Annotated in this window: 52 protein-coding genes and 4 pseudogenes (1 of these 56 running past the window's edge); 30 read left to right on the top strand and 26 right to left on the bottom strand. The window is 72.6% G+C overall.

What is annotated here, in order from left to right; genetic code table 11:
- Positions 1-903, bottom strand: partial view of a M20/M25/M40 family metallo-hydrolase gene (locus tag ACZ63F_RS24965; protein ID WP_469713827.1) — the 5' portion only. It extends 453 nt beyond the left edge of the window; the window shows 903 of its 1,356 coding nt (coding positions 1-903); the start codon lies at positions 901-903; its stop codon lies beyond the left edge, outside the window.
- Between the two features lie 220 nt (positions 904-1,123).
- On the opposite strand from ACZ63F_RS24965, the gene ACZ63F_RS24960 reads away from it, so the two are divergent.
- The gene (locus ACZ63F_RS24960) at positions 1,124-2,410 is read left to right on the top strand and encodes a geranylgeranyl reductase family protein (protein WP_352363039.1); all 1,287 of its coding nucleotides are present in this window, start codon (positions 1,124-1,126) and stop codon (positions 2,408-2,410) included.
- 35 nt (positions 2,411-2,445) lie between these two features.
- Here ACZ63F_RS24960 and ACZ63F_RS24955 read toward each other — a convergent pair whose 3' ends face one another.
- Complete coding sequence (locus tag ACZ63F_RS24955; protein ID WP_469713826.1) at positions 2,446-2,943, bottom strand: nitroreductase/quinone reductase family protein; 498 nt, start codon at positions 2,941-2,943, stop codon at positions 2,446-2,448.
- 216 nt (positions 2,944-3,159) lie between these two features.
- On the opposite strand from ACZ63F_RS24955, the gene ACZ63F_RS24950 reads away from it, so the two are divergent.
- Complete coding sequence (locus ACZ63F_RS24950; protein ID WP_469713824.1) at positions 3,160-3,864, top strand: TetR/AcrR family transcriptional regulator; 705 nt, start codon at positions 3,160-3,162, stop codon at positions 3,862-3,864.
- A 62-nt stretch (positions 3,865-3,926) separates the two neighbouring features.
- On the opposite strand, the gene ACZ63F_RS24945 is transcribed toward ACZ63F_RS24950, so the two are convergent.
- Positions 3,927-4,421 carry an FBP domain-containing protein gene (locus tag ACZ63F_RS24945; RefSeq protein WP_469713822.1) on the bottom strand — a complete coding sequence of 165 codons (495 nt, stop codon included), beginning with the start codon at positions 4,419-4,421 and terminating at the stop codon, positions 3,927-3,929.
- 88 nt (positions 4,422-4,509) lie between these two features.
- On the opposite strand from ACZ63F_RS24945, the gene ACZ63F_RS24940 reads away from it, so the two are divergent.
- Entirely contained in the window at positions 4,510-5,082 is a 573-nt protein-coding gene (locus tag ACZ63F_RS24940; RefSeq protein ID WP_388713918.1) for a TetR/AcrR family transcriptional regulator, read from the top strand.
- A 59-nt stretch (positions 5,083-5,141) separates the two neighbouring features.
- Positions 5,142-6,362 (top strand): GDSL-type esterase/lipase family protein, encoded by a 1,221-nt coding sequence (locus tag ACZ63F_RS24935; RefSeq protein ID WP_469713820.1) that lies wholly within the window; start codon positions 5,142-5,144, stop codon positions 6,360-6,362.
- Positions 6,363-6,463: 101 nt separating this feature from the next.
- Here the strand turns inward: ACZ63F_RS24935 and ACZ63F_RS24930 are convergent, their stop codons facing one another.
- Positions 6,464-7,582, bottom strand: a complete 1,119-nt coding sequence (locus ACZ63F_RS24930; protein WP_469713818.1) for a medium chain dehydrogenase/reductase family protein — start codon at positions 7,580-7,582, stop codon at positions 6,464-6,466.
- A gap of 202 nt (positions 7,583-7,784) precedes the next feature.
- Here ACZ63F_RS24930 and ACZ63F_RS24925 point away from each other — a divergent pair, with 202 nt between their 5' ends.
- From ACZ63F_RS24925 to ACZ63F_RS24915, 3 genes are all read left to right on the top strand, one after another.
- Complete coding sequence (locus ACZ63F_RS24925) at positions 7,785-8,447, top strand: TetR/AcrR family transcriptional regulator (RefSeq protein ID WP_469713817.1); 663 nt, start codon at positions 7,785-7,787, stop codon at positions 8,445-8,447.
- Positions 8,448-8,555: 108 nt separating this feature from the next.
- Complete coding sequence (locus ACZ63F_RS24920; protein WP_469713815.1) at positions 8,556-9,860, top strand: sensor histidine kinase; 1,305 nt, start codon at positions 8,556-8,558, stop codon at positions 9,858-9,860.
- Positions 9,857-10,522, top strand: coding sequence for a response regulator transcription factor (locus tag ACZ63F_RS24915; RefSeq protein WP_469713813.1), 666 nt, complete (start codon positions 9,857-9,859; stop codon positions 10,520-10,522). The genes ACZ63F_RS24920 and ACZ63F_RS24915 overlap by 4 nt, the downstream gene beginning before the upstream one ends.
- Positions 10,523-10,583: 61 nt before the next feature.
- On the opposite strand, the gene ACZ63F_RS24910 is transcribed toward ACZ63F_RS24915, so the two are convergent.
- A complete protein-coding gene (locus tag ACZ63F_RS24910; RefSeq protein ID WP_469713811.1) occupies positions 10,584-12,059 on the bottom strand; it encodes an MFS transporter in 1,476 nt (491 codons plus the stop codon).
- Between the two features lie 86 nt (positions 12,060-12,145).
- Here ACZ63F_RS24910 and ACZ63F_RS24905 point away from each other — a divergent pair, with 86 nt between their 5' ends.
- Positions 12,146-12,547: a MarR family winged helix-turn-helix transcriptional regulator gene (locus tag ACZ63F_RS24905; protein ID WP_469713809.1), complete on the top strand. Its 402-nt coding sequence runs from the start codon at positions 12,146-12,148 to the stop codon at positions 12,545-12,547.
- A gap of 75 nt (positions 12,548-12,622) precedes the next feature.
- Here the strand turns inward: ACZ63F_RS24905 and ACZ63F_RS24900 are convergent, their stop codons facing one another.
- On the bottom strand, positions 12,623-13,357 hold the full coding sequence (locus tag ACZ63F_RS24900) for a maleylpyruvate isomerase family mycothiol-dependent enzyme (RefSeq protein WP_469713807.1): 735 nt from the start codon (positions 13,355-13,357) through the stop codon (positions 12,623-12,625).
- 157 nt (positions 13,358-13,514) lie between these two features.
- Entirely contained in the window at positions 13,515-14,237 is a 723-nt protein-coding gene (locus tag ACZ63F_RS24895; protein WP_469713806.1) for a lysostaphin resistance A-like protein, read from the bottom strand.
- A 250-nt stretch (positions 14,238-14,487) separates the two neighbouring features.
- Between ACZ63F_RS24895 and ACZ63F_RS24890 the strand changes: the two genes are divergently transcribed.
- Positions 14,488-16,233 (top strand): alpha/beta hydrolase, encoded by a 1,746-nt coding sequence (locus tag ACZ63F_RS24890; RefSeq protein WP_469713804.1) that lies wholly within the window; start codon positions 14,488-14,490, stop codon positions 16,231-16,233.
- Positions 16,234-16,299: 66 nt separating this feature from the next.
- Here ACZ63F_RS24890 and ACZ63F_RS24885 read toward each other — a convergent pair whose 3' ends face one another.
- Positions 16,300-17,466 (bottom strand): MFS transporter, encoded by a 1,167-nt coding sequence (locus ACZ63F_RS24885; protein ID WP_469713802.1) that lies wholly within the window; start codon positions 17,464-17,466, stop codon positions 16,300-16,302.
- Between the two features lie 312 nt (positions 17,467-17,778).
- Positions 17,779-18,501 (bottom strand): TetR/AcrR family transcriptional regulator, encoded by a 723-nt coding sequence (locus tag ACZ63F_RS24880; protein ID WP_469713801.1) that lies wholly within the window; start codon positions 18,499-18,501, stop codon positions 17,779-17,781.
- A gap of 58 nt (positions 18,502-18,559) precedes the next feature.
- On the opposite strand from ACZ63F_RS24880, the gene ACZ63F_RS24875 reads away from it, so the two are divergent.
- The 3 genes from ACZ63F_RS24875 (at position 18,560) to ACZ63F_RS24865 (ending at position 20,766) form a co-directional block, all read left to right on the top strand.
- Positions 18,560-19,237, top strand: a complete 678-nt coding sequence (locus tag ACZ63F_RS24875) for a class II aldolase/adducin family protein (protein WP_469713800.1) — start codon at positions 18,560-18,562, stop codon at positions 19,235-19,237.
- Positions 19,234-20,166: a carbohydrate kinase family protein gene (locus tag ACZ63F_RS24870; RefSeq protein ID WP_469713798.1), complete on the top strand. Its 933-nt coding sequence runs from the start codon at positions 19,234-19,236 to the stop codon at positions 20,164-20,166. The genes ACZ63F_RS24875 and ACZ63F_RS24870 overlap by 4 nt, the downstream gene beginning before the upstream one ends.
- Before the next feature lie 204 nt (positions 20,167-20,370).
- On the top strand, positions 20,371-20,766 hold the full coding sequence (locus ACZ63F_RS24865) for a luciferase domain-containing protein (protein ID WP_469713797.1): 396 nt from the start codon (positions 20,371-20,373) through the stop codon (positions 20,764-20,766).
- Positions 20,767-20,868: 102 nt separating this feature from the next.
- Here the strand turns inward: ACZ63F_RS24865 and ACZ63F_RS24860 are convergent, their stop codons facing one another.
- The gene (locus ACZ63F_RS24860; protein WP_469713796.1) at positions 20,869-21,648 is read right to left on the bottom strand and encodes a DeoR/GlpR family DNA-binding transcription regulator; all 780 of its coding nucleotides are present in this window, start codon (positions 21,646-21,648) and stop codon (positions 20,869-20,871) included.
- Between the two features lie 149 nt (positions 21,649-21,797).
- Here ACZ63F_RS24860 and ACZ63F_RS24855 point away from each other — a divergent pair, with 149 nt between their 5' ends.
- A complete protein-coding gene (locus ACZ63F_RS24855) occupies positions 21,798-22,691 on the top strand; it encodes an SIS domain-containing protein (protein ID WP_469713795.1) in 894 nt (297 codons plus the stop codon).
- Between the two features lie 2 nt (positions 22,692-22,693).
- A complete protein-coding gene (locus tag ACZ63F_RS24850; RefSeq protein WP_469713793.1) occupies positions 22,694-23,560 on the top strand; it encodes a class II fructose-bisphosphate aldolase in 867 nt (288 codons plus the stop codon).
- Here ACZ63F_RS24850 and ACZ63F_RS24845 read toward each other — a convergent pair.
- A complete protein-coding gene (locus tag ACZ63F_RS24845) occupies positions 23,547-24,677 on the bottom strand; it encodes a methyltransferase (RefSeq protein ID WP_469713792.1) in 1,131 nt (376 codons plus the stop codon). The genes ACZ63F_RS24850 and ACZ63F_RS24845 overlap by 14 nt on opposite strands.
- Before the next feature lie 67 nt (positions 24,678-24,744).
- On the opposite strand from ACZ63F_RS24845, the gene ACZ63F_RS24840 reads away from it, so the two are divergent.
- Together ACZ63F_RS24840 and ACZ63F_RS24835 are read left to right on the top strand one after the other, a co-directional pair.
- The gene (locus ACZ63F_RS24840) at positions 24,745-25,395 is read left to right on the top strand and encodes an alpha-ketoglutarate-dependent dioxygenase AlkB family protein (RefSeq protein WP_469713791.1); all 651 of its coding nucleotides are present in this window, start codon (positions 24,745-24,747) and stop codon (positions 25,393-25,395) included.
- 103 nt (positions 25,396-25,498) lie between these two features.
- Positions 25,499-26,734 carry an ROK family protein gene (locus tag ACZ63F_RS24835; protein ID WP_469713789.1) on the top strand — a complete coding sequence of 412 codons (1,236 nt, stop codon included), beginning with the start codon at positions 25,499-25,501 and terminating at the stop codon, positions 26,732-26,734.
- 208 nt (positions 26,735-26,942) lie between these two features.
- Here ACZ63F_RS24835 and ACZ63F_RS24830 read toward each other — a convergent pair whose 3' ends face one another.
- The 4 genes and pseudogenes from ACZ63F_RS24830 to ACZ63F_RS24815 form a co-directional block, all read right to left on the bottom strand.
- Complete coding sequence (locus ACZ63F_RS24830; protein ID WP_469713788.1) at positions 26,943-27,851, bottom strand: phosphotriesterase family protein; 909 nt, start codon at positions 27,849-27,851, stop codon at positions 26,943-26,945.
- Positions 27,848-28,432, bottom strand: coding sequence for a DUF4865 family protein (locus ACZ63F_RS24825; RefSeq protein WP_469713786.1), 585 nt, complete (start codon positions 28,430-28,432; stop codon positions 27,848-27,850). Before ACZ63F_RS24825 ends, ACZ63F_RS24830 begins: the two co-directional genes overlap by 4 nt.
- 15 nt (positions 28,433-28,447) lie before the next feature.
- Positions 28,448-28,600: pseudogene (locus ACZ63F_RS24820) on the bottom strand (cupin domain-containing protein); the annotation flags it as partial.
- 34 nt (positions 28,601-28,634) lie between these two features.
- The gene (locus tag ACZ63F_RS24815) at positions 28,635-29,189 is read right to left on the bottom strand and encodes a TetR/AcrR family transcriptional regulator (RefSeq protein WP_469713784.1); all 555 of its coding nucleotides are present in this window, start codon (positions 29,187-29,189) and stop codon (positions 28,635-28,637) included.
- 183 nt (positions 29,190-29,372) lie between these two features.
- Here ACZ63F_RS24815 and ACZ63F_RS24810 point away from each other — a divergent pair, with 183 nt between their 5' ends.
- Positions 29,373-29,663, top strand: a complete 291-nt coding sequence (locus ACZ63F_RS24810) for an SHOCT domain-containing protein (RefSeq protein ID WP_469713980.1) — start codon at positions 29,373-29,375, stop codon at positions 29,661-29,663.
- A gap of 49 nt (positions 29,664-29,712) precedes the next feature.
- On the opposite strand, the gene ACZ63F_RS24805 is transcribed toward ACZ63F_RS24810, so the two are convergent.
- Both ACZ63F_RS24805 and ACZ63F_RS24800 read right to left on the bottom strand, forming a co-directional pair.
- Positions 29,713-30,318, bottom strand: a complete 606-nt coding sequence (locus ACZ63F_RS24805) for an ATP-binding protein (RefSeq protein WP_469713783.1) — start codon at positions 30,316-30,318, stop codon at positions 29,713-29,715.
- 214 nt (positions 30,319-30,532) lie between these two features.
- Positions 30,533-30,856 (bottom strand): hypothetical protein, encoded by a 324-nt coding sequence (locus ACZ63F_RS24800; protein ID WP_352362973.1) that lies wholly within the window; start codon positions 30,854-30,856, stop codon positions 30,533-30,535.
- A 364-nt stretch (positions 30,857-31,220) separates the two neighbouring features.
- Here ACZ63F_RS24800 and cds1 point away from each other — a divergent pair, with 364 nt between their 5' ends.
- A complete protein-coding gene (gene cds1 / locus ACZ63F_RS24795) occupies positions 31,221-32,345 on the top strand; it encodes an L-cysteine desulfhydrase Cds1 (protein ID WP_469713781.1) in 1,125 nt (374 codons plus the stop codon).
- 4 nt (positions 32,346-32,349) lie between these two features.
- On the opposite strand, the gene ACZ63F_RS24790 is transcribed toward cds1, so the two are convergent.
- Positions 32,350-32,820 (bottom strand): SRPBCC family protein, encoded by a 471-nt coding sequence (locus ACZ63F_RS24790; RefSeq protein WP_352362969.1) that lies wholly within the window; start codon positions 32,818-32,820, stop codon positions 32,350-32,352.
- A gap of 88 nt (positions 32,821-32,908) precedes the next feature.
- Positions 32,909-33,727 (bottom strand): DeoR/GlpR family DNA-binding transcription regulator, encoded by an 819-nt coding sequence (locus ACZ63F_RS24785; protein ID WP_469713780.1) that lies wholly within the window; start codon positions 33,725-33,727, stop codon positions 32,909-32,911.
- Between the two features lie 248 nt (positions 33,728-33,975).
- Here ACZ63F_RS24785 and ACZ63F_RS24780 point away from each other — a divergent pair.
- Positions 33,976-34,278 (top strand): annotated as a pseudogene (locus tag ACZ63F_RS24780) (hypothetical protein); the annotation flags it as partial.
- Between the two features lies 1 nt (position 34,279).
- On the opposite strand, the gene ACZ63F_RS24775 reads toward ACZ63F_RS24780, so the two are convergent.
- The 4 genes from ACZ63F_RS24775 to ACZ63F_RS24760 form a co-directional block, all read right to left on the bottom strand.
- A complete protein-coding gene (locus tag ACZ63F_RS24775; RefSeq protein WP_469713778.1) occupies positions 34,280-36,718 on the bottom strand; it encodes a right-handed parallel beta-helix repeat-containing protein in 2,439 nt (812 codons plus the stop codon).
- 175 nt (positions 36,719-36,893) lie between these two features.
- Positions 36,894-37,499 (bottom strand): Rv1733c family protein, encoded by a 606-nt coding sequence (locus tag ACZ63F_RS24770; protein WP_352362963.1) that lies wholly within the window; start codon positions 37,497-37,499, stop codon positions 36,894-36,896.
- Between the two features lie 211 nt (positions 37,500-37,710).
- A complete protein-coding gene (locus ACZ63F_RS24765; RefSeq protein ID WP_469713777.1) occupies positions 37,711-38,535 on the bottom strand; it encodes an MOSC domain-containing protein in 825 nt (274 codons plus the stop codon).
- Positions 38,536-38,577: 42 nt separating this feature from the next.
- Positions 38,578-39,036, bottom strand: a complete 459-nt coding sequence (locus ACZ63F_RS24760) for a DUF6643 family protein (RefSeq protein WP_352362959.1) — start codon at positions 39,034-39,036, stop codon at positions 38,578-38,580.
- A gap of 278 nt (positions 39,037-39,314) precedes the next feature.
- On the opposite strand from ACZ63F_RS24760, the gene ACZ63F_RS24755 reads away from it, so the two are divergent.
- Positions 39,315-40,673 (top strand): TerD family protein, encoded by a 1,359-nt coding sequence (locus tag ACZ63F_RS24755; protein ID WP_469713978.1) that lies wholly within the window; start codon positions 39,315-39,317, stop codon positions 40,671-40,673.
- A 13-nt stretch (positions 40,674-40,686) separates the two neighbouring features.
- On the opposite strand, the gene ACZ63F_RS24750 is transcribed toward ACZ63F_RS24755, so the two are convergent.
- Positions 40,687-41,880: a glycosyltransferase gene (locus tag ACZ63F_RS24750; protein ID WP_469713775.1), complete on the bottom strand. Its 1,194-nt coding sequence runs from the start codon at positions 41,878-41,880 to the stop codon at positions 40,687-40,689.
- A gap of 39 nt (positions 41,881-41,919) precedes the next feature.
- On the opposite strand from ACZ63F_RS24750, the gene ACZ63F_RS24745 reads away from it, so the two are divergent.
- A complete protein-coding gene (locus tag ACZ63F_RS24745) occupies positions 41,920-42,711 on the top strand; it encodes a glutamate racemase (protein ID WP_469713774.1) in 792 nt (263 codons plus the stop codon).
- Between the two features lie 89 nt (positions 42,712-42,800).
- A complete protein-coding gene (locus ACZ63F_RS24740; protein ID WP_351956202.1) occupies positions 42,801-43,358 on the top strand; it encodes a hypothetical protein in 558 nt (185 codons plus the stop codon).
- A 10-nt stretch (positions 43,359-43,368) separates the two neighbouring features.
- Here the strand turns inward: ACZ63F_RS24740 and ACZ63F_RS24735 are convergent, their stop codons facing one another.
- A complete protein-coding gene (locus ACZ63F_RS24735) occupies positions 43,369-44,340 on the bottom strand; it encodes an O-antigen ligase family protein (RefSeq protein ID WP_469713976.1) in 972 nt (323 codons plus the stop codon).
- Between the two features lie 266 nt (positions 44,341-44,606).
- Between ACZ63F_RS24735 and lnt the strand changes: the two genes are divergently transcribed.
- The 4 genes from lnt (at position 44,607) to ACZ63F_RS24715 (ending at position 49,690) form a co-directional block, all read left to right on the top strand.
- On the top strand, positions 44,607-46,220 hold the full coding sequence (gene lnt, locus ACZ63F_RS24730; protein WP_469713771.1) for an apolipoprotein N-acyltransferase: 1,614 nt from the start codon (positions 44,607-44,609) through the stop codon (positions 46,218-46,220).
- Between the two features lie 67 nt (positions 46,221-46,287).
- Positions 46,288-46,767: an NUDIX hydrolase gene (locus tag ACZ63F_RS24725; protein ID WP_352367665.1), complete on the top strand. Its 480-nt coding sequence runs from the start codon at positions 46,288-46,290 to the stop codon at positions 46,765-46,767.
- 54 nt (positions 46,768-46,821) lie between these two features.
- Positions 46,822-47,646 carry a 3-hydroxybutyrate dehydrogenase gene (locus ACZ63F_RS24720; RefSeq protein WP_469713769.1) on the top strand — a complete coding sequence of 275 codons (825 nt, stop codon included), beginning with the start codon at positions 46,822-46,824 and terminating at the stop codon, positions 47,644-47,646.
- A gap of 76 nt (positions 47,647-47,722) precedes the next feature.
- Positions 47,723-49,690, top strand: coding sequence for a helix-turn-helix domain-containing protein (locus tag ACZ63F_RS24715; RefSeq protein ID WP_469713768.1), 1,968 nt, complete (start codon positions 47,723-47,725; stop codon positions 49,688-49,690).
- A 32-nt stretch (positions 49,691-49,722) separates the two neighbouring features.
- Here ACZ63F_RS24715 and ACZ63F_RS24710 read toward each other — a convergent pair whose 3' ends face one another.
- A complete protein-coding gene (locus ACZ63F_RS24710; RefSeq protein WP_469713767.1) occupies positions 49,723-51,090 on the bottom strand; it encodes an MFS transporter in 1,368 nt (455 codons plus the stop codon).
- Positions 51,091-51,653: 563 nt separating this feature from the next.
- Here ACZ63F_RS24710 and ACZ63F_RS24705 point away from each other — a divergent pair.
- The 4 genes and pseudogenes from ACZ63F_RS24705 to ACZ63F_RS24690 all read left to right on the top strand — a co-directional run.
- Positions 51,654-51,958: pseudogene (locus ACZ63F_RS24705) on the top strand (IS1380 family transposase); the annotation flags it as partial.
- Positions 51,959-52,170: 212 nt separating this feature from the next.
- Entirely contained in the window at positions 52,171-52,734 is a 564-nt protein-coding gene (locus ACZ63F_RS24700; RefSeq protein WP_469713766.1) for a TetR/AcrR family transcriptional regulator, read from the top strand.
- 73 nt (positions 52,735-52,807) lie between these two features.
- Positions 52,808-53,710 (top strand): SDR family NAD(P)-dependent oxidoreductase, encoded by a 903-nt coding sequence (locus ACZ63F_RS24695; protein WP_469713764.1) that lies wholly within the window; start codon positions 52,808-52,810, stop codon positions 53,708-53,710.
- A 274-nt stretch (positions 53,711-53,984) separates the two neighbouring features.
- Positions 53,985-55,272 (top strand): annotated as a pseudogene (locus ACZ63F_RS24690) (transposase).
- Positions 55,273-55,529: the final 257 nt, after the last annotated feature.

Genomic DNA, 55,529 nt, shown 5'->3' with positions numbered 1-55,529 from the left:
GCAGTCGATGCCCAGCACCGTGACCGCCGGGCGGGCCCAGATGCGGTCGGCGACCGAACCGTCACCGATCAGCCCGACACCGTCCAGCACCTTGGCGTCCGCGCGGAACTGCTCCTCGTCGTACTCCAGACCCTCCCACCGCGACTCCGGCGCGAGCCCGTCGACCGTCGTGGAACCGTCCTCGGCGCGCAGCGAGTCCAGGACGCGGATCAACGCGGCCAGGGCGTCGGGGGCGGCGCCGCCGAACTGGCCCGAGTGCAGGTTGCCGCGCAGCGTGTCGATCTGGATGCGGACCATGGCCATGCCCCGCAGCGTCGTGGTCACCGTCGGCAGCCCCACCCGGAAGTTGCCCGTGTCGCCGATGACGATCGCGTCCGCCGCCAGCAGCTCGGGGTGCTGCTCGGCGTACCGCTCCAGGCCGCCGGTGCCCATCTCCTCCGAGCCCTCGGCGATCACCTTGACGTTGACCGGGACGCCGCCGTTCGCCTTCAGCGCGCGCAGCGCCAGCAGGTGCATGATCACGCCGCCCTTGCAGTCGGCGGCGCCGCGCCCGTACCAGCGGCCGTCCCGCTCGGTCAGCTCGAAGGGCGGGGTGGTCCAGGCGGCCTCGTCCAGCGGCGGCTGCACGTCGTAGTGCGCGTACAGCAGGACCGTTTTGGCACCCTCCGGGCCCGGCAGATAGCCGTACACCGACTGCGTGCCGTCCGGGGTGTCCAGTACGGCGACGTCCGTGAAGTCCTCGGCGCGCAGTGCGTCGGCCACCCAGGTCGCGGCGCCCTCGCTCTCGCTCTTCGGGAACTGGGCGAAGTCCGCCACCGACTTGAAGGCCACCAGCTCGGCGAGCTCCGCCTTGGCCCTGGGCAGCAGGGCTGCGACGGTCTCGGCGACCGGATTGGACGACATGGGCACGCTCCTCGTGGGTGCGACGTTGAACTGGTGAGTGGACCGATCCTCCCACAGCGGCCTGCGGCGATCTCCGCCGTAGGATGCGGGGGGACAGGTGACAGGTGCCGGCCCACGGGCGGACAGATCCTGGCCCACGGCTTGACAGGGCCTCCACGGCTTGAAACGGCCTCTACGGCTTGATATGGCTTCTACGGCTTGATCGGAGCAGCGGACCATCGTGAGCGGCGAGAATTCTTCGGCGGACGACGTGCAGGCGGACGACGCGCAGCGGGTGTGGGACGTCGTCGTGGTGGGCGCGGGCCCCGCGGGTGCCTCGGCCGCCTACGCGGCGGCGGTCGCCGGACGGCGCGTGCTGTTGCTGGAGAAGGCCGAGCTGCCCCGCTACAAGACCTGCGGCGGCGGCATCATCGGCCCCTCGCGGGACGCGCTGCCGCCCGGCTTCGAGCTGCCCCTCAAGGACCGGGTGCACGCGGTCACCTTCTCCAACAACGGACGGTTCACCCGCACCCGCCGCTCCAAGCAGATGATGTTCGGGCTCATCAACCGGCCCGAGTTCGACCAGCAGCTGGTCGAGCACGCCCAGAAGGCGGGCGCCGAGCTGCGCACCGGCGCCGCCGTGCAGCGCGTCGAGCAGCACGGTTCGGCGGTCCCGGACCGGCGGACGGTCGCGGTCGTGCTCCAGGGCGGCGAGACCCTGCTGGCCCGCGCGGTGGTCGGTGCCGACGGCAGCGCCAGCCGCATAGGCGCCCACGTCGGGGTGAAGGTCGACCAGGTCGACCTCGGCCTGGAGGCGGAGATCCCGGTGCCCGAGACGGTCGCCGAGGACTGGAAGGGGCGGGTCCTCATCGACTGGGGCCCGATGCCCGGCAGTTACGGCTGGGTCTTCCCCAAGGGTGACACGCTGACCGTCGGCGTCATCTCGGCCCGTGGCGAAGGGGCCGCCACCAAGCGGTACTTGGAGGACTTCATCGCCCGGCTCGGCCTCGCCGGCTTCGAGCCGAGCATCTCGTCGGGCCACCTGACCCGCTGCCGCGCGGACGACTCCCCGCTGTCCCGGGGCCGGGTGCTGGTCTGCGGCGACGCCGCGGGCCTGCTCGAACCGTGGACCCGCGAGGGCATCTCCTTCGCGCTGCGCTCGGGGCGGCTCGCGGGGGAGTGGGCGGTACGGATCGCCGAGGCCCACGACGCCGTCGACACCCGACGCCAGGCGCTCAACTACGCCTTCGCCGTCAAGGCGGGCCTCGGCGTCGAGATGAGCGTCGGCAAGCGGATGCTCGCGGTGTTCGAACGCCGCCCCGGCCTGTTCCACGCGGCGCTGACCGGGTTCCGTCCGGCCTGGCGGGCGTTCAAGGAGATCACCCAGGGCCGCACCTCCCTCGGCGAACTCATCCGCTCCCACCCGCTCGCCCAGCGCGCCCTCACCGCCTTCGGCCCGGAGCCGGCGGCGAAGGAGAACGCTCCGGCGGAGGAGGGCGCGGCCGACGAGGAAGCCGTCACTTCGTGACCGGGGGTGCCGTCACTTCGTGACCAGGGGAGCCGTCACTTCCTGACGGTGATCCGGAAGACGGGGTGATCGGCGCCGGCCGCGAGGAGCTCGTCGTCGGAGGACCCGGCCGTCACTCCGGGGAAGTACTGCTTGACCTCCCAGCCCCACCTCTCCAGGTAGGCCCGCAGCACCGGGAGCTTCTCGGCGTCGGGAAGCTCCTCCACGGTGAATTCCCGCACCTTCCGCCCCACCCGCAACTCCCCGCCGCCCGCCACGCGCATGTTCCGCACCCACTGGGAGTTCCCGCGCGCGGAGACCAGGTACTGGACGCCGTCGTACGTGTGCGGGTTGACCGGGACGCGCTGCATCCTGCCGCTCCTGCGGCCGCGCACGGACAGTTCCGCGCTGCCCGCGAGGCTGATCCCGCGCCGGGCGAGCCAGCCGACGAGACTGTTCACGCGGACGGCAACCGGGTTGGCCTCGGCGTAGTACGGCTTCGGCTTCGGATTCGGCTTCGGGTACGGCTGCGGCTGCGGTTGTGACGACGACATGGTGACCCCCCCATGGGGCTAGCGCGTTTGGGAGAGCAGTGCTCTCTCTTCAGGAACAGTGTGAGGACATCGGCGATCCACTGCAAGAGCAGTGCTCTCTTTTTTGAGCAGTGCACTGATGTGTGAGCGCCGCTCTGATGCGAGACCGGCGATCCAAACCGCGTGCACTGCTCCATGACGTGTGCACTGCTCTGCAGGCGTGACAGACTGCGCCCCATGACCACTCCACAGGGCGCCCGCGCGCGAGCCAGGATGGAAGTCACCACCGCCATCAAGGACGAGGCGCGCAGACAGCTCGCGGCCGAGGGTGCCGCCAAGCTGTCGTTGCGGGCGGTGGCGCGCGAGCTCGGCATGGTCTCCTCGGCGCTCTACCGCTACTTCCCCAGTCGCGACGACCTGCTGACCGCGTTGATCATCGATGCCTACGACTCCCTCGGCGAGGCTGCCGAGTCCGCCCATGCCGCCACCGTTGCCGCAGGTGCCGCCCCCGCGCATCGCTGGGTCGCCGTGTGCGAGGCGGTGCGCGGCTGGGCGCTGACCCATCCGCACGAGTACGCGCTGATCTACGGCTCGCCGGTGCCCGGCTACTCGGCGCCGGAGACGACCATTCCGCCGGCCGCCCGGGTCGCCCTCGTCCTCGTCGGGATCCTGCGCGAGGCGTTCGAGGGGCGAGGTCTGGCCCGCACCCCCGTGCCCGCCGAGCTCGCGCCCGAGGCCCGCCGGATGGCCGACGAACTGGTGCCCGGCCTGCCGCCGGAGGCGGCGGTGGCCATGGCCGCGGCGTGGGCCCAGCTGTTCGGGCTGGTCGGGTTCGAACTGTTCGGCCAGTTCCAGGGGGTGGTGGAGGAAGCGGAACGGGAGCGGTTCTTCCGGCACGCGGCCGCGCAGCTCGCCCACGGAGTCGGGCTGGTCTTCCCCTGACGGTGCCCGGGTCGGCCGGTCGGCCGGGTCCTCGTCGGCCGGGCCGGCATTCCGGTCATCCGTCATCCGGTCACCTTCTCCAGGAACGCGGCGAGGTTTCCGACCGTCCGGCGTACCTTCTCCTCCAGCGTGAGCGACTCCGGCATCCGGCCGCCCACGCCCGCGTCCCGCTTCCCCCGCACGTACAGCGAACAGGCGAGGTCGCTGCAGAGATAGGCGCCCACGGAGTTGCCCTGCTGCCCGGCCTTCCCCGCCTTGGCGGCGACCATCAGGGAGACGCCTCCGGTGTGCGTGGTCAGGCAGATCGAGCACATGCTGCGCCGGGTCTGCCAGGAGCCGGGGCTCGGGCAGCGCAGCGCCACCGCCTGTGTTCGACCGTCGTCCAGTTCCGTCACCAGGTAGGCGCGGTCGGGTGCCTGGGGGTCGCGCCAGCCGAAGTAGTCCAGGTCGGCCCATGGCCGTTCGTCCAGGTCGTGCGGGATGTTCAGGCGTTTCGCCGCGCCCTTGGTGCAGTTCACGAAGGCGGCGCGGATCTCTTGCTCGGTCAGCTGTCGCATGTGGCGCACGCTAATTTGCCTAAAACTTTTAGGCAAATGCATAATCGACTCTCGCTGACAGGTAAGAGCTGAAGGTGGAGGAGTGGGTGTGGCTCGAGCGGGACTGAGCACGGAGCGGCTGGTCCGGGCCGGAGCCGAGCTGGCGGACGAGGCCGGCTTCGACCAGGTGACCGTCTCGGCCCTGGCCAGACGGTTCGACGTGAAGGTCGCCAGCCTCTACTCGCACGTCAAGAGCTCCCAGGACCTGAAGACGAGGATCGCGCTGCTGGCGCTGGAGGAACTCGCCGATCGCGCCGCCGACGCGCTGGCCGGCCGGGCCGGCAAGGACGCCCTCGTCGCGTTCGCCGACGTCTACCGCGACTACGCCCGCGCCCACCCCGGCCGCTACACGGCGGCCCGGCTGCGCCTCGATCCGGAGACGGCCGCGGCCAGTGCCGGCGTCCGGCACTCGCAGATGACCCGGGCGATCCTGCGCGGCTACGACCTGGCCGAACCCGACGAGACCCATGCCGTCCGGCTGCTCGGCAGCGTCTTCCACGGCTACGTCGACCTGGAACTGAGCGGCGGATTCAGCCACAGCGCCCCCGACAGTCAGCAGTCCTGGACCCGCGTCCTCGACGCCCTCGACGCGCTGCTGCGCAACTGGCCCACACCAGCCTGACCCCCGCACGGACCGCAACACCCGACGCAAGACCCGACGCAAGACGGAATACAGAGGCGATGAAGACCGACTCCCGCTGGATCACCACGCCGATCACCGCCGGCCTCCTGCGCGGCGCCCTCGACCTGGAGCGCACCGAACACGGCGTCCTGCCGCACCGGCTCCCGGCCCGGGCCCGGGCCCAGTGCGGCGACCCGCAGCTCGCCATGGTCGAGTCCCAGCCCTCCGGCGTACGACTGGTGTTCCGCACCCGCGCCACCGCCGTCGAACTGGACACCCTCCCCACCAAGCGGCTCTACGTCGGCGCGCCGGCCCGCCCGGACGGCGTCTACGACCTGCTCGTCGACGGCACCCTGGCCGGGCAGGGCAGCGTGTCCGGCGGCACGGTCCAGGTCGTCGACATGAGCACCGGGTCCGTGGAGCTGCGCCCCGGACCGGTCGGCACCCTCAGGTTCACCGGTCTGCCCGGGCGCGAGAAGACCGTCGAGATCTGGTTGCCGCACAACGAGACCACCGAACTGGTCGCGCTGCGCACCGACGCCCCGCTCGCCGTGGCACCCGATCCCGGCCGCAAGGTCTGGCTGCACCACGGCAGTTCGATCAGCCACGGCTCCGACGCCGCGAGTCCCACCGCCATCTGGCCCGCGCTCGCGGCCGCGCTCGCCGGCGTGGAACTGGTCAACCTGGGGCTGGGCGGCAGCGCCCTGCTCGACCCGTTCACCGCCCGCGCCGTCCGGGACACCCCCGCCGACCTGATCAGTCTCAAGCTCGGCATCAACGTCGTCAACGCGGACCTGATGAGGCTGCGCGCCTTCGGCCCCGCCGTGCACGGCTTCCTCGACACCGTCCGGGAGGGGCACCCCACCACCCCGTTGCTGGTCGTCTCCCCGATCCTGTGCCCCATGCACGAGGACACGCCGGGCCCCACCGCCATGGACCTGAGCGCCCTCGGCGCCGGCCGGATCGCCTTCGTCGCCACCGGCGACCCGGCCGAGCGCGCGAGCGGCAAGCTCACCCTGAACGTCGTCCGGGACGAGCTGTCCCGGATCGTCGCCCAGCGCGCGGCCGAGGACCCGCACCTGCACTACCTCGACGGCCGTGCCCTCTACGGCGAGGCCGACGCCGCCGAACTCCCGCTGCCCGACGGGCTCCACCCGGACGCGGCCACCCATCGCCGGATCGGCGAACGCTTCGCCGGGCTGGCCTTCGCGGACGGCGGCGCGTTCGCCGGGAGCGGTGGAGAGCGCCGAGCGGGCGAAGGCCGAGCGGACGGTCGCTGAACCCGTGGTCGCTGAACCCGTGGTTGCTGGGCGGAGGTTCGTTGGGCGGAGGTTCGCTGGAGGGTCGGTCGTCGAACCGGCGACCGCCGGGCCTGCGGTCCTCATCGCGCCGAGTCGGCCGACGACCCGTCTCCGGCGTCCGGTACCAGGACCACCTTCCCCGCGACGGTCCCCGACTCGGCGAGCCGCAGGGCCTCGGCGGCCTGGGTCAGGGGCAGCCGGGCGGCGATGCGCGCGGTGACCTCGCCACGCCGGAAGGCCTGGAACACCTGGGTGAGGTCGGTGCGCAGCCGGGCCCGGAAGCGGTCCTTGCAGAGGGCGCGGCCCTCCCAGACGTTGAAGAAACAGGCGCGCCGGCCGTTGGGCAGCGCGTTCCACAGCCACACCCGGCCGAGGATCTTCAGCACGGGGAGCTGCTTGGAGCCGGAGTCGTCCCTGGTGGTGGCGCTGCCGTAGGCGACGAGGGTGCCGCCCGGGGCCAGGAGCCGCCAGGAGTCGACGACGCTGCGGCCGCCGAGGTGGTCGAAGACGGCGTCGACGCCGCCGGGGGCCAGTTCCCGGACCCGGGCCGGCACGTCCTCGGTGCGGTAGTCGACGGGGGTCACGCCCAGCTCGCGCAGCGCGGCGTGGTGACGGGCGGAGGCCGTGCCGATCACCTGAAGGCCGGCCGCCCGGGCGAGCTGGACGAGCACCGTGCCGACGCCGCCGTTGGCACCGTGCACCAGGATCGTGCCGCCGCTGCGCACCCTGGCCTTGCGGTGCAGCATCTGCCAGGCCGTGATCCCGTTGACGACCAGCGTCTCCGCCTCCGCGGCGCCGACACCGGCGGGCACCTGCACGGCGTCGGCCGCGTCGAGCACGACGTGACTGGCCCAGCCGCCGACCTTCACCAGCGACGCCACCCGCTTGCCGACGAGCTCCGGCGCGACGCCCTTGCCGGCCGTCTGCACAGTGCCGACCAGGTCGTAGCCGGGGACGAAGGGGAAGGGCGGCTGGTCGTAGTAGCGGCCGCGGCGCATCTGCTGCTCCGCGAAGGAGACGCCGGTCGCCTCCACACGGACGACGATCTGGCCGGCTGCGGGAGCGGGGATCTCCCGGCGCTCGATACGGAGGCCCTCCGGCTCAACGACGCCCGGCAGGACGACCTCGACGAGCTGTGTGCTTCCGGCGCCGGTGCTTCCGGTGCTTCCGGCGGTTCCTGCGGTCTCTGCGATTCCCATGACGACGGCCTCCGCGTCCAGACGGTGTGTAGATGAACTCGCAAGCGGGATTGACTCTCGCTTGCGTTAGAACCTATAACAAACATGACTGGCCCTAGCTGGAGTGTCAAGCCGTCACTTCAGATCGTGTGCTCGCGACTGTTAGAGCCCCTCTCGAAAGTGATAGCTTCAAACGAGGAAGTGCGAGAGGAGCGTGACGGCCATGGCGGCGAACGCGGACGCGATGAGCCCCCGCGAGCGGTACCGGAGTCAGGTGCGAGCGGACATCAAGGCGCGCGCCTGGGAGCAGATCGCCAGGTCGGGCGCGTCGGGTCTGTCCCTCAACGCGATCGCCAAGGAAGTGGGCATGAGCGGTCCGGCCCTCTATCGCTACTTCGGCAGCCGCGACGAGCTGATCACCGAGCTGATCCGGGACGCCTACCGAAGCCTGGCCGACACCTTCAGCGCCGCCGCCGGGGCCGACGTCGGTATCGACGGCCTCGCCCACGCCCTGCGCCGGTGGGCGCTCGACGACCCCCAGCGCTACTTCCTCGTCTACGGCACGCCGGTCCCCGGCTACCGGGCGCCCGACGACATCACCGGCATCGCCCGGGAGATCATGGCGGCGCTGCTCGACGTCTGCGCGGCGGCCGAGCCCGCGGCGCCCCCGCCGGCCTCCGCCGGGTTCACCGCACACCTGTCCCAGCACCGAGAGTGGGCCGGCGGACACTCCGCGCCCCCGGGAGTACTGCGCCGGGCGCTGGCCTTCTGGACCCGGATGCACGGGGTGCTCTCCCTCGAACTCGCCGGCCACTTCACGGGCATGGGATTCGACCCGGACCGGCTGTTCGACGCCGAGGTGGCGGAGCTGACGGCGGTTCGCTGACACCAGGCCGCCGCCCGCCGCCCGCCACCACCTACTACCCGGGGAGTACGCGTGATCACCTCGCCGGGCTGACGCTCGCGCGGGGCGACGGCGTCTAGCGTGGCGGTCATGGACGAGCAGCGGGTACGGGAGCGCGGCCCCGCCCAGTGGTGGCACTCCGGCCCCCCGTGGTGGACCCACCCGGAAGCCACCGGCCCCGGCACCAGCCCCGGCCCCGGCACTGGCCCCGGCACGGGGATCCGGCCCCTCCGCCTGCCCTGGCGCTCCACCCTGCTGCTGACCGTCCTCGTGCTGGTGGGCTCGAACTTCGCCGCGCACACCCAGCCCCACCGCGAGCACCTCGACACCTATGCCCGCCTGCTGCTCCTCGCCACCTGCGCCCTGCTGCTGCGGCGGCACCGGCATCCGGTGACCGTGGCGTTCGGCACGGCCGCGCTCGCCCTGGCCTACCTCGCCGCCGGCTACCCGTACGGACCGGTCTTCGCGGCCGTCGCCGTGGCCTGCTTCAGCGCCGTCGTCGCCGGGCACCGCCGGGCCGCCTGGGCGGCGCTCGGGATGCTGTGGGCCGGGCATCTGCTGATCTCGCTCTGGCTGTACCGGTGGCTGCCGCCGCCGGGCGACAGGGGTGCCGGCCTCGGCCAGGAGCTGATCATCGTCACCTGGGTGCTGATCATCGTCTCGCTGGCCGAACTGGTCCGGCTGCGGCGCGAGCAGTGGGCGCGGGAACGGGCCGACCGTGCGCAGGCGGCCCGGCGGCGCGCGGACGAGGAACGGCTGCGGATCGCCCGGGAGCTGCACGACGTCCTGGCGCACAGCATCTCGGTCATCAACGTCCAGGCCGGCGTGGGACTCGCGCTCCTCGACTCCGACCCCGAGCAGGCCAGGTCGGCACTCACCACCATCAAGGCGGCCAGCAAGGAGGCCCTCGGCGAGGTGCGTCAGGTGCTCGACACGCTGCGCGCCCCGGGAGACGTGCCACGGGCGCCCGCGCCCGGTCTCGGGCGGCTGCCGGAACTGGTGGAACAGGCGGCGAGCGCCGGACTCACCGTGGACGTGACGGGGGAGCCGCCGCGCCTGGCGCCCGGCGCCGACCTGGCCGCCTTCCGCATCGTGCAGGAGGCCCTCACCAATGTCGTACGGCACTCGGGTTCGCGGCACGCGCGCGTGCGGCTCGAACACGGGGGCGGGGAGCTGCGGTTGCGGATCGACGACGACGGTCCCGCGACCGGTGCGGACGCGGGCGGCAGCGGGAACGGGCTGGCCGGGATGCGGGAGCGGGCGGCCGCCCTGGGTGGCACGATCGAGGCGGGGCCGCGTGCCGACGGGGGCTTCCGGGTGCTGGCCGTACTGCCCTTGGGTAACCGGGACGCCAGGGACGGCAGGGGTGCCAGGGACGAGAGGGAGGACCGATGATCCGGGTGCTGCTCGCCGACGATCAGTCGCTGGTGCGGGCGGGTTTCCGGGCGTTGCTCGACGCGCAGCCGGACATCGAGGTGACCGGTGAGGCGGCGGACGGCGAGGAGGCGCTGCACAAGGTGCGTGAACTGCGCCCCGACGTCGTTTTGATGGACATCCGCATGCCGCGTCTGGACGGCCTCGCGGCGACCCGCCGGGTCACCGGCGAACCGGAGCTGGCGGACGTCAAGGTGGTCATGCTGACGACGTTCGAGCTCGACGAGTACGTCTTCGAGGCGATCCGGTCCGGCGCCTCCGGCTTCCTGGTCAAGGACACCGAGCCGGACGAACTGGTGCGCGCGGTCAGGGCGGTGGTGGCCGGGGACGCGCTGCTGTCGCCGGGGGTGACGCGGCGGCTGATCGCGGAGTTCGCGGCCCGTTCCAAGGAGCCGGCCGCCGCCGACGTCCTCACCCGGCTCACCGAGCGGGAGCGGGAGGTGATGGCCCTGGTCGGCATCGGTCTGTCCAACGAGGAGATCGCCCGGCGCCTGGTCGTCAGCCCCCTCACCGCCAAGACCCACGTGAGCCGCACGATGGTCAAGCTGGGCGCCCGCGACCGCGCCCAACTGGTCGTCCTCGCCTACGAGTCGGGGCTGGTACGGCCCGGCTGGCTGGGCTGAGACGCGTGTGCCCGGCGAGGCAAAAGGCCCCCGCCGGGCACACGTCGGGAGGCGGCCCCGTTCAGTCGCGTGCGGGCACGCGCTCCGCCTCCAGGGAGGTGGACTTGGCGATCACGACGGTCTGCTGCGGGCGCCGGGTGCGCAGCCCCGTGAGGGTGATCAGCAGCCCGGCGAGGGCCACGAACGCGACCACCAGGAAGCCGGGACGGTAGCTGTCGAGCACCGCCTGCGGGGTCGCGTGGGCGGGCGCGCCGGCGGTGACCACGGCCGTGACGATCGCCAGGAAGATCGCGCCGCCGACCTGCACCGAGGTGTTGAGGAGCCCGGAGACCATGCCCTGCTCGTGGTCGTCGACGCCGTTGGTGGCCTGGATGTTGAGGGAGGGGAAGACCAGGGCGCAGGCCGCGCCGATCAGGAGCATCGACGGCAGGATCGCCGCGGCGTAGGCCGGGCTCAGGTCGACACGGAGGAACAGGGCGTATCCGACGACCATGAAGGCGAAGCCCGCCGCGATCAGCCGCGGGGTGCCGAAACGGTCCACGATCGCGCCGACCTTGGTCGACGACACCGCCACCAGCGCGCCCGCCGGCAGGAAGGCCAGGGCGGTGTGCAGCGCGGACCAGCCGAGCAGGGACTGCATGTAGAGGGTGGTCAGGAACTGGAATCCGACGTACGAGCCGAAGAAGGCGATCGCGCCGAGCTGGGCGCGCACCTGGTTGCCCGAGCGCAGCACGCCGAGGCGGATGAGCGGTCCGGGGGAACGGCGTTCGACCTGGACGAAGACGGTCAGCAGCACGGCGACCGCCAGGAACGAGAGCAGGGTGCGGGCCGAGGCCCAGCCCACCTGCGGGGCCTCCACGACGGTGAACACCAGCAGCAGCATGGAGGCGGTGCCGAGGATCGCGCCGGGGACGTCGTAGCCGTTGTGGTCGCGTTCGCGGGAGCTGCGCGGGAGCAGCTTGAGGCCGACGAGGAGCGCGATCAGGGCGATGGGAGCGGGCAGCAGCATGGTGAAGCGCCAGCTGGCCTCGGTGAGCAGGCCGGACAGCACCAGGCCCATGGAGAAACCGGTGGCCGCGCAGGTGGTGTAGATGGAGAGGGCGCGGTTGCGCAGCGGGCCCTCCGGGAACGTGGTCGTGATGATCGAGAGGCCGGCCGGCGCGGTGAAGGCCGCGCTCAGGCCCTTGATGAAGCGGCTGGCGATCAGCAGCGGGCCCGAGTCGACGAGGCCGCCGAGCAGCGAGGCGAGCGCGAAGACGCCGAGGGCCACGAGGAACACCTGGCGCCGGCCGAGCAGGTCCGCGGTGCGGCCGCCGAGCAGCAGCAGACCGCCGTATCCGAGGATGTAGCCGCTGACGATCCATTGCAGCGTCGAGGTGGACAGGTGCAGGTCGGAGCCGATCGACGGCAGGGCGACGCCGACCATCGACACGTCCAGCGCGTCCAGGAACATGGCGGCGCACAGCACCAGGAGCGTGCCCCAGAGGCGGGGAGTCCAGCGTCCCTCGGCAGCAGGGGCGGTGAGCGGAGAGGTCATGGACCCAGACACTACATGCACATGCATCGAATGCAAACGCATTTAATTACGATGCAACAATCACGGTTCTCTGCTACGGTGCCCGGATGGCGGCGAAGAAGCCCGAGCAGGCACTCGTGGAGCAATGGCGGGACATCCTGGCCCTGCACGCCCGCACCCAGTGCGAGCTGGACCGTGCCCTGCACGGACACGGCCTGTGCGGGAGCGACTTCGAGGTCCTCGACCTGCTGTCGGACGGCCCGGCGGCGGACGGCGTCTGCAGCTTCCGGGTTCAGGAGATCGCCGAGCGGGTGCACCTCAGCCAGAGCGCGCTGTCCCGGCTGATCGCCCGCCTGGAGAAGGACGGCCTGGTCGAGCGGGCCATGTGCCCGGAGGACCGGCGGGGCGTGCGGGTGGCGCTCACCGGCAAGGGGCGCGCGCTGCACGGCGAACTGCTGCCGGTGCAGCGCGCGGTGCTCACCAGGATGCTGGCCGCCGAGCGGGGCTGAGCCCGGCCGACCGGGCCGCTCGCCGCCGCCGTCGGTCGGCCGGCCGGAGCCGGATTCCGGAGCCAGATGACGAAGTCAGATTCCGGAGTCCGTCCGCCACAGGTCGGCAAGTTCCGGGTCGCCGGTCATCTTCGGCACCGGTACGCGGTTCCACAGGGCCAGGTACAACTGGTCGGCTGGGCCGGCGAGTTCGGCCGTAGCGTCCTGGGGCGCACCGAGTTCGGTGACCGGCGGCCGCTCCGACAGCCGTACGGTCCAGGCCGCGTCCGCGTCCATCGCGCGCACTCCCAGCACTCGCGGATGCTTGCTGCGTACCCGGCTGCGGGTGCGGGCGTGGAAGCCGCGCAGCAGTTCGTCGATGCCGTCGACCGCGAAGCCCGTGCCGACCGGGGTCGCCGGGCCGCCGCGTGCCGCCTCGGCGTCGTATCGGTGGACGGTCGTCTCATGGGCCTGCCGGCGGAGCCAGAAGGCCAGCGGCGAGGGGACGGGGGCGGGGTGGAAGGTCCAGTACGTCACGTCCCGCGGTGCGCCGTCGAGGGTCTCGACGAGCCGGCGGTGGCCGTCCCGGTACCAGGCTGTCAGGTCCGCGCCGTCGATGTCCGGGAGGCCGGGGACGGGGCGGGGTGAGGTCTCCGCGTCGGCGACGACCCCGGCGGCCCACCGGTGGATGGTGCCGGTGTGCCGCAGCAGGTCGCGCACCCGCCAGTCCGGGCAGGTGGGCACCGGGGCGTCGAGCCCCGCGTCCGTGGCGGCCGCGGCCAGCAACCGGCCCTCCCGGTCGAGGATTTCGAGGAACTCAGCAGTCTCCATGCGGCGAGTCTGCCGGATGCGGCTGTTCCTGCTGCTGATCGGCGGCGCCCCGAAAGCGGGGCCGGGGGTACCCGCCGAAGGCTGAGGGAGCTGTGCGACCGGCCACGACGGCGCCGCGGTCGGGATACCGCACCCCCCGGCCCTTGCGGCGGAGCGCTCAGCGCAGCAGGAACCCCACCGCGTAGCCGAGTGCGTTGACCGCCCAGTGCAGGGCCATCGGTGCCAGCAGGGAGCCGCTGCGGTCGCGCACCCAGCACAGCAGACAGCCCGCCACGGCCGTGAACAGCACGGCACCGGCGTCCACCAGGACCGCCCCGGCGACCGAGTGCCCGAAGACCGAACCCAGCGTCGGCTTGTCCTCGTTGAGGTTCAGGGACGGGAGGATGTGCCAGAGGCCGAAGAGCACGGAGGAGAGGACGGCGGCCGTGGTGGCCGTGCGCAGTCGGCACAGCAGCGCGAACAGCACCCCGCGGAAGGCGGTCTCCTCCAGCAGGACCGTCCCCACGGGCACCGCGACCAGCGCCTTGAAGGCGATCTCCGAACCGCTCAGCGCGTTCGTCCGCTGGTCCGCGAACAGGCCGCGGGTGACCGGGAGCAGTGCCGCGCACAGATAGACCGCGGCGACGATCCCGATCAGGGCCGCTCCCCGACGCGCCCCGGCCGCGAGAGTGTGCCGTTCGAGTCCCAGCTCCGGCCAGCCGCCCCCGGCCCAGAACAGCAGCCCCACCAGGACGGCCGAGGTGAGCACCGCGGTGAGCAGGATCCAGGACCTGGCCCAGCGGTTGTCCAGCAGGTTCGCGAGCACCAGCACGGCCACCACCGCGGCCACGGCGGTACGGGTGGGGAGCCGGGGAATCCGGGGAATCCGGGGGAGCGGCATGGCGGGCGGGGTGTCACGGCCCGGCCGGGGCGCGGAGCGGCGGGCGGGTCACGAGGTGCCCACCGTCACGGCCCCGGCCCGACGCGGTGCCGGCCCGGCTGTCGTCCTCCGCGGCGGGGTGGTGTGCTCGGTGGTCCGGGCCGGAGTCATGCCCACCACGATGGGACACCTCGTGCGGCTCCGCACCTTTTCCCGATCTTCCGGATGCGGTGGCCGGTGCGGTGACAGATCGTGGTCCCGAGGTGGCGAAGTGAGTGGAGCGGGCAAGGCGCTGAATCGTACGAAGGACTGGACCCGGCGGACGGCGGAGCGGGTGCGCCGGCACCTGGGCCCCGACCGGGTGGTCCGGCGGCGGCCGTGCTGGGGCGGGATCGCGGTGGCGGTCCTGTGCTACTGCCTGTCCCTCACCCCGTCCCTGCTCCCGCGGGCCTGGTGGCTGCAGGGACTCGCGGCCGGCGTCTCGGCGGCCGTCGGCTACGGCGCCGGGGCCGCAGCGGAGGCCCTCGCCCGGCTGCTGCTCCGCTGGGCCGGCGTCCGCGTCCGCCGGCGGGTCCGCCGTGCGCTGTGGGCCGCCCTTGCCGTGCTCGGAGCCGCCGCCGTGGTCACGGCCACCGCCTGGAGCGTCGGCTGGGAGGGCCAGGTCCGCCGGGCGGTGACCCTGCCCCCGCACCTCGTCTGGTGGCAGTGGGCGCTCGTCCCGGTCGTGGCCGCACTCGTCGCCACGCTGCTGCTCCTGGCCGCCCGGACGGTACGGCTCGGCACCCGAGTCGTCGCCCACGCGTTCGGCACCCTGGTCCCGCGACCCGTCGCCTACGCCACCGGGGTCGTCCTCGCCGCCTTCGTGATCGTCGGAGTCGTCCAGGGCTTCCTGCTGCGCGCCGCACTGGACGCGATCGAGAGCGCCGCGTCCCTCGCCGACCAGGGCACCACCAAGGGCGTCCACCGGCCGGGGCTGCCCACCCTCTCCGGCAGCCCCGAGTCCGCCGCCCGCTGGGACACCCTGGGCGCCAAGGGCCGCGACTTCGTCGGCACCGCCACGTCCCGCGCCGACATCGCCGCCTTCACCGGCCGCCCGGCCGAGGACCCGGTACGGGTCTACGTCGGCCTGCGTTCCGCCGGAACCCTCGACGAACGTGCCGCCCTCGCCGTACGCGAACTCGAACGCACCGGCGGTTTCTCCCGAAGGATCCTCGCCGTCATGGGCACCACCGGCACCGGCTGGATCAACGACCAGGGCAGCAGGCCACTGGAGTACATGTGGGGCGGCGACACCGCCATGGTCGCCATGCAGTACTCCTACCTCCCCAGCTGGGTCTCCGCGCTCACCGAGGACGAGGCCGCCGCCACCGGACGAGCCCTCTTCGACGCCGTCTACGCCAAGTGGCGGACCCTCCCCGCCGATTCCCGCCCCCGACTGCTCGTCTACGGCGAGAGCCTCGGCTCCTTCTCCATGGAGTCCGCTGTGGACGGCTCCCTGCGCACGCTCGTCGCGGAGACCGGCGGGGCGCTGTTCGTGGGGCCGACCTACGACAACCCGCTCTGGAAGTCGGTCACCGCGAAACGGCAGCCCGGCAGCCCCGAGTGGCGGCCGGTGGTCGCCGACGGGGCACATGTGCGCTTCGCGCAGGTGCCGGCGGACTACGGCATCCCGGACGCGCCCTGGGGCGAGCCCCGCGCGCTCTACCTCCAGAACGGTTCCGACCCGGTCGTCTGGTGGTCGCCCGACCTCGCCTTCCACCGGCCGGACTGGCTGGACCGGCCGCGTGCCCGGGACGTCTCGCCTGCGATGCAGTGGTATCCGCTGCTGACGTTCTGGCAGGTGGCCTGCGACCTGGCGGGCGCCGACAGCGTCCCGGACGGCTTCGGCCACCGGTACGGCACCCTGCCGACGAGCGCGTGGGCCGAGATCACGAGCCCGCCGGACTGGACGTCCGCCGACACGGTGAGACTGGCCCGGATGCTGGAGTCGGTGCGGGAACCGGGGCTGCTGGACTGAGCCGGCGCCGGGCCGTACCGGGCCGGGCGCGGACTTCGGCCCGTGTCCTGCCGTCGGCGATCCCGGTCAGTGTCCGGTCGAGCGCCGGGTCACGAGTGCGATGGTGGCGGCGGTGGCGGCGAGGGCGGCGACCGTGGTGAGGGCGGTGGGGAGGGAGAGCCACTCCGCCATGAAGCCGATGGCGGGCGGTCCCAGGAGCATGCCGCCGTAGCCGAAGGTGGAGGCGACGGCCACGCCGTCGGGGCCGGCCAGTCTGCCCGCGCGTTCGACGGCGACGGGGAAGAGGTTGGCGAGGCCGAGCCCGGTGATCGCGAATCCGAGGAGGGCCGCCCACAGGGCCGGGGCGAGCGCGCCGAGCAGCATGCCGGCCGCGGCGGTCGTGCCGCCGAACACCAGGGTGCGCGTCTGGCCCAGGGCTTCGAGCAGCCTTGTGCCGCTGAGCCGGCCGACGGTCATGGCGAGCGCGAAGCAGGAGAAACCGATGCCGGCCGTGCCGGGTGCGGTGCCCAGGTCCTGCGCCAGGTGCAGGGCGCTCCAGTCGGCCATGGCTCCCTCGCCGTAGGCCGTGCACAGGGCGATCAGACCGAACGTGACGACCAGCAGACGGGTGCGGGGTGCCAGGCGGCGCGGTGCGGACGTGTCTTGCGGTGCGTCGTCCCCCGGGATGTCCGGCGGGGGAGTGCGAAGCAGGGTGCGGCCCGCGAGAAGGGTGATCAGGAGGCCGACGGCGGTGAGGCAGAGCAGGTGCTGCGTGGGGGTCAGCACGCCGGCGATCAGTGAGCCCAGACCGGAGCCGAGCATGCCGCCGAGGCTGAAGGCGGCGTGGAAGCTGGGCATGATCGGGCGTCGCAGGGCTCGTACCAGGTCGACCGCGGCGCTGTTGAACGCGACGTTGATGCCGCCGTAGGCGCTGCCGAAAACGAGCAGCACGGCGCCGAGGGCCGGCACCGAGTGGGTGAGCGGGGGCAGTGCGACGCTGAGGGAGAGCAGCACGGCGCAGACGACGGTCACCGGGTGGGAGCCGTAGCGGCGGCACAGCCGTCCGGTGAACATCATCGTGATCACGGCCCCGGCCGAGACCCCGAGCAGCGCGAGCCCCAGGGCGCCGGCCGAGGCGCCGGTCTGTTCCTTGATGGCGGGGATGCGGACGACCCATCCGGCGAAGACGAAGCCGTCCATGGCGAAGAAGACGGTCAGGGCGATACGGAGTCGGGTGAGGGAGTCTCCGGGCACGGCGTTGTGCGTCCGGGTTTTGTTTATCAGCGGCACAAACTCAGGCTAGGCGAGTGCGGAGGCAGGGACAAGGGCGGGCGGGGGACGGGGACAGGGCCCGGACCACCGGCCGGCGGGACCTCGCGGCGTGGTCCCTGTCAGGGGGACCCGGTGCCGCCGAGACCGGCGAGGAGCTCGGCCGCGGCGGCGAGCCGGGACTGCGGGTGCCGCACGGGAAGTCGTCACGTTCAACACCGGCTCGCGGCAGCTGCGCGTCATCGCGGTCCACGCACCGGCGCGTCGCCGAGCAGGCCCTGCGCGAACTGCCGGACTTCACGGCGCTGACTCCGGGCGTCCAGCCGGTCTGGGAACGGGCCCGCTGAGCGGACCGGCGCCCGCCGCACCGTCGTCCCACCGCCCGCGCCGCGCGGCCAGGGCCGTGAGGTAGCCGCGCAGCATGACCTTCGCCTCGTCGAGGAGGGCGGCGTCGCCCTCGGCGTCGCGGCGGAAGGCCTCCTGGGCGAGCGCGTCGGCGGCGAGGACGGCGGCATGGCAGGCGGGGCCGAGCCCCTCGGTGTCGGCGGCGATGCCGAGCGCGAGCAGCACCCGGCGTACGCCGTCGGCCATGCGGCGCTTGTGTTCCCGGTCCGCCGCGCGGGTCCGGTCGGTCAGACCGCTGCCGAACCACAGTGCACGGAAGCCCTGTTCGGTGCGGTAGAGCCCGGCGTAGGTGTCGATCAGCACGCCGACCGGGTCGGACCAGCGCTCGGTCGCCGCGCCGCGCACGAACTCCTCCATCACCGCTTCGAGCCGGGCGAAGTACGTCGCGGCCAGCGCGTCGATGATCGCGTCCCGGTCCGGCAGGTACTGGTACAGCGAGCCGACCGAGACCCCGGCCTCCACCGCGACCCTGGTGGTGGTCAGGGCCGGCACGCCCTCGGCGATCAGCACGCGCTCGGCCGCCTTCAGCACCCGCGCCAACCGGGCTTTGCTGCGGGCCTGTTGGGGAGTACGGCGCAGCACGGCACCGGTCTCCTCGGCGGCCGGGTCGGCCACACGACCACCTCTGAATCTGAACGTGACTTTGTTTCAGGTTTACGTTACCGTCGCGGCCATGACGGACTCAAGCTCCGCGCTGGTTCAGGAACGGGCCGCGGTGGCGGACGTCTGCCGCCGCCTGGGAGCGGCGGGCCTGCTGATCGGAACGGCGGGCAACGTCAGCGTGCGGGCGGGGGACCGGGTCGCGGTCACCGCGACCGGCGCGGCGCTCGCCCAACTCACCGCGGGCCAGGTGACGGTGGTCGACCTGGACGGCCGGGTGGTCGCCGGAACCCTGGAGCCGACCTCCGAACTCGACCTGCACCTGGGGGTCTACCGCCGATTCGGCGCCGGCGCGGTCGTCCACACCCACGCCCCGATGGCCACCGCCCTCTCCTGCGTCGTCGACGAACTGCCCTGCATCCACTACCAGTTGCTCGCCCTCGGTGGCACCGTGCGGGTGGCGCCGTACGCCACCTTCGGCACCCCGGAACTCGCCGAGTCGGTACTCGCCGCGCTCGACGGCCGCAGCGCCGCCCTGATGGCCAACCACGGCTCGGTCACCGTCGGCCCGACCCTCGACAAGGCCGTCGAGAACGCCCTGCTGCTCGAATGGGCCTGCTGCGTCTACCAGCACGCGGCGGCCCTCGGAACACCCCGCGTCCTGGACGAGCGGCAGCAGCTCGCGGTGATCGAGGCCGCCATCGCCCGGAACTACGGCACCACCCGAACCCTGCAGGAGGGCAAGCCATGAGAGTCGTCACGATGGGTGTGCACGTGCTGGACGTGCTGGTCAGGCCGGTGGAGGCGATACCCGAGGGCCAGGGCGCAACCCTGGTCGAGGACATCAGGATCACCGCGGCCGGAACCGCCGGCGGGACCGCGCTGAGCCTCGCCAAGCTCGGCGCCACCGTGCGCAGCGCCGGGGCCGTCGGCGCCGACGCGACCGGCGACATGCTCGTGCAGCTGCTCCACAGGGCCGGGATCGACACCGGGTTCCTCGTCCGCCGTACCGACACCGCCACCTCGGCGAGCGTGCTGCCCATCCGCCCGGACGGCGACCGGCCGTCCCTGCACCTGCTCGGCGCCAACATCACCTACGGCGTCGACGACGTGCCCTGGGACGCCCTTGCCGAGGCCGACCATCTCCACCTCGGCGGACCGGAGTTGATCGGTGTCGACGCCGCCGCCCGCATCCTGCACTTCGCCAAGGAGCACGGCCTGACGACCTCCGTGGACCTGCTCGCACCCGGCGTCCTTGGCAGCTTCGAGCAGATCGCGGCCGCACTGCCGTACGTCGACCACCTCCTCCCCAACGACGACCAGGTGCTGGGCTTCTCCGGCGAGGACGACCTGGTGGCGGGCGCGAAGAAGCTGGTCGGCGCCGGCGCCGGGCTGGTCGCGGTCACCCGGGGCGGCGAGGGCGCACTGCTGGTCACGGCCGAGGGCGCCGAGCCGGTGCCGGCCTTCGAGGTCGACGTCGTGGACACCACCGGCTGCGGCGACGCCTTCTCGGCCGGGTTCGTCTTCGGCATCGGCCTGGGCCGCACCCCGCACGACGCCGCCGTCCTCGGCAACGCCGTGGCGGCCCTGGTCGCCCAGGGCCTCGGCAGCGACCACGGGGACTTCGACCTCGCCGCCGCCGACGCGTTCGCGGCGACGGGTGCCAGGCGCACCGCGTAGGCCGGGTGTCAGACCCGCACAAAACGTGACGTCGGACACGGGCGTCCCGGACGTCGACGCGGTACCTTCCGTCCCTCGAACCACTGAATTCCTGCGGACATTCACTCGTCCCGGACGTCTGTGTTCGGACGGAGTCCGGCAACAGCTCGGTTAATAACTGCTCGCTGGTTGGTTACCGGAGAGTGAGCGGGCCATGATGGCCCCATGACGTTGGCCTCGCGCGCTCTGGCGCAACTGGCGACCTGGCCCGACCTGGCCGAGGCCGTACCGAGCTGCGGTCTGGGGCAGGGCGTGAGTTCGGCGCAGGGCGAGATCGCGCACTTCCACTCCGACCGCGATGTGGACCTGCGTCTCACCACCCGTGCCATCCGGCACTTCGCGAAGGACCTGAAGAGCACGGGAGCGATCCGGATCGTGCCGGGCTCGCAGTGGGTGACCATACGACTCGACGCCGCGAGCGACGTCGACCTGCTGCTCACCTTGGTGAGCGTCGCCCTCCAGGCCCAGCAGAGCTGGCCCGACCCGGCCGACCGGCCCGTGTTCGGCTGCAACGACCAGCGGGGCGCGGGATTCGTCAGCGCGGACACCAGCGGGATGTGACACACCACCGGGATGTGACATACCGGCGGTGACACACCACCGGGATATGACATACCGGCGGGAGGTGACCGAGAGTCGGATCGCCGGGAGGCCGGCTCGCGTTCACACGGTCAGGACCCGGATTCCCGCCTCCTCGAACCGGCGGACCGTCTCCGGCGCCGCCGCCGTGTCCGTGACCAGGACGTCCACCAGCTCCGCCGCGCAGATCCGGGCGAACGCCCGCCCGCCGAGCTTGCTGGAGTCCGCGGCGACCACCACGCGGGCCGCCCGCTCGCACAGCAGCCTGTTGACCGCGGCCTCCCCCTCGTCGTGCGCCGCGGCCCCGTGGACGACGTCGAAGGCGACCACTCCGAGCACCGCCACGTCGAGGGTGATCTGACCCAGCACGCCGTCCGCGAGCGGCCCGATGAGCTCGTACGACTGCGGGCGCGCCACCCCGCCCGTCACCACGATCTTGAACTGGGGCCGCACCGCGAGCTCGTTCGCGATGTTGAGCGCGTTCGTGACGACCGTCAGCGCCGGCGAACCGTTGGTGAGGTCTCCGCGTACGGCCAGGGCGCGGGCCACCTCCGTGGTGGTCGTACCGCCCGTCAGTCCCACCGTCTCGCCCGGCTCGACCAGATCCGCCACCGCCTTGGCGATCCGCTGCTTCTCCGAGGCCTGCCGCGCGGTCTTGTAGCGCAACGGCAGCTCGTACGACACCCCGTGCACCACCGCCCCGCCCCGGGTGCGCACCAGCATCTGCTGCTCGGCGAGCTGGTCGAGGTCCCGGCGGATGGTGGCCGCCGAGACCGCCAGCTCGGCCGCCGCCTCCTCGACCTCGAGGCGGCCGCGCTCGACCAGCAATTCGAGCAGCGCCTTCCAGCGGGCGTCGCGCGACATCCGCCGCCTCCGTTCGTCGGTGCTTTCGGTGACTCCCGGTGACCCTAGCGCACCTAGTTTTTCGGCAGGATGCTTGATTGTGCTTGAAAGCAGGCTCTATTTTGCAAGAACAAGCACGATGTCTCATGTTCAGGTGGAGGGGCAGTGGTATGTCACATATCACCGAGGAGCTGAACAGCCAGCCCGAGTGCTGGACCCGAGCCGCCGCCGAAGCCGCCCGCCGAGCCCGCGCCCTCCCGGCGCCGGGCGAGCGGGTAGCGATCGTCGGCTGCGGGACCTCGTACTTCATGGCCCAGGCCGCGGCCGTACTGCGCGAGTCCGCGGGGCACGGCGAGACGGACGCCTTCGCCGCCTCGGAGTTCCCGCACGGACGGTCGTACGGCCGGGTGCTCGCCCTCACCCGGTCCGGCACCACCACCGAAGTACTGGACCTGCTGCGCGAGTTGAAGGGGCGCACGCGCACCGCCGCGATCACCGCCGACCCCGGCGCCCCCGTCACCGGCGCCGCCGACGACCTCGTCGTCCTGGACTTCGCCGACGAACGCTCCGTCGTTCAGACCCGGTTCGCCACCAGCGCCTTCACCCTGCTCCGCGCCCACCTAGGCCTGCACACCGACGCCGTGGCCGCCGACGCCCGGACCGCGCTGTCCACTCCGCTGCCGCCGGAGCTGGTCGAGTGCGGCCAGTTCACCTTCCTCGGGCGCGGCTGGACCGTCGGACTCGCGAGCGAGGCCGGGCTCAAGATGCGCGAGGCCTCCCTGTCCTGGACCGAGGCCTACCCGGCCATGGAGTACCGGCACGGCCCGATCAGCATCACCACCCGGGCCACCGCGACCTGGATGTTCGGCCCCGCGCCGACCGGACTCGCCCAACAGGTCGCCGCCACCGGCGGGTTGTGGATCCAGGGCGTCCTCGACCCGCTCGCCGAACTGGTCCGCGCGCAGCGCCTCGCGGTCGCCGTGGCCGCCGCCCGGGGCCTCGACCCCGACCGGCCGCGCCATCTCACCCGCTCGGTGATCCTCACCCCGGCCGGCGGGGAGTGAGCGTGCCCCTCGCACCCACCGGCACCCTCCTGGCACGGGCCGCCGAAGCCCGGTCCGCCGTAGCCGCGTTCAACGTCATCACCCTGGAGCACGTGGAGGCCGTCATCGCCGGTGCCGAGGCGGCCGGTGCGCCCGTCGTCCTCCAAGTCAGCGAGAACGCCGTCAGGTTCCGCCTCGGACGCCTTCTCCCACTGGCCCGCGCCACCGCCGCGGCCGCCGAACGCGCCCGCGTGCCGGTCGCGTTGCACCTCGACCACGTCCGCACCGACGACCTGCTCCGGCAGGCTCCGGACGCGGGATTCAGCTCGGTCATGTACGACGCGTCCCGGCTGCCGTACGCCGGGAACCTCGCGGCGACCGCGGCGGCCGTGGCCTGGGCGCACGGCCAAGGCCTGTGGATCGAGGCGGAGCTGGGCGAGGTGGGCGGCAAGGACGGCAGGCCGGCGCTGGACGCCCACGCGCCCGGGGCGCGTACCGACCCCGCCGAGGCACGGGACTTCGTCGCCGGCACCGGCGTCGACGCACTGGCCGTGGCGATCGGCAGCGCCCACGCGATGACCACGCGCACCGCCGCTCTCGACCATGACCTCCTCGAGCGCCTCGCGGCCGCCGTGCCGGTCCCGCTCGTCCTGCACGGCTCCTCCGGAGTCCCGGACGGGGGACTGGTCGCCGCGGTCGCCGGCGGCATCGCCAAGGTCAACATCGGCACGGCACTCAACATGGCGATGACCGCGTCCGTCCGCCGTTTCCTCGCGGACCATCCCGAGGCCGTCGACTCCCGCCCGTACCTCGGTGCCGGCCGGGACGCGATGACCCGGGAGGTGACCCGGATCATCGGCGTGCTCACCGGCGGGACTACCCGCGCCTGACCGCCTTCAGCACCACGAACTTCGGGTCGCTCGCGACCAGTCGGCTGTTGCCGAACAGGCGGCGCAGCGTCACGTGGTAGCCGAGGTGCCGGTTGCCGACCACCCACAGCTCGCCGCCCGGCCGCAGCGCCCGCTTCGCCCCGCTGAACATCCGCCACGCCGTCGCGTCGGTGGTCGCCTGGTGGGAGTGGAAGGGCGGGTTGTTCAGCACCACGTCCACGCTGCCGGCCGCGACCCCGGCCAGCCCGTCCCCGACCCGGAACTCGGCGTGCCCGGGCACGCCGTTCGCCTTGTAGGTGGCCTCCGCCGAGGCGACCGCCTGGAACGACTCGTCCACGAACAGCACCTCGGCCGTGGGATCGGCCAGCGCCACCGCCGTGCCCACGACCCCGTTCCCGCACCCCAGGTCCACGATCCGGCGGCCGCCCTCGGGCAGATGCGCCAGGAAGAACCGCGTCCCGATGTCGAGCCGGTCGGCGCAGAAGACCCCCGCGTGGTTGACGACCGTACGGCCGGAGACCGTGCCGATGCCGGCGGGCAGCGCGTAGCTGTACGGCCACGGGTTCTCCGGGCGCTCCAGCGACGGATCCGGCGTGCAGTGGATCAGCCGGGCCTTCTGCTCGGCCAGCGAGGTCCGGGTCGGACCGAGGATCCGCTCGAACAGCCGGAGCGTCGACGTGTGGATCTCCTTGACCATGCCGGTGCCGATCACGACCGTCCCCGCGTGCACGGCGGGCGCCAGCCGCAGCAGCTGGTCCTCGAGCAGCGCAAGGCTCTTCGGTACCCGCACCAGCAGCACGTCCACCCGGTCCGGCGGCGGATCCTGGGTGGTCAGCAGCCGCACCGCACCCGGCTCGACACCCGCGCGCGCCAGGTTCGCCCGGGTCGCCTCCTGGCTGAGGTACGAGTCGGTGATCTGCACCGGCCGGTGCGCCGCCAGCGCCGTGACCAGCGCGCCCCACCGGTCGCCGAGCACCACGACCGTGCCGGACAGCCCGGTCCGCTCCTGGTCGAGATGGCGCAGCAGATACGCGTCGGAGGCGTCCCAGGCACGCAGCCGGTCGCGCGGATCCTCCGGGAAGCGGGACAGCTCGAACTCGCCCCAGGCAGTCGTCATACGGTCGCTCATCGTGCGTCCAGGCTAGCGGAACCGCAGCTCAGGCCCGGTCGGGCAGGATGGGGGCATGGAGGACGAACTGTTCCCGAGGGCGCGCGCCCGCCTCGCACCGGGCGCCGTGCACGTCCCCGACTGGCTGGGCCCGGACCGGCAGCGCGCGCTGCTCGCCGCCTGCCGCGACTGGGCCCGGCCCCCGGCGGGCCTGCGCACGGTCCGTACACCCGGCGGCGGCACGATGACCGCCCGCCAGGTCTGCCTGGGCTGGCACTGGCACCCGTACGCCTACGCCCGCACGGTCGTCGACGGCGACGGGAGCCCCGTCAAGCCGTTCCCGGCCTGGCTCGACGAACTGGGCCGCCGCGCGGTGACCGACGCCCTGGGCCCGGCGGCGGTCGGCGGATTGTCGTACGACATCGCGCTGATCAACTTCTACGACGCCGACGCCCGCATGGGCATGCACCGCGACGCCGACGAGAAGTCGGACGCCCCGGTGGTGTCGCTGAGCCTCGGGGACAGCTGCGTCTTCCGCTTCGGCAACACGCAGACACGGGCGCGGCCGTACCAGGACGTGGAGCTGCGGTCGGGGGACCTGTTCGTGTTCGGGGGCGAGTCACGGCTCGCCTACCACGGGGTGCCGAGGGTGTACCCGGGGACGGCGCCCCCGGAGCTGGGCCTGACCGGCCGTTTGAACCTCACGTTGAGAGTGAGCGGCCTTTGAGACGCCCGAACCGGAGCGCCCCGTAGGGGGCGCGGGGAGGTGCGCGACCGGCCACCACGCACCGGCGCCTTTCACGACTGCGGATCATGGCAGACTCCCTCTCATGAGCGGAAAGGCGGCCCCCGGCCCGACGGGGAACGGAACCTCGAAACCCCGGTTGGACCGAGGACGTGGCGCACTCGGCCCCGCCCTGGAACTCGTGCACACCGGCCGTGCCCCCACCCGCGCGGTGCTCACCGCGGAACTCGGCGTCACCCGGGCGACGGCCGGCGCCGTCGCCGCCGAACTGGAGGCGCTCGGCCTGATCAGGGTCGACGCCCACCCGGGCGCCGCCGCGGGTTCGCAGGGCCGTCCCTCGCACCGCCTGGAGGTCGCCGAGAACGGCCCCGTCGCTCTCGCCGCGCAGGTCCACGCCGACGGCTTCCGGGCGGCGCTGGTGGGCCTCGGCGGCCGGATCGTCGCGACCGCGCCCGGCTGCGAGACCGTCGACGCCGACCCGGCGAAGGTGCTCGGCTCGGTGGTCGAGGCGGGCGCCGACCTGCTGCGCAGCACCGGCCTGCGCTGCGTCGGCGCCGGTCTCGCCGTGCCGTCCGCCGTCGCCGAACCGGAGGGCCTCGCCCTCAACCCCCTCCACCTGGCCTGGCCGGTGGGGGCGCCGGTACGCCGGATCTTCGCGGAGTGCGTGCGCGCGGCCGGCATCACCGGCCCGGCGTTCGCGGGCAACGACGTGAACCTCGCCGCGCTCGCCGAGCACCGGCACGGCGCGGGCCGGGGCGCCCGGGACCTACTCTGCGTGGCCACCGGGCACCGGGGCGTCGGCGGTGCGCTGGTCCTGGACGGCCGCCTGCACACCGGGAGTTCGGGCCTGGCCCTGGAGGTCGGTCACGTCGCCGTGAACCCGGAGGGCCGTCCCTGCCACTGCGGCAGCCGGGGCTGTCTGGACGTGGAGGCCGATCCCCTGGCGCTGCTGATCGAGGCGGGCCGCGATCCCGGCCCCGAGGTGTCGCTGCTGCGGCAGGCCGAGGACCTGGTCCGCGACCACTCCGCCGACCCGACCGTCCGCAGGGCCACCGAGGCCCTGATCGACCGCCTCGGCCTCGGGCTGGCGGGCCTGGTCAACATCCTCAACCCCGACCGCATCATCCTCGGCGGCCTGCACCGCACCCTCCTGGACGCCGACCCGGAGCGGCTGCGCGCCGTCGTCGCCGACCGCAGCCTGTGGGGCCAGAGCGGCAGCGTGCCCATCCTGCCGTGCACGCTGAGCCACAACAGCCTGGTGGGAGCGGCCGAGCTGGCCTGGCAGCCGGTACTGGACGACCCGCTCGGCGCACTTCGGTAGGCGGACCACCGCGGTCCGGTCACCTCTGTGCCGTCAGGCGCCACGACGCCGCCACCGACGGCCGCCCGAGGCCGGACCGGCGCACGCACAGCCCGATCGGGAACGGCTCCGGCGCGGGGTCGGCCGGCAGCACCGCGACCCGCTCCCGCACCGCGGTTCGCAGCGCCCCGACGGCACACGACGTGTCGCGGCACTTCCCGCGAAGCGCTCAGCGCCAGTCGACGGCGAAGGCCCGGGCGGGGTTGTCCACGAGGATCCGGTCGACGACCTCCGCACCCAACTCGGCCTCCAACCGCAGCCGTACCCGCCGCAGCAGGTACGGCATCCCGGGTCCGCCGTCCACCGACCGCGCCTCCCTCACCACGGTGTCCCCGCCGAGCAGAACACGGTCCCCGAACCCGGCCTCGGCCAGGGCCCGTACGGACTCTGGCATCCGCCAGTCGGTGGCGTGGTTGGCCCGGGACGGCCCGTCGAAGGCCAGCCAGCAGCCGGAGGCGGCGGCCTGCCGCTGGACGACGAGGTCGGGGGAGCGGTTGAGGTGTCCGAGGACCACCCGGTCGGCGGGGACGTCCAACTCCCCGCAGAGCAGGTCGAGTACGTCCAGCGCACCGGTGCCCAGCTCCAGGTGGACGGCAACCGGCGCGCCCGTCGCGTGGTGGGCCTCGGCCGCCGCGGTCATCGTCCAGCGGGCGTGCGCGTCGAGGTGGTGGAAGCCGCCCGCCACCTTGACCAGACCGGCGCGCACCCCGGACGTACCGATGCCCTCGGTCAGTTCGCGGGCGAACACTTCGGCGAGCCGTCCGCGCAGTCCGCGGAGCAGCTCCGGTGCGTAGTGCGCCGCCTGATGGAGTCCCGTCGCGCAGAGCACGTGTACGCCGGTGGATCGGGACAACAGGGGAAGGTCGGCGGCCCGCCGCCCCATCCCGTACGGCGTCCACTGCACGACGGCCGCCCCGCCCGCCGCCCGGAACGCCGCCAGTTCGGCCCGTGCGGCGCTCGCGTCGTTCAGCTCCTGCCCGGGCAGCCGGGGGCTGCGGAGGAACAGGTGGTCGTGCGCGTCGCAGACGCCCAGGTCGGCGGGCCGGATGTCGCCGAGGACCGTGCGGACACCGCTCACCACTGCCGCCCGCGCGCCAGTGCGCCGCGCCCCGGCTCCGACAGATGCAGTACCTGGAAGACGTCGCCCTCGGCCTTCGGCGTGTCGTGCTCCCAGAGCGAGAAGTGGACCAGCTCCCAGGCGTCCGTGTCCACGGCGGACGCCGCCAGCACGGCACCGTCCCCGGCCGCCAGCCGCCCTGTCTCGTCCGCGGCGTCGGCCATGAAGGCGGCCAACTCCACACCTTCCGGCACCGGTCGGCGCCGCCGCACGGCGAACGCGGCGGGGGAGCCGGCGGCGGTGCCCTCCTCGAAGGCCAGGCCCGTCCACTGCCGAACGCGCGGCCGGCCGAAGTCGTCGACGGGCCCCTGGAAGGCGCCTCCCCACAGGAAGCTGTTCATGCCCCGCACGGTGTTCCAGAGGTAGAACGGGCCGTACTGGTTGACCGGCGAGCCGTGCCGGCCCTGCTCGCGCATGAGGTAGGTCTTGACGCCGAGGCCGTCCCAGTCGTCCAGCAGGTGCCCGACGCGCGCGACGCGGGCGCGGATGACGCCCATGTCGTAGTCGGCGGGCAGGGTGAACTCGTACTGCATGGCATGCATGGTGCTGGTCCCTCCTCAGTCCGGGTAGTCCGTCACGTGCTCGTGCCACTCGGTGGTCGTGCCGTCCTCGGCGGCCTCCACGACCGCGAGACGCGTCATGAAGGTGCGCGGTCCGGCGCCGTGCCAGTGCCATTCGCCCGGCTCGATCCACACTCTGTGGCCCGCGCGGTGTCCGGGCGCTCTCTGGGAATGTGCACGTACGTCAACTCCTCAGCAGGGACAGCAGTCCGCGCACCCCGGCGTCGAACGCGGCGGGGGAACCGGACGCACGGGCGAGCACATAGCCGCCCTGCACGGTCGCGAGCACGGTCGCGGCGATCTCCTCGCCGTCCACCTGGGGCCCGAACTGCCCCTGTTCCCTGCCCTCTTCGACGATCCCGGCGATCAGCTCCTGGATCCGGTCGAGCGTCTCGTCGACCGGCGCGCGCAGTTCGTCGCTCGCGACGACGTCCGGGTCCATGGTCAGCCGGCCGACCGGGCAGCCGCGCAGCACGTCGCGCTCGCGCCGCAGATACGCCTCGATCCGCTCGTACGGCGTGCCCGGTCCGTTGAGCACGGCCTCGGCGGTGGCCAGCAGTTCCTGGGCGGTCCGGCGGATCGCGGCCAGCGCCAGGTCCGGCTTGCCCTTGAAGTGGTGGTACATGCTGCCCTGGCCGGCCCCCGCGCGCTCCAGGATCGCCTTGGGGCTCGTGCCGACGTAGCCGCGCTCCCACAGCAGCTCGCGGGTGGACTCGATCAACCGCTCCGACGTGCTCATACCGTCACTGTACATACTAGTAGTTACAGAATCCCAGTCCTGCGGGAAGCGCGGGAAGCAGGGACCGTGTCGCCGCGTACTCCCCAGGAGGTACGTGCGGTGCCGTCGGTCGCACGACGACGCGGACCCGTGCCGGCGGTCAGTCTCGGTACATCACACCGAGACCCTGGGGAGTTGACCGACATGGAGACCCTGGCGAACTGGAACGGCGGGCCCGGCCCGTGGATCCTGTTCCTCCCGCTGATCTGGGCGGCCGTCGTGATCGGCGGCGTCACGTTCCTGCGCCGCACCGTGTGGCGTGGCCGCGGCGGACCCTGGCGCCCGGTGGACGCCGGCCGTCCGGCCGGCGACTCGCCGCTCGCGGTCCTCGGCCGCCGCTTCGCCTCCGGCGAGATCGACGAGGACGAGTACTGGCGCAGGCTGTCCGTCCTGGAGGAGCAGTTCGGTCGCGTCGGCAAAGGCGGCGCGGTATGACGGAGCGGTAGCGCCGGGGTGAGACTCGGCGAGGAGACTCACCGCCCGCTCAACTGGCGACAGCCGAGCGGGCGGGAGCGTGTGCGGCACCGGGGACCGCGGCGGCCGCGTGGGCGTGCGCGGGGGCCGGGGCGCCGGCCGATGCGGGCGCGGCGGCGGGTGCGGCGGGGGTCGCGGGTTCGGGCTCGACGATCCGGCGGGGTGCCGGTTCGGCGGCGCGGCGCTGCGGGCGAGCGGCCGCCATCGGCGTGGCCGTCGGTGCCGGCAGGGTGAACCACACGACCTTGCCGTCGTCGTGCGGCCGCACCCCCCAGCTCTCGCTGACCGCGGCGACCATCGCGAGCCCTCGCCCGCAGGTGGCCATCGGCGCGGTCTCCGGGCCGTCCTCGACCACCGGAAGACGCGGATCGTGGTCGCGGACCGACACGGTGAGGCGGTCGAGCTGGAGCTCGATCTCCACGGTGCAGTTCTTGTCGGTCCGGGCGTGCCGGTGGACGTTGGTGAGCAACTCCGTCACACCGAGCGCGGCTCGGTCGATCAACGGGTCGAGATGCCAGTAGCGCAACTGCGCAGATACGATTCTGCGGACCTGACCGATCCGCGAGGGCAAGGCTTGGAGCTCCACCGAGCAGTGTCTGCTTGGGTGTTTGATCACGACTGCGACTCCCCGACGTGAGGTCCGGAAGAACACGGAGAACGGATCCAGCAGGGCGCCGCCGTCCATGGGGCCGCCTGCTGTCGTGGCCGGCGGGCTGGTTCGCAGCGTTATCGCCGGTAAACCCAGAGTGACGTGAGACAAGCGTGACCCAGTGCGTTCGGTCCCGCAACTCGCCGTGGTCCGACGGTCACGCCCCGCAGGTCCGTGCGGTTCAGCGGTCACGCCCCGAGGCGCGCCGTACCGCCTCGATGAAGCGGCGCGCCGCCGGTGGTCCCGGCTCGCCCGGCGCCGGGTCGTGGTCACCCAGGGTGAGTGAGTAGCGCTGGCCGTTGAGGTCGGCCAGGGCCCGGTCCTCCGACGCGAACCACGGCTTCGAGGCCCGTACCGCCTGGACGGGCGCGCTGTCGATCTCGCTGCCGTAGCTCGTGAGCAACTGCAGCCTGCCGTCCCTTATCCGGACCTGCCCGGCCCGGGTGAGCGAACGCAGCCGCTTGTCGATCCGCACGCCCGTCGCCGTGAACTCCGGCTCCGCCATCCTGCCCCGCCCCTTTTCGAGTACGTCGGCCGCCGTCCGGAAGCTTGTGGCCCCGGCCCGGCGCGCTCCGGCTCGTGTCGTGGTCCAGTCTGCGCCCCCGTTCGGGACGTTCGTCCCGGTGGCAGTCTGCCCGCCCCCGGCGTGGAGCACCAGTGCGCGCGGGCCGCCGGGCGGGGGGCGCTCGGAGCATTCGACGCCGTGCGCCCCCGAAGGGTTCGCGCCACTGCCCGGCGCTGTTCCCCAGGGGTGCCTTTGAGGCGCTCAAAGATGCGTTTATGCAGGTGAGGAGCGTGCGGAAGGTGTCTATGATCGGTGCGTCGGCCGCGTTCGGGCGCCGTCGGCGCGAAGCGTAAGGAGTCCCGCCGTGAGTACCACCCCGCAGATCCGGACCGGCGCCACCCTCGACGTCGACCGCAGTGACGCCGTCTACCGCGACTGGCTCAAAGAGGCCGTCCGCAAGGTCCAGGCGGACGCGAACCGCTCGGCGGACACACACCTGCTGCGCTTTCCGCTGCCCGAGGCCTGGGGCATCGACCTCTACCTCAAGGACGAGTCGACGCACCCGACGGGAAGTCTCAAACACCGGCTGGCCCGCTCGCTCTTCCTGTACGGCCTGTGCAACGGCTGGATCCGGCCCGACCGCCCGGTGATCGAGGCGTCCAGCGGCTCGACGGCCGTCTCCGAGGCGTACTTCGCCAAGCTCATCGGCGTGCCCTTCATCGCCGTCATGCCGCGCACCACCAGCGCCGAGAAGTGCCGTCTCATCGAATTCCACGGCGGGCAGTGCCACTTCGTGGACGACTCCCGGAAGATGTACGAGGAGTCCGCGCGCCTGGCGGTGGAGACCGGCGGCCACTACATGGACCAGTTCACCTACGCCGAACGGGCCACGGACTGGCGCGGCAACAACAACATCGCCGAATCCATCTTCCGCCAGCTGGAGTTGGAGCGGTTCCCGGAACCGGCCTGGATCGTCGCCACGGCGGGGACCGGTGGCACATCCGCGACGCTCGCGCGCTATGTCCACTACACCCAGCGCGACACCCGGATCTGTGTCGCCGACCCCGACAACTCCTGCTTCTTCGAGGGCTGGACCACCGGCGATCCGGACGTTACGTGCGACTGCGGGTCCCGCATCGAGGGCATCGGGCGGCCGCGGATGGAGCCGAGCTTCGTACCGGGGGCCGTCGACCGCATGATGAAGGTGCCGGACGCCGCGAGCGTGGCCGCGGTGCGGGCGCTGGAGCGCGCGATCGGGCGGAAGGCCGGCGGGTCGACCGGGACCGGGCTGTGGAGTGCGCTGAAGATCGTCGCCGAGATGGTGGCCGAGGGGCGGCAGGGCAGCGTGGTGACCCTGCTGTGCGACCCGGGGGACCGGTACCTCGACAAGTACTTCTCGGACGCCTGGCTCGCCGAGCAGGGCCTGGACATCGCGCCGTACGCGGCAGCGATCGACTCGCTGCTGGAGACGGGGATCTGGCCCGGCTGAGGTACTACCGGGACAGCCGCCGGTCCAGTTCGGCGACCGCGCCCCGGAAGGCCCGGCCGAGCCCGGCACGTGCCGCCCTGACCACGAGACGGAACGGTGCCGTGCCGTCCACGGCGAAGGTCCACTGCACGCGGGTGCCGCCGCCGGACGGGACGAGCCGCCACTCCTCCGCCATGGCGTGCGCGCCGGGCGCGTTGGTCAGGTCCACCCGGTAGGCGTACACCTCGGCCTCCTTCGCCGCGATGACCGTCTCCCGGAACCGTCCGCCGCCCTTGAGCCGGATGTCGCGCCCGGCGCCGTCGTCGACGGACTCGGCGTGGGTCACCGCGTCGAACCACTCCGCCCAGCCCGGTACGTCGTCGTTGAGCGCGTGGAAGACCCGCTCGGGCGGTGCGGACATCTCCTGTGCGAAGACCAGGCGTACGGGCGCGGTCTCGACGAAGTCGAGCCCCACGGGGCGCAGACGGCGTGCCATGGAAGAGAACCCCCTTGACCGGAAAGGCGGTCGACCGGCTCCGCCACGATAACTGGCGACCCGTCAGATGTCTGCACCGCCGGCGCCGTCAGGCCTCCGCCTCACCCGCCACCACCAGCCGGCGCAGATGCTCCGAGATCTCCGCACGCGCGTCGGGGGGCAGCCCCGCGTCCGTGACCAGCGTGTCGACCTGCTCCAGCTTGGCGAACGAACTCAGGCCCACCGTGCCCCACTTGGTGTGGTCGGCGACCACCACGACCCGCCGGGCCGACTGCACCAGGCGGCGGTTGGTCTCCGCCTCCGCGAGGTTCGGTGTGGAGAGGCCGGCCTCGGTCGATATGCCGTGCACGCCGAGGAAGAGCAGGTCGAAGTGGAGCGCCGCGATCGCCTGGTCGGCCACCGGGCCCACGAGGGAGTCGGACGGGGTGCGCACCCCGCCGGTCAGGACCACCGTCGCCGCGCCCTGGCGCTGCCCGGCGACGCGCTGGGCCGCGTGGAAGACGTCCGCGACCCGCACCGAGTTCGTCACCACGGTCAGGTCGGGGACCTCCAGGAGGTGATGCGCCAGCGCATACGTCGTCGTACCGCCGGACAGGGCGATCGCCGTACCCGGCACGACCAGTTCGGCGGCGGCCCGGGCGATGTCCTCCTTGGCGGTCAGCTCCAGCCCCGACTTGGCCTCGAAGCCCGGCTCGTGCGTGCTCGCCTCGACCACCGGCACCGCACCGCCGTGCACCTTCTCCAGCACACCCTGCCGGGCCAGCGCGTCCAGGTCCCGGCGTACCGTCATGTCCGACACGCCGAGCTTGCGGGTCAGTTCGTTGACGCGTACGCCGCCCCGGCGCCGGACCTCGTCCAGGATCAGGGCGCGGCGCTGCTCCGCGAGGAGGTTCTGGTTCTCACTCACGTACGCTCCGGTCCTCTCGCCTCAAGCCGTCCGACACGCCCCGCGTACCGGCTGCGACCAGGACATTCCGTCCGGCTCCGGTGCACGGGCGCCCCATCCTTTCACGGGACCGCACAGGTTGCGCCACTCCCTGTGCCCGCGCACCCATGTCCCGTGGACGCCACGTGTTGCCCTGGGCGTCACGCACAACGGGGATAATCCGTGGCGAGTGGTGTGCGTCACACCGGAATCGGCGATCCTGAGACCCGCGCACCGAGCGTTTCTACGGCCTGGTGGTCCGGCTCGCCGGACTCACCCTGACCGTGCTGCTGGTCGCCGCCGCCTGCGAGGTCGCCCTGGACCTCGCCGCCTGGCAGTGCGCGGGCGTCACGGCCTGCGCCCGCCGGCACACCTGGCTCGGTTTCCTCTCGCCGACCGGCACGCCTACGAGTCCACCCGGACCCTGGCGAATGATCCCGAGCCCGGCCACACCTCCCTCGGCAGCCCCGCTTCTGGTACGGGTGCCGCCTGGTCGCCCGGCTGCGGGCGCCCACACCGCGGCGGGGCGGCTGATCAGCCGAGTTCGGGGAGGTCCTCCGGGTACAGCAGGGTGAGGTCGTCGGTGGTCGGGTCGGCGAGCTGGGCGACCCGGCTCGCGTGCCGCTCCACCATCGCCTCGAAGGTCTGCCGGGCGGTACGGCCGTTGCCGAACGCGGGTCCCTTCGGAAGCACGGTGAAGTACTTCAGCAGCGCCTCCGAGGCACCCGGAGCCAGCCGGTACTCGTGCTCGTCGGCCTGCTGCTCCACGATCCGCAGCAGCTCGTCCGGGCCGTAGTCGCTGAAGGTGATGGTCCGGGAGAAACGCGACGCCACACCGGGGTTGACCGAAAGGAAGCGCTCCATCTCCTCGGTGTAGCCCGCGACGATCACCACCACGGCGTCCCGGTGGTCCTCCATCAGCTTCACCAGCGTGTCGATGGCCTCCTTGCCGAAGTCCCGCCCCGCGTCCTGCGGCGACAGCGCGTACGCCTCGTCGATGAACAGCACCCCGCCGTGCGCCCGCTGGAACGCCTCCTGGGTGCGGATCGCCGTGGAACCGATGTGCTCGCCGACCAGGTCGACGCGGGACACCTCGACCAGATGCCCCTTCTCCAGCACTCCGAGGGAGGCGAGGATCTCGCCGTAGAGCCGGGCGACCGTCGTCTTGCCGGTTCCGGGGGAGCCCGTGAACACCAGGTGGCGCTTGACCGAGGCGGCCTTCAGCCCGGCCTGCTGGCGGCGCCGGCCGACCTCGATCATGTCGGTCAGCGCACGGACCTCGCGCTTGACGCTGTCCAGGCCCACCAGCGCGTCGAGCTCACCGAGCACGGCCTTCGAGGTCCGGGCCGGCTCCTGGGGCGTGGCGGGGGCGAGGAGCGGTTCCTGCTCGGTGCTGCGCTGGCCGGGGATCGCGCCCAGCAGGCCGGGCGCCTGGTGCGAGGTCTGCACGACCGTCTCGCGCGCCGCGGGCGGGCGCAGGCTGCCGCTCTCGTCGCTGCTGCAGTCCTCCACCACCGGGCCGGTGCCCGACCCCGCGTCCGGACCGCCGTCCGCGAACTCGTAGCCCCCGCGCGCGCACCGCTCCGTGCGGCACCTGCGCAGCGTCGTACGGCAGCCGTCGATCACGTGGAAGCCGTAGCCGCCGCTGCCGGTGACCCGGCAGTTCTGGAAGGTGCCGCGGCCGCCCGCCGACACGTAGAAGCCCGCCTCGGCCGGGGAGTCGACCGTGCAGCGCTCGATGGTGGGGTCGGCGCCCTTGGTGACGATCACTCCGGTCTGGGTGGCGTCCACCGTGCAGTTGTTGAGGGTGCCGCCGCTGCCGTGGTCGCGGAACCAGGCGCCGGTGGCCGCGTCGCGGATCCGGCAGTCGTCGAGCTGCGCGGTGGCGCCGTCGCTCACCGACACCGCCGTGTTGCGCACCTGGGAGAGGTCGCTGTCGACGACGTCCGCGCGGGAGCCGCGGTCCAGCACGAACAGGGCGTCCGGCACGTCGTGCACCCGGCACGAGTCCAGGACCACGGTGGCGCCGTCACTGACCCACACCGCCGGATAGTCGCCCGTGCTGTCGAAGATCTCGCACTGGTTCGCGTCCACGCGGGTGCCCGGGTCCCACACCGACAGCCCGTTGCGCCCGAACTGACGCACCGTCGTCCGGGTCAGCGTCAGCACCGACCGCGAGCGCAGGTCGACCGCGTTCTCCGGGATGTCGTGGATACGGCAGTCGGCGAGGGTGAGCACCGCGTCGGTGTCGAGGGTGACCCCGTCGGCGGTGGTGCGGTGCACATCGCAGTCGGTGAGGTGCGCCGTCGCCCGCGCGGTGACCTGCACACCGGAGCCGCGCACCTCGTAGATCTCGCAACCCACCGCCTCCAGCGCGGAGTTCTCCCCGGTCGCCGTCATGCCGGTGCCCGAGGCGTGGTGCACCCGGCAGCGGTCGAGCCGCGGACGGCCGCCGCCGCGGACCGCCACGCCTGCCTGGCCCGCCGCCACGACCTCGCACTCCTCGAACACCCCGCCGCCGCCGTCGAGCACGGCGATGCCGATGCCCGCCGGGTTGTCCACGGTGCACCGCCGTACCGTCGGCCGGGCGCCGCCGCGCACCTCGATCCCGGCAGCGGACCGGGTGACGATCCGCACGTCCAGCAGCTCGGGGGTGCCCTCCTCGACCAGCAGCGCGGGCGCGGCGGCGTCCTGACCCTCGACATGCAGGTCCTGGACGACCGCCGAGGCGCGCACGGTGAGCGGGACCCCGTCCACGGGGGCGATGCGCACCGAGCCGGGTGAACCCTCGGGCCCGCGCAGTGTCACCGCGCGCTGGACGACGAGGTTCTCCCGGTAGGTGCCGGGCGCGACCGTGAGGACGTCGCCGTCGGCGGCGGCCTCCAGGGCGGCGGCGAGCGACGCGTACTCACCCGTGCGGCGCCGCCACCTCGATGTACCGGTGTGCGTCACCTGGACCGTGCCCTGTGCCATGGCGTTGCCGTGCCCCCACCTCGTCGTACAGATCGCTCGCTCGCCTTGCGGGCGGCACCGCGGACGGTGCCCGGCCCCTGCGGTCCGCTCGCGCGCGGGTCGATGCCGAATGCCCTTCGGCCGGTCCACCGTAGCGTGCGCCGGGGTGGTGGGTTGACCAGAGACGGAAAGGCCGTCAGCTGCCCGTCCCGGCCTTTCCCCAGTCCGGGCCCGCCCGGTCCCAGGCCTGGTCCCACCGTGCGTACCTGCGACGGACCATACGCCAGACGATCATCCGTCTGGCGCCGTCGACCAGCCCCGCGGTCAGCAGGGCCGCGCCGAACCCGGCCAGCACGGCGTGCGTCGTCGCCGTCGCGGCGTCCAGCGGGCGGGCGGTGATGACCCCCTGCTGGTCGGTCCAGACGTCGAAGTGGTCGCCCTTGTGCGGGGATGTGAGGGTCGTCAGGACCGGGCCGTGCTGCCGGGTGCCGTCCGGTGCGGTCCAGTCGGCGAGGACGCGGCTGCGGGGGTCGTGGGCGCTGGTGGCGTCGGGGTCGGGTTCCACCGGGGCACCGCCCAGCTTGCGCACCACCGTGGCCGGGACGAGATGCCGGTCGTGCTGCTGCTGCCGGACCGACCGCTGGAGGCTGGACTGGGCGGCGGCTCCGACGAACGAGCCGAGCACCGGCGCGGCCACCACGATCAGCACCAGTGCCGCCAGGGCCACCCACGCCTCGGCCAGGTCGGTCGCGCGGCGCAGCGGATTGTGCCGCCAGCGCCACAGGCCGCGGATCGCTCGCACCGACCACCACCCCCTTCCCGCTCGCTCCGTGATAACCCCCGCCCGGTCCGTTCACCCGCGCCCCAGGCCGAAGAGAGAGCGAAATCACCCCCGGCAGGGACTCTCATGAACTTCTCATGACCCTCAACGACCGGGCATCGGGCCCGGGTTCCCGGAGAGCGGCGGAGATCGCCCGAGGCGCGGTCGGCGACGCCGCCCGGGGGCCGGATTCTCAGCCGAGGACCCGGACCGGGTCCCCCACCCGGATCGTGCCGGGGGAGCGCGGTACCAGGTTCTGGCCGAAGACCAGCCGGCTGCCGAACCGGCGGTGCCGCGCCAGGGTCCGCAGCGGCTCCCGGCCGCGTTCGGCGGTGAGCTGGTCGGTGGTGGTCACGACGCACCGTCCGCACATCTTGGCGACCCGGAACTCGACCTCGCCGATGGCGATCCGGTTCCAGTCGTCCTCCGCCCAGGCCTGGGTGGACCGCACGACCACGTTCGGCCGGAACCGGTTCATGGGCAGCGGGCCCTCGTCGGGGTACTCGCCCCGCGCGATCAGGGAGTTGAGGGCGTCCAGCGAGGCCTGCGTGGTGAGCAGCAGGGGATAGCCGTCGGCGAAGCTGACGGTCTCGCCCGGCAGCGCGTGGTCCGGGTCGATCGGGCGGCGGCTCGCGGGGTCGTCCATGTGGGCGAGGCGGACGTCTGCCTCCAGGTACGCGCCGCACCACGCGTGGGCGGCCTCCGTCGCGAGGACCGCCTCCACCTGCGTGCCGAAGATGTCCACCGGCACCGTGCCTCCCGGCTCCGGGACCGGCACGGTCAGGGGCGGGAGTCCGGGCGCGGACAGGCGTACGCCGCCGCCGGGCAACGGCTCGGCAGCGGCGAGCGCGAGGCGCGGCTCCACCCGCTGGGTGACGACCTTTCCCCCGTCGTCGACCAGAACCCAGCGTCGGTCACCGGCCAGCCCCCAGGGCTCCACGACGGCCTCCCGGGGCGAGAAGCCCCGGAGCGACTTGACCGGGTGAACGTGGATCGACTGCAGTTCCGCCATCCCCATGACGCCATCGTGCCAGGCGGCACGGACATCGGGGGATGCCGGTCAGTAGCCGCGGTACTGCTGCTGTTGCTGGTTGTTGTACGGGTCCTGGTACGGAGCCGCCTGCGCGGGGCGCGGAGCCGCCGGGCGCATCGCCTCGTAACCCGTGCCGCCCATCATCGGGCGGGGCGGCTGCGGCTGCTGCGCGGGGTAGCCGCGCGGTCCCGTCGCCTGCTGAGGGATGTACGCCGTGGGCGCCTGCTGCAGCGGAGCGGGCTGCTGCATCTGCTGCGGGTAGCCGTAGCCCGGGGCCGGCTGGGAAGGACCGGCCGGGAGGGCGGGCAGTGCCGACGGCAGCGCAGGCAGGTTGCTGAAGCTGCTGGGCGCATCGTAGGCGGGGGGAACCCGGATCGGGGCGATCTGAGGGGTGCCCCGTTCGGCCACGAGCGAGTCGTAGATCGGAGTGTCCGGGAAGGAGGCGGAGTAGTAGCCGCCGCCATAGGTGGAGCGGGGGGAGGTCATGGCACATAAGTTAAGCCCACGATGTGCTGGTTGGGGAGACCGATAAGAGGGTTGTTTTCCGTGTCGGCAGTGACGCTGGATCCCCAATCCGAGCGAACTCGGCAAAAAGGACGGCGATCAGCCTTTGGATCGTGTAAAGGCCGAGTTCCGAGGCGGTTACCGGCAGTTGGCCAGGGATCTTCCTGCGCCGTTCATGGGGGATCCCTGTCCCCGGGAATAGGTTGTGAGGGTAGGGATGACCTGGGGCGGCCGGGGCGTGCCCGGCGTGCCGACACATGATGGGGGCGGACATGACAATGTCGAAAGGATCGAATACGCCGGTGCCGACCACGGCACTGCGTGTCGAATTGGGCTGGCGTTCCGGCCCGGGTGCCCCCGACGCGGACGCCTCGGCGCTGCTGCTGGTCGCCGGGAAAGTGCGCTCCGACGGTGACTTCGTCTTCTACAACCAGCCCGCGCACGCCTCGGGTGCGGTCCGGCACGAGGGCAAGCGGCGCTCCGGCGACCTGGTCACCGACACCCTTCTCGTCGACCTCGCGCGCGTGGAGACCCCGGTCGAGCGCATCGTCCTCGCGGCCTCGGCCGACGGCGGAACGTTTGGCCAGGTCCCCGGCCTCTACGTCGAGGTCCGCAACGCCGCCGACGGTAGCGTGGTCGCCCGGTTCGACAGCACGGGCGCCACGACGGAAACCGCTTTCGTGCTCGGTGAGTTGTACCGCCGCCAGGGCGGCTGGAAGTTCCGTGCGGTGGGGCAGGGATACAGCAGCGGGCTGGAAGGGCTCGCCACCGACTTCGGGATCACGGTGGACGAGCCGCAGCACCCGGTGCAGCCGCCCGTGCCGCAGGGGGCGCCGCCGACCTCGTATCCGGTCGCCCCGCCGGCCCCGGCCCCGGCTCCCGCCCCGGCCCCGGCTCCCGCCCCGGTCCCGGCTCCCGCCCCGGTCCCGGCTCCCGCCCCGGTCCCGGCTCCCGCCCCGGTCCCGGCCCCGGTCGTCCCGCCGACCGCACCGGTACGGCTGTCCAAGGTGACGCTCACCAAGGCGGCCCCCTCGGTGTCGCTGGCCAAACAGGGCGGCACCTCGGGCGCGCTGCGGGTCAACCTCAACTGGCAGGTCCGCAAACAGCTCCCGGGCTGGGGCGGCCGGCACGGCGGGGCGGGCGACCTCGACCTCGACCTGTGCGCCCTGTACGAGCTCGCCGACGGCCGCAAGGGTGTCGTCCAGGCGCTGGGCAACGCCTTCGGCTCGGTGAACCGGCCGCCGTACATCCACCTCGACGGAGACGACCGCACCGGCGCCGTGTCGAGCGGCGAGAACCTCACCGTCAACCTCGACCACAGACAGGACTTCCGCCGCATCCTGGTCTTCGTGACGATCTACCAGGGCGCCACGTCCTTCGCGGACCTGCACGCCACGGTCACCCTCCAGCCCCAGCACGGTGCCCCGGTCGACTTCTCCCTGGACGAGTGCACGGTTCCCTCGACCGTGTGCGCGCTCGCGCTGCTCACCAACACCGGCGGCGACCTCGTCGTACAGCGCGAGGCCCGCTACCTGGTCCCGGAGCGCGGGGTGAGCCCGCAGCGCACCGTCGACCGTGCCTACGGCTGGGGCATGAACTGGACGCCCGGCCGCAAGTGACGGGCTCAGGCGGTCAGCCCTCGTCGGTGACGGCGTCGGGGCGCGCGTACGTGCGGCCCTTCCAGGCCGCCCCGCGCCCCCGGTAGTGCTGCACCGCCGAGTCGACCGTCATGAGGAGGTAGAGGAACGCGGTGAACGGCAGCAGCGGGGCGAGCCACGGCGGCTGCCGGTAGTAGCGGAGCATCGGCAGGTACGTCGCGGTCATCACCAGCCAGGCCGCGGCGCCGGCGAGCACCGTCGGCGTGCCGCCGGTGGCCGTGCCCGCCAGTACGGCCGCCGGCGGCACCAGGTAGACCAGCGCGAGACCGGCGACCGTACCGAGGAGCAGCAGGGGGTTGTGGCGCAGCTGCGCGTACGCGCTGCGGGAGACCATCCGCCACAGGTCGTGCAGGCGCGGATAGGGGCGCACGCTGTCCACCCGGTCGGCGAGCCCCAGCCAGACGTGCCCTCCGGTGCCCTTCACCGCGCGGGCGAGCGCCACGTCGTCGATCACGGCGTGCCGGATGGCATCCGGGATGCGTGCGCGCTCCGCCGTGTCGGCGCGCAGTAGGACGCAGCCGCCCGCCGCTGCCGCCGTGCGCGACCCCTTCCGGCCGATCCGGCGGAACGGGTAGAGCTGGGCGAAGAAGTAGACGAAGGCGGGGACCACGAGCCGTTCCCACAGGCTCGCCACCCGCAGCCGGGCCATCTGCGAGACGACGTCGAAGCCACCGGTGCGGGCGGCCGCCACCAGCAGCCGCAGGCTGTCCTGCTCGTGCGCGATGTCGGCGTCCGTCAGCAGCAGGTACTCGGGGCCACGCGCGCGTGCCAGCGTGATGCCGTGCCGTACCGCCCACAGCTTGCCCGTCCAGCCTGCCGGCGGCTCACCGGGCGTGGTCACCGTCAGGGGCAGGCCGCCGTGGCGCGCGGCCAGCTCCCGGGCGAGTTCCCCGGTGCCGTCCGTACTGCCGTCGTCGACCAGGAACACCTCCGCCCGCCCCGGATAGTCCTGCGTCAGCAGCGACGGCAGACTCAGGGGCAGTACGGCGGCCTCGTCCCGGGCCGGGACGACCACGCACACGTCCGGCCAGTCGGCGGGTTCCCGCCGGTGCGGCAGCCGGACGTCGGTGCGCCAGAAGAAGCCCTGGCAGAGCAGCAGCCACAGCCAGGCGGCGAGGGACACGGCGGCGGTCCACGTGAAGACGCTCACGCGCGCAGTCTGCCCCATCCGGCCTGCCCCCAACGGCCCATCGTCTATCGTGGCCGGGTGAAGATCGCGCTCATCGACTCCGGAATCGGCCTGCTGGCGGCCACCGCAGCGGTACGGCGGCTGCGCCCCGATGCCGATCTCGTCCTCTCCTTCGATCCCGCGGGCATGCCCTGGGGCCCCCGTACCCCCGAAGGTGTCACCGAGCGCGCCCTGGCCGTCGCCGAGGCCGCCGCCGCCCGCCGGCCCGACGCGCTGATCATCGGCTGCAACACGGCGACCGTGCACTCCCTGCCCGCGCTGCGCGCGCGCCTGGAACCCGGCATCCCGGTCATCGGCACGGTCCCGGCGATCAAACCGGCCGCCGCAGGCGGCGGCCACGTCGCCATCTGGGCGACCCCCGCCACCACGGGCAGCGCGTACCAGCGGGGACTCATCGCGGACTTCGCGGGCGGTGTACCGGTCACCGAGGTGCCCTGCTGGGGACTGGCCGAGGCCGTCGAGCACGCCGACCAGGCCGCCATCGACGCCGCCGTGGCCGCGGCGGCCCGGCTCACCCCCGGCGACGTCACGGCCGTGGTCCTGGGCTGCACCCATTACGAACTCCTGGCGGAACGTATCCGCGCCGCCGTCCAGCGCCCCGGCGCCGCCCCCCTCGTCCTGCACGGCTCCGCGGGCGCCGTGGCCGCCCAGGCGCTGCGCCGGATCGGTGCGCAGCCTGCCCCCGGCGCACTGGCCACCGGCACGGTGACCGTGCTGCTCAACGGCCAGGAGGGCGAACTGCCCGAGGCCGCGCTCGGCTACGCCGAGGCCCGGCTGCTCCGCACGGCCAGTCCTGCCGCGTCCCAGTGAACCCTCCGGGTCCGGGCATACCCCCGATGTGAGCAGTCACCCTCCGCAACGCGGTGCCCGCGCAGCGAAACCTGAGTAATCTCGTGGATATGAGGGACCACCCCCGCGACCACTCCCCGGACGAGGACGCCTCGCACCCGGATGTCTGGACCGGGCGCGCCACGAACCGGGTCCAGTGGCTGCTGGCGCTGGTCGGCGCGGCCTGCATGGCGCTCGGTATCGAACTGGCCGTGGACTCCGCCTGGAACTCGGGCGTCACCGCGCTGGTGATGGCCGTCGTGGGCTGCATCGCCGCCGGACTGCTGGTCCTCTTCGGCACCCTCGCCTTCGTGCACGTCGACCTGAGGCTCGACAGGGAGTGTCTCGAAGTCCGCTGCGGTCATATAGGAGTACCGCGCCGTCGCATCCCGCTCTCCCATGTGGCCGGCGCGGACTTCTCCCCGCAGATCACCCCGCGCCACTGGGGCGGCTGGGGCTACCGCTGGCGCCCCGAGAAGGGCACGGCCGTGGTCGTCCGCCGCGGCGAGGGCATCGTCCTGCGTCTGTGGGACGGCCACACCTTCACGATCACCGTGGACAACGCCGAGTCCGCGGTGCGCGTCATCAGGGAGCGCCTGCGGACGATCACCCCGGGCACGGCGCACTGAGGCAGCGGGCTCACCCGTCAGGTGCCCCGGCCACCCAGGGGCGTGCCGTCGCGAGACCCGCCAGCAGGCCCGCGCCCACCGACACCGTCGTGAAGCTCAGCGCGTTGCCGACCGCGGCGATCACGGCCAGGGCGGTGAGTGCCGCGCCCGCCGTGAGGACGACCGGGGTCGAACGGGGGGACCGCCACAGGGCGTAGAGGATCCAGCAGAACGCGGTGGCCAGCAGCAGGACGCCGACCAGGCCCTGCTCGGCGGCCAGCTGCAGCGGCGCGGAGTGCGGCGTGCCGTCCGGCGTCAGGGCGTTGGACGCGGTGCCGCTCAGCTCGCCGAAACGCCCGGGGCCGATGCCCACGGTGGTGTTCCGGTGCGCGAGATGCAGGGCGTCCCGCCACAGCTGCACACGATGCGCCGTGAGCGGGCCCTCCAGGGCGGAGGTGAGTCCCTTCGGCAGGACATCCGCGGCGACCGCCCAGACCGAGCCCGTCACCAGCGCGGCCGCCAGCGCCAGCCCGGCGACGGCCGGGCCCCGCCGCCGCACCCGGCCGGCGGCGAGTGAGCACACCAGGACGACAGCGCCGGCCGCGCAGCCGGCCGCCGAGCCCACGGCCGCCCCGGTCACCGCGATCCCGGCGGCCAGCGCCCGCAGCCCGAACCTCAGCGCCGGAACCGGCGTCGCCCACGCGGCGCAGCACGCGCCGCCCGTCGCGAGTACCAGCAGCGCCGCGACGGCGCCGGCCTGGCCGAGCGGAGTCGTGAGCTGGGGGCCCTGCGCCAGCCGGGGCATCACGACTGCGAACGCCGGCCCGGCCAGCGCGCCCGCACCCGGCGCGGCCACCGGCAGCAGCGCCCCGGACATCCGCCCCGCGGCATAACCGGCGGCCACCGCGAGCACCGCAAGCAGCACACCCTCGGGCCGTCCGTCTCGGCCGGTCGCCGAGATCAGGGCCCACGCGGCGCACGCCCCGAGCACCACGACGCCCACCACATCAGAAACGTTTCGTCTGTCGTTGTCGTTGTCGTTGTCCGCGCCCTTGTCCCTGTCCCTGTCGGCAGCGGACGTCGTGCCGGTCGACCCCACCGTCGCCCCCCGTACCCCGGTCCCCCGACCTGCGGCGGGCCCCGCCGCCCGCCTCGGCACACCGTAACCGGTGATGCCCGCTTTGTGGACGACTTGCGCGGGAACGGTGTGATTCCTGCCCGCCGGGACCGTGCTGTCGACCGCAAGGTCAACCGCCGTACACTCCCGGAGTGACCGTCACCGCAACTTCCGTGGACCAGTCGGACCAGCTCACACCGCGCCCCGCGCCCCGCGCCCGCGCGCTCCGGCTGCTCCGCCGCCTGGTCCCGGCCGCCGCCTCCGCGCTCAGCGGAGTGCTGCTGTACGTCAGCTTCCCGCCGCGCACCCTGTGGTGGCTGGCGCTGCCCGCCTTCGCCGGATTCGGGTGGGTGCTGCGCGGCCGATCCTGGAAGGCGGCCCTCGGCCTCGGCTACGTCTTCGGGCTCGGCTTCCTGCTGCCCCTGCTGGTGTGGACCGGTGTCGAGGTCGGCCCCGGGCCGTGGCTCGCGCTCGTGGCCATCGAGGCGATCTTCATCGCACTGGTCGGGGTGGGAGTGGCCGCGGTCGCCAAGCTGCCGGCCTGGCCCCTGTGGGCGGCCGCCCTATGGATCGCGGGCGAGGCGGCACGCGCGCGTGTCCCCTTCCGCGGCTTCCCCTGGGGCAAGATCGCCTTCGGCCAGGCGGACGGCGTCTTCCTGCCGCTGGCCGCGGTGGGCGGCACCCCGGTGCTGGGTTTCGCCGTCGTCCTGTGCGGCTTCGGCCTGTACGAGGTGGGGCGGCTGGCCGTCGAGGGCCGGCGCACCCGCGAGGTCCGGCGCGGGGCGGCGGCCGTGGCTCTGCTGAGCGTGGCCGTGCCCGTGGTGGGCGCGGTCGCGGCGCGGGGGCTGGTGAGCGACAAGGCCGAGGACGGTTCGGTCACCGTCGCCGTCATCCAGGGCAACGTCCCGCGGGCCGGCCTGGACTTCGCGTCGCAGCGGCAGGCCGTGCTCGACTACCACGTGAAGGAGACGCTCAAGCTGGCCGCCGACGTCAAGGCGGGGAAGGCCGCCAAGCCGGACTTCGTGCTGTGGCCGGAGAACTCCTCCGACGTCGACCCGTTCTCCGACGCCGACGCGGCCGCCGTGATCGACGGCGCCGCCAAGGCGATGGGCGTGCCCATCTCGGTCGGCGGCGTCGTCGAGCGGGACGGCAAGCTGCTCAACGAGCAGATCCTGTGGGACCCGGTCAAGGGCCCGACCTCGACGTACGACAAGCGGCAGATCCAGCCCTTCGGCGAGTACCTCCCGCTGCGCGGTCTGGTCGGCGCGATCAACAAGGACTGGACCAGCATGGTCCGCCAGGACTTCAGCCGGGGCACCAAGCCCGGTGTGTTCGACATCGACGGCACCAAGGTCGGCCTCGCCACATGCTACGAGGCCGCCTTCGACTGGGACGTGCGGGACACCGTCACGCACGGCGCCGAGATGATCTCCGTGCCGAGCAACAACGCCACCTTCGACCGCAGCGAGATGACCTACCAGCAGCTCGCCATGTCCCGGATCCGCGCGGTCGAGCACAGCCGGACCGTCACCGTGCCCGTGACCAGCGGCGTCAGCGCGATCATCATGCCGGACGGGACGATCACCCAGAAGACCGGCATGTTCGTGCCCGCCTACCTGGTGCAGAAGGTGCCGCTGCGCACCTCCGAGACACCCGCGACCAAGCTGGGCATCCTCCCCGAGATCGCGCTGGTGCTGGTCGCGGCCGGCGGGGTCGGCTGGGCGGTCGGGGCCGGGATGCGCGGCCGGCGCGCCGGTGACGCGTAGCCGTACACCCGCCGTACGCCCCGTTGCTTCTGCCGGGTGCGCGGAACCGGGCCGTTAGGGTCGGGCCATGGCTACTCCTGACTTCATCCGCACGATCCGGGCCGCCGCCGGACACCAGCTCCTGTGGCTGCCCGGGATCACCGCCGTCGTCTTCGACGACGCGGGCAGAGTGCTGCTCGGCCGCCGCACCGACACCCGCAAGTGGTCGGTCATCGGCGGCATCCCGGAGCCGGGGGAGCAGCCCGCCGCCTGCGCCGTGCGGGAGGTCTTCGAGGAGACGGCGGTGCGCTGTGTCGCCGAGCGGGTGGTCCTGGTCCAGGCACTGAACCCCGTCACCTACCCGAACAGTGACGTCTGCCAGTACATGGACATCACCTTCCGCTGCCGGGCCGTAGGCGGCGAGGCCCGCGTGAACGACGACGAGTCGCTGGAGGTGGCCTGGTTCGACGTGGACGCGCTGCCGGAACTGAACGAGTTCGGGGTGTTCCGGATCAAGCAGGCCATGTCGGATGCACCCACATGGTTCGACGCTACGGCTTTCAGCTGAACTATGTGTGCTGACGCCATGTGGGAGCAGGGGGCCGGCACCTAGGGTCGACCCATGAGTTCGCCCAGCACCCGCTCCGCCGCCGTACCCGGCGCCGCCCCCGTCCCGGACCTGCGCGGCCGCACCGCCCTCGTCACCGGTGCTGCCGGGGGCATCGGCCGCGCCTGCACCCTGCGTCTCGCGGCCGCCGGTGCCCGGGTCAGAGCCGTCGACCGGGACGAGCCGGGGCTGGCCGAGCTGGTGGACTCGGCCGGGCGGGCCCTGGACCCGGCGGGCAACGGGGCCGTCGAACCGTACGCCCTCGACCTCACCGACCTGGACGCGGCCGAACACGCGGCGGCCGGCACCGACGTCCTCGTCAACAACGCGGGCATCCAACTGGTCCGCCCCATCGAGGAGTTCCCGCCGGACGTCTTCCACACCGTGCTGACCGTGATGCTGGAGGCCCCGTTCCGGCTCATCAGGGGCGCGCTGCCGCACATGTACGGGCAGGGCTGGGGGCGGATCGTGAACGTGTCCTCCGTCCACGGTCTGCGCGCCTCCCCCTACAAGTCCGCCTATGTGGCCGCCAAACACGGTCTGGAGGGTCTGTCGAAGACGGCCGCTCTGGAGGGCGCGCCCCATGGGGTCACCTCCAACTGTGTGAACCCGGGCTATGTGCGCACCCCGCTGGTCGAGAAGCAGCTCGCCGACCAGGCACGGGCGCACGGCATCCCCGAGGAGCGGGTGCTGTCCGAGGTCCTCCTGACCGACAGCGCCGTCAAGCGGCTCGTCGAACCGGAGGAGGTCGCCGAGGCCGTGGCCTATCTCTGCGGCCCCCAGGCATCCTTCGTCACGGGCACCTCGCTGGTGCTCGACGGCGGCTGGACGGCCCACTGAGGGAGCGGAAGGCGTCGGCCCGGCGAGTTTTCCACAGGCCCGACGGGCCGCAGCGGCGATGCGGAATCCTGTGACCATGTCTCGCGATCACGTGCAGTCCGCCGGGCGGCCGGTCCCGGCCCCGGCGGCCGGTGTCCTCGACCTGGGCGGCGAAGTTCCCTGGGATGCCGAACCGGCGTACCTCGAACTACTGGCCAGGGGTGCCTCGGCGGAGGCGTACGAGCAGCCGGTGCTGCTCGCCCGCGCCGAGAACCGGCCGCCGGAGCGGATCGCCGCCCTGGAACGGGCCAAGCTCCTCGCACTGCGGGTGCGCACCGAGCTGGAGGGCAGACGCCGACGCGAGGCCGAGCTGTCCGCCCTGTTCGAGACCGCGCACGACCTGGCAGGACTGCGGGACGTGGACGCCGTGCTCCAGGCCATCGTCCAGCGTGCCCGCTCCCTGCTCGGCACCGACGTCGCCTACCTGAGCCTGAACGACCCGGCGCGCGGCGACACCTACATGCGGGTGACCGAGGGCTCGGTCGCCGCCCGCTTCCAGCAGCTGCGGCTGGGCATGGGGGAGGGGCTCGGCGGACTCGTCGCACAGACCGCCAGGCCGTACGTCACCGACGACTACTTCAAGGACGACCGCTTCCGGCACACGCTCACCATCGACGCCGGCGTGCGCGACGAGGGGCTGGTCGCCATCCTCGGCGTACCGCTCATGCTCGGGCCGCAGGTCATCGGGGTGCTGTTCGCGGCGGACCGGCGGGCACGCGTCTTCGAACGGGAGCAGATCGCCCTGCTCGGCTCCTTCGCCGCGCTCGCCGCGGCCGCCATCGACACGGCGAACCTGCTCACCGAGACCCGTTCGGCCATGGCCGGACTGGAGCGGGCCAACGAGATCATCAAGAGCCACAGCGCCGCCGTCGAACGCGCCTCGGACATCCACGACCGGCTCGCCGAACTCGTACTGCACGGCGGTCAGGTCCAGGACGTGGCCGACGCCGTCTCCCAGGTCCTCGGCGGCACCGTCGAGTTCACCGGCACCGCCGACCCGCCGTCGCTGGAGACGTCGCGCTCGGAGGGGCACGCGGTACGCCACGGCGGCGACTGGATCGCCGCGGTCGCCGCGGGCGGCGAACTCCTCGGCGCGCTGGTGCTGCGCGGCCGTCCCGGCCTCGACCCCGTCGACCAGCGCACCCTGGAGCGCGCCGCGATGGTCACCTCGCTGCTCCTGCTGGCCCGCCGCTCGGCCGCCGAGGCCGAACAGCGGGTGCGCGGCGAGCTGCTGGACGACCTCCTCGATGCCCGCGACCGCGAACCGCGCCAGCTGCGGGACCGCGCCGCCCGGTTGCACGCCGACCTCGACGCCACGCACGTCGTGCTCGCCGCCCGCCCGGAAAGCCCGGTGGCGGACGCCGAGGAGGCGGCGGCAGCGCGCCGCCGGCTGTGGTCGGCCGCCTCCCACCTCGCCGGCACCCGGCACGGCCTGGCCGCCGCCCGCGACGGCGGCACCGTCCTGCTGCTGCCCCTCGACCCCGGCGACACCGCCGCCGACGTGGCCCGGCGTACCGCCCAGCACCTCGGCACCGCCGTCCGCCGGCCGGTGACCGTCGGCGCCTCCGCCCCCGTCACCGGCCTCGCCACCCGCCCCGAGGCCGTGGCCGCCGCCTACGCCGAGGGCCGCCGCTGCCTGGACGCGCTGAACCTCCTGGGCCGGGGCGGCGACGGCGCCGCCGCAGAGGACTTCGGCTTCCTCGGCCTGCTCCTCGCCGGGGAACGGGACGTCACCGGGTTCGTCACCCGCACCATCGGCCCGGTGGTCGCCTACGACAGGCGGCGCGGCACGGAACTGGTGCGGACCCTCGACGCGTACTTCGCCTGCGGGGCGAGCCCGGCCCGCACGAAGGACGAGCTCCACGTCCACGTGAACACGGTGGCCCAGCGGCTGGAGCGGGTCGGACGCCTCCTCGGCGACGACTGGCAGAGCCCCGCCCGAACGCTGGAGATCCAGCTGGCGCTGCGCCTGCACCGGTTGGGGGCACCGCCGGAACACCGCTGATCCCCCGGGGACAGGGGACCAGCGGCGCGGGCTCAGCGGGCGGCCACGTCTTCGCCGCGCGCCGGGACGGTCGCGGCGTCGTCGTCGGCCAGGTCACGCCGCCGGGACTCCTTGGCCACACCCACCGCGATCAGGGTGAGCACGGACGCCGCGATCACGTACAGGGCGATCGGGGTGGAGCTGCCGTAGTCGGCCAGCAGGGCGGTGGCGACGAGCGGGGCGGGCGCGCCCGCGGCGACGGAGGCGAACTGGGCGCCGATCGAGGCGCCCGAGTAGCGCATCCGGGTCGCGAACATCTCGGCGAAGAACGCGGCCTGCGGCGCGTACATGGCTCCGTGCAGCACCAGGCCGACGGTCACCGCCAGTACCAGGTACCCGAACCGCCCGGTGTCGGCGAGGGCGAAGAACGGGAACATCCACAGCCCGATCCCGGCCGCGCCCAGCAGATAGACGGGCCGACGTCCGACCCGGTCCGACAGCGCGCCCCACGCCGGGATGACGGCGAAGTGCACGGCGGAGCCGATGAGTACGGCGTTCAGCGCGGTCTGCTTGGAGACACCGGCGGAGGTGGTGGCGTAGACGAGGACGAAGGCGGTGATGACGTAGTAGCTGATGTTCTCAGCCATGCGCGCGCCCATCGCGACGAGCACGTCACGCCAGTGATGCCGCAACACGGAGACGAGCGGCGGCTGTTCGGCCCTCCCCGCGCTTCGCCGGGCCTCGGACCTGGCCAATGCCTCCCGGAACACGGGCGATTCGTCGACGGAGAGCCGAATCCACAGACCGACGACGACCAGCACTCCGGAGAGCAGGAACGGGATCCGCCAGCCCCAGCTCGCGAAGGCGTCGTCCGACAGGACGGTGGTGAGCAGTGACAGCACGCCGGTCGCCAGCAACTGGCCGGCCGGCGCCCCGGTCTGCGGCCACGATGCCCAGAAGCCGCGCCGGCGCGCGTCCCCGTGCTCGGAGACGAGCAGGACGGCTCCGCCCCACTCGCCACCCAGCGCGAACCCCTGGACGAGCCGCAGGAGCGTCAGCAGGACGGGCGCCGCGGCGCCGACCGTCGCATGCGTGGGCAGCAGCCCGATCGCGAACGTCGCCCCACCCATCAGCAGCAGACTCAGCACGAGCAGCCGCTTGCGCCCGAGCCGGTCGCCGTAGTGCCCGAACACCAGAGCACCGAGCGGCCGGGCCGCGAACCCGACCGCATACGTCAGGAACGACAGCAACGTGCCGACGAGCGGGTCGGAGTCCGGAAAGAACAGCTTGTTGAAGACGAGGGCGGCCGCGGAGCCGTAGAGGAAGAAGTCATACCACTCGATGGTGGTGCCGATGAGGCTGGCGGCGACGATTCTGGGGAGGCTGGCGGGGGGTGGGGGAGCGGTGGTACCGGAGGCCATGTGCGCCACTTCCTCGTGTGCGGTGGGGACGGGTACGTGTCGGCACACCGTAGAAACATGCAGGTCAGGCGCACATGTGGTAGGGCAACATAGTTCGGGGGACGGCTATGCGTGTGGCCACCATGTCGGCCCGCGGAAGGGCGGTTCAGGGCCTCGCAGGTGGTCGAAACGACTGCTGTCCGGGACGCGTAGTTCGGGGTGATTTGACGGTGCGGTGCTGACTCCCGTGCTGGTTTGGCGCTGAACGGCCTGGACTCCGCTGACTGCAGGCCGTTGAGGTAGCCGCTGAGAACGGCTCGGTTCCTGCCGCACCCCAGATCCGGTGCCCTTCGCGGCCGGCGGATGGAAGGGACGGTTGCGCAGCCGGAGCCGGCCAGCAGTTGGTGGCGCACCCGCTCCGACAGCGCAGCACGGCCGCGGGTCCCGGCCGTGACCTGCCTAGCCTCGCGCTTTCACGAGGCTCGTTGTCCGATGCTGGATCAAATAAACGGAGAGTGCCCCTGAACTGCATCGATAGGACTTGTCGAGGGTCCTGTCAGCTGCAAGGGAAAAGCACTCTGCAGATGAAGAAGGGCAGCGGGTCGTACCCGCCTGTCCGTGCCGAAGGCGGCGGTCGTGGGGGGCCTGGGCCGGGTCGGTGCTGGTGGTCTAGACGGTCCGCAAGTCCGGCCCTGGATGCCGCGAGGTCTGCGGCACCGGCGCCGTAGCGCAAACCGTAGGCCGTGCATGATCCGGGCAAGATCCTGCTGGACGCGGCTCTGGTCGTCGCACTCGGCGAGACTGCCTGGCCGACGTCGGCGTGCTGCGAGCCGAGCCGGACCGGCTCGGGGCGGTGGCCTCCGGCCCGACCGTCTCCCGTCTCTTCGACACCGACAAGGAAATAAGAACCTGGTTCCCTTTGCTTGAAGGTCGGGCGGCGGCAGGCGGGCGGTCCTTGGTCTCGGCCGTGACAAGACAACCGCGCCTGAGCCGACCGAAGCTCAAGCGGGTGGCTGCGTGGGGATACCTGCTGCGGTGTACGCCGAGGGAAGAGCGACCCCTACATTTGACTGACCGATCACTCTCCTACATGCTGTCCTCATGCCCAGACCGAGGAGCGACGACAAGCGCGCGGCGATCATGGCCGCCGCCACGCGGATCATCGCTGCTCAGGGGCTGGGGGCGGCGACGGCGGCAATCGCGAAGGAAGCCGGCGTCTCGAACGGGTCACTGTTCACCTACTTCGACACCAAATCGGATCTACTGAACCAGCTTTACCTGGAGCTGAAGGGCGAGATGGGGGCAGCCGCACTCGGCGGCCTGCCCGCAGCCGATGCGCGCACCCAGATGCTGCACATGTGGTCACGATGGATGGACTGGGCAACGGCCAATCCCCTGAAGCGCCGCACTCTGGCCCAGCTCCAGGTCTCCGACGAGATCACGGCGTCCACCCATGAGTCCGCAAACCGGACCATGGCAGGCATCGGAGAGATCCTGGAGCGCAGCAGGGCGAACGGCCCGATGCGCGATGCCCCGGCGGCTTTGGTGTTCACGCTGTCCAATGCCCTGGCTGAGGCCACCATCGACTACATCATCGGCGACCCGGACCGCGCCGACGAGCACAAACAGTCCGGTTTCGACGCACTCTGGCGCATGATCGGCTGACCCGCCCCGGCCCACTTCCTCGCACTCACGCACACCCGTTAATGACTGACTAGTCAGATAACTAAGGAGCGCCATGCCCGACAGGGTCTACGTCATCACCGGCCCGACCTCCGGCTTCGGCCGCCGCACCGCCCTCGAACTGGCCAAGCACGGCACCGTCGTGCTGGTCGGCCGCAACGCGGCCAAGCTCGACGACGTGCGCAGCAGCATCGAAGGCAGAGGCGGAAAGGCCGTGTCCGTCATCTGCGACCTCTCGGACCTGACGAGCGTGCGCCGCGCCGTCGCTCAGATCACCGAGCTCGGCCTTCCGATCACTGGCGTGCTTAACAACGCCGGGATCTTCCCCAACCGTCCCGGCACGAACACCCTCGGCTGGGACATCGCCTACGCGACCAACCACATCGGGCCTTTCGTGTTCACCGAGACGCTCGTGCCCCACCTCGCAGACGGCACACAGGTGGTGTTCATCGTCTCGGCTGTGGAGGATCCGGAGCGCAAGGCCGCCACCATGTCCGGTTTCCGCGGCGCCCGGTACATCTCCGCCGAGGCGAGCACCCGTGGCGAGTGGAAGCCCGGCGGCTCGAAATTGCCCGGCGGAGACGCCTACGCCACGTCCAAACAGTGCAACCTGGCAACGGTGCTCGCCTTCGCCCGCGAAACACCCCGACTGCGGTTCAACGCCATCGAGCCCGGCTTCGCTCCCGGCACGAATCTCGGCCGTGACGCCGGCCTGTTCCTGCGTCTGCTGTCGAAGTACGTGCTCTCGCCACTGGCCCCGCTCATCAAGTACTGGACCAACCCGGGGACCGCTGCTCGCATGATCACCCGGATACTCACCGATGAATCGGACACCACTGGCGTCTACTACGACGAGAAAGGACGACCAATGCGGGGTTCCGCACAGGTGCACGACCCGGCGTTCAACGCGCGGGTAGTCGCCGAGACCCGTGCACTACTGGGGACAGTGCACGTCTGAGGAAGGACTTCGGGTGGCCCCTGGGCAACCGGACTCGGCCCACCGTTCGGATGGCTTCGCCCTCGCTTGGCCTGCACTTGCGAGGCATCGAGCGTGTCGCGAGAGAAGTCCAGCCAGTGAGCCTTCCGCAACCGGTCCAGCAACACCTGTTAGCCACGCGCCTTTACGCGGCAGGGTGTCGGGTAGGTGATCAAAAACGCGAGGAGTGCTTCTGGCCTGCAACGGTGACACGGGTCCAGGGTCCAGGCCGTCGCAGGAAAGAAGCACTCTCCAGATGAAGAAGCGTATCGGGTCGTACCCGCGTGTCCGCATCGAGGGCGGCGGTCGGGCGGTGGTCTCACAGGCCGGAAGTGGGCTGCTGGTCGAGACCGTCCGCAAGGCCGGCCTGGACACCGCGATATCCGCGGCGCTGACGCCGTGGCGGAAGGTTCGGGCGGTGCACGATCCGGGCAAGATCCTGCTGGACGTGGCCCTGCCGGTCGCGCTTGGCGGGGACTGCCTCGCGGACGTCGGCATGCTGCGGGCCGAGCCGGCGGTGTTCGGGCCGGTGGCTTCCGACCCGACGGTCTCCCGCCTCATCGACTCCCTCGCCGCCTCCGGACCGAAGGCCCTGCAGGCGATCCGTTGGGCGCGGGCCCGAGTGCGTGAGACTGTCTGGCAGTTGGCCCACGAAAAGGCGCCCGATGCCGAGGGGACGGTGACCGTCGATCTCGACGGGGTGCTGGTGATCGCGCACTCCGACAAGGAGGACGCAGCCCCCACCTGGAAGCGGACCTACGGGCATCACCCCTTGATGGGGTTCGTGGACCACGGACCGGGGGGCACGGGGGAGCCAGTCGCGGCCCTGCTGAGGCCGGGGAACGCGGGCTCGAACACCGCGTCCGACCACATCACACGACTTCGTGGCCTGGCTCGCCCAGCGCGGTCGTTGGCTGTCCTACTCGGTCGGCATGGTCATCACCGACACCATCCACAACCGCGTGCTGAAAGTACCGGCGTCGGCCTGGACGCCGGCCGTCGAGGCGGACGGCGAGATCCGCGACAGCGCCTGGGTCGCCGAACTCACCGGCAACGTCCCGGACGGCTGGCCCAAGGGCATGCGGCTGATTGTCCGCAAGGAACGGCCCTACCCCGGAGCCCAGTTGAGGCTCACGGACGCGGACGGCATGCGGCTGACGTGCTTCGCCACCAATACCTCGGGGCGGCCGATCGCGGAGCTCGAGCTCCGTCACCGACTGCGGGCGACGGCCGAGGACCGCATCAGGGCCGCCCGGGCCACTGGCCTGCGCAACCTCCCACTGCACCGCACTGCCCAGAACCGGATCTGGCTGGAGATCGTGCAGATCGCGCTCGACCTGTTGGCCTGGATGCCGATGCTTGCCCTGACCGGCAAGGCCCGCCTCTGGGAACCCCGCCGCCTGCGACTCCGCCTGTTCAGCGCGGCCGGACAACTCATCACCACCGGCCGCCGGCGGATCCTCCGCGTGGCCCGGCACTGGCCCTGGACCAGCCACATCACCGCCGCCCTCGACCGGCTCACACTCCTACCCAACCCCGGCTGACCAGCAGGTCGTCCCGCCCCTACGAGACAGCCCTCCAGCCGGAACAGTGGAACCCGGCGTCCACCCGAGACGACACTCGGGCCTTCAGCCTGCACGGCCTCCGCCACCAGCAACAAGGTGGGGCGCCGACACCCTCCGCGGCCCCCCACAAAGGGCCCAGGGCCCAAGCACGTTCTTTTTGTTACAATCCAAAAAGACGTGGGCTTCCCACATGAGCGGTGTGGGGCTTCCCTCCGAACCCATTCTCCTCTTCCACC

Source organism: Streptomyces sp. NPDC104761 (assembly GCF_055583445.1).
This window is presented reverse-complemented; position numbering and strand designations above follow the sequence as displayed.

Bases quoted from the DNA above. Each gene is read 5' to 3' on its own strand.
- ACZ63F_RS24955 (WP_469713826.1), bottom strand. From the start codon at position 2,943: ATGTCGTCGTCACAACCGCAGCCGCAGCCGTACCCGAAGCCGAATCCG.
- ACZ63F_RS24950 (WP_469713824.1), top strand. From the start codon at position 3,160: ATGACCACTCCACAGGGCGCCCGCGCGCGAGCCAGGATGGAAGTCACC.
- ACZ63F_RS24945 (WP_469713822.1), bottom strand. From the start codon at position 4,421: ATGCGACAGCTGACCGAGCAAGAGATCCGCGCCGCCTTCGTGAACTGC.
- ACZ63F_RS24935 (WP_469713820.1), top strand. From the start codon at position 5,142: ATGAAGACCGACTCCCGCTGGATCACCACGCCGATCACCGCCGGCCTC.
- ACZ63F_RS24930 (WP_469713818.1), bottom strand. From the start codon at position 7,582: ATGGGAATCGCAGAGACCGCAGGAACCGCCGGAAGCACCGGAAGCACC.
- ACZ63F_RS24925 (WP_469713817.1), top strand. From the start codon at position 7,785: ATGGCGGCGAACGCGGACGCGATGAGCCCCCGCGAGCGGTACCGGAGT.
- ACZ63F_RS24920 (WP_469713815.1), top strand. From the start codon at position 8,556: ATGGACGAGCAGCGGGTACGGGAGCGCGGCCCCGCCCAGTGGTGGCAC.
- ACZ63F_RS24915 (WP_469713813.1), top strand. From the start codon at position 9,857: ATGATCCGGGTGCTGCTCGCCGACGATCAGTCGCTGGTGCGGGCGGGT.
- ACZ63F_RS24910 (WP_469713811.1), bottom strand. From the start codon at position 12,059: ATGACCTCTCCGCTCACCGCCCCTGCTGCCGAGGGACGCTGGACTCCC.
- ACZ63F_RS24905 (WP_469713809.1), top strand. From the start codon at position 12,146: ATGGCGGCGAAGAAGCCCGAGCAGGCACTCGTGGAGCAATGGCGGGAC.
- ACZ63F_RS24900 (WP_469713807.1), bottom strand. From the start codon at position 13,357: ATGGAGACTGCTGAGTTCCTCGAAATCCTCGACCGGGAGGGCCGGTTG.
- ACZ63F_RS24895 (WP_469713806.1), bottom strand. From the start codon at position 14,237: ATGCCGCTCCCCCGGATTCCCCGGATTCCCCGGCTCCCCACCCGTACC.
- ACZ63F_RS24875 (WP_469713800.1), top strand. From the start codon at position 18,560: ATGACGGACTCAAGCTCCGCGCTGGTTCAGGAACGGGCCGCGGTGGCG.
- ACZ63F_RS24870 (WP_469713798.1), top strand. From the start codon at position 19,234: ATGAGAGTCGTCACGATGGGTGTGCACGTGCTGGACGTGCTGGTCAGG.
- ACZ63F_RS24865 (WP_469713797.1), top strand. From the start codon at position 20,371: ATGACGTTGGCCTCGCGCGCTCTGGCGCAACTGGCGACCTGGCCCGAC.
- ACZ63F_RS24860 (WP_469713796.1), bottom strand. From the start codon at position 21,648: ATGTCGCGCGACGCCCGCTGGAAGGCGCTGCTCGAATTGCTGGTCGAG.
- ACZ63F_RS24855 (WP_469713795.1), top strand. From the start codon at position 21,798: ATGTCACATATCACCGAGGAGCTGAACAGCCAGCCCGAGTGCTGGACC.
- ACZ63F_RS24845 (WP_469713792.1), bottom strand. From the start codon at position 24,677: ATGACGACTGCCTGGGGCGAGTTCGAGCTGTCCCGCTTCCCGGAGGAT.
- ACZ63F_RS24840 (WP_469713791.1), top strand. From the start codon at position 24,745: ATGGAGGACGAACTGTTCCCGAGGGCGCGCGCCCGCCTCGCACCGGGC.
- ACZ63F_RS24835 (WP_469713789.1), top strand. From the start codon at position 25,499: ATGAGCGGAAAGGCGGCCCCCGGCCCGACGGGGAACGGAACCTCGAAA.
- ACZ63F_RS24825 (WP_469713786.1), bottom strand. From the start codon at position 28,432: ATGCATGCCATGCAGTACGAGTTCACCCTGCCCGCCGACTACGACATG.
- ACZ63F_RS24815 (WP_469713784.1), bottom strand. From the start codon at position 29,189: ATGAGCACGTCGGAGCGGTTGATCGAGTCCACCCGCGAGCTGCTGTGG.
- ACZ63F_RS24810 (WP_469713980.1), top strand. From the start codon at position 29,373: ATGGAGACCCTGGCGAACTGGAACGGCGGGCCCGGCCCGTGGATCCTG.
- ACZ63F_RS24800 (WP_352362973.1), bottom strand. From the start codon at position 30,856: ATGGCGGAGCCGGAGTTCACGGCGACGGGCGTGCGGATCGACAAGCGG.
- ACZ63F_RS24790 (WP_352362969.1), bottom strand. From the start codon at position 32,820: ATGGCACGCCGTCTGCGCCCCGTGGGGCTCGACTTCGTCGAGACCGCG.
- ACZ63F_RS24775 (WP_469713778.1), bottom strand. From the start codon at position 36,718: ATGGCACAGGGCACGGTCCAGGTGACGCACACCGGTACATCGAGGTGG.
- ACZ63F_RS24765 (WP_469713777.1), bottom strand. From the start codon at position 38,535: ATGGGGATGGCGGAACTGCAGTCGATCCACGTTCACCCGGTCAAGTCG.
- ACZ63F_RS24760 (WP_352362959.1), bottom strand. From the start codon at position 39,036: ATGACCTCCCCCCGCTCCACCTATGGCGGCGGCTACTACTCCGCCTCC.
- ACZ63F_RS24755 (WP_469713978.1), top strand. From the start codon at position 39,315: ATGGGGGCGGACATGACAATGTCGAAAGGATCGAATACGCCGGTGCCG.
- ACZ63F_RS24750 (WP_469713775.1), bottom strand. From the start codon at position 41,880: ATGGGGCAGACTGCGCGCGTGAGCGTCTTCACGTGGACCGCCGCCGTG.
- ACZ63F_RS24740 (WP_351956202.1), top strand. From the start codon at position 42,801: ATGAGGGACCACCCCCGCGACCACTCCCCGGACGAGGACGCCTCGCAC.
- ACZ63F_RS24725 (WP_352367665.1), top strand. From the start codon at position 46,288: ATGGCTACTCCTGACTTCATCCGCACGATCCGGGCCGCCGCCGGACAC.
- ACZ63F_RS24720 (WP_469713769.1), top strand. From the start codon at position 46,822: ATGAGTTCGCCCAGCACCCGCTCCGCCGCCGTACCCGGCGCCGCCCCC.
- ACZ63F_RS24715 (WP_469713768.1), top strand. From the start codon at position 47,723: ATGTCTCGCGATCACGTGCAGTCCGCCGGGCGGCCGGTCCCGGCCCCG.
- ACZ63F_RS24710 (WP_469713767.1), bottom strand. From the start codon at position 51,090: ATGGCCTCCGGTACCACCGCTCCCCCACCCCCCGCCAGCCTCCCCAGA.
- ACZ63F_RS24700 (WP_469713766.1), top strand. From the start codon at position 52,171: ATGCCCAGACCGAGGAGCGACGACAAGCGCGCGGCGATCATGGCCGCC.
- ACZ63F_RS24695 (WP_469713764.1), top strand. From the start codon at position 52,808: ATGCCCGACAGGGTCTACGTCATCACCGGCCCGACCTCCGGCTTCGGC.